52 protein-coding genes (2 of these 52 cut by a window edge) are annotated in these 55,809 nt (G+C 68.0%); 11 read left to right on the top strand and 41 right to left on the bottom strand.

Annotated features, from left to right (window positions below):
- The 10 genes from QZ294_RS00635 to QZ294_RS00680 all read right to left on the bottom strand — a co-directional run.
- Positions 1–117 carry the 5' portion of a hypothetical protein gene (locus tag QZ294_RS00635; RefSeq protein ID WP_297045191.1) on the bottom strand. Its footprint begins 120 nt before the window's first position, so 117 of the gene's 237 nt are visible here — the first part of the coding sequence; it begins with the start codon at positions 115–117; the stop codon falls past the left edge of the window.
- Positions 114–1,232: an endolytic transglycosylase MltG gene (mltG, locus tag QZ294_RS00640; RefSeq protein WP_297045194.1), complete on the bottom strand. Its 1,119-nt coding sequence runs from the start codon at positions 1,230–1,232 to the stop codon at positions 114–116. The genes QZ294_RS00635 and mltG overlap by 4 nt, the downstream gene beginning before the upstream one ends.
- Positions 1,229–1,666: a Holliday junction resolvase RuvX gene (ruvX, locus tag QZ294_RS00645; RefSeq protein ID WP_297045197.1), complete on the bottom strand. Its 438-nt coding sequence runs from the start codon at positions 1,664–1,666 to the stop codon at positions 1,229–1,231. The genes mltG and ruvX overlap by 4 nt, the downstream gene beginning before the upstream one ends.
- 3 nt (positions 1,667–1,669) lie before the next feature.
- Entirely contained in the window at positions 1,670–2,650 is a 981-nt protein-coding gene (gene trpS, locus QZ294_RS00650; protein ID WP_297045201.1) for a tryptophan--tRNA ligase, read from the bottom strand.
- 44 nt (positions 2,651–2,694) lie between these two features.
- Positions 2,695–3,366 (bottom strand): site-2 protease family protein, encoded by a 672-nt coding sequence (locus QZ294_RS00655; RefSeq protein ID WP_297045203.1) that lies wholly within the window; start codon positions 3,364–3,366, stop codon positions 2,695–2,697.
- 53 nt (positions 3,367–3,419) lie between these two features.
- Positions 3,420–5,603 carry a hypothetical protein gene (locus QZ294_RS00660; RefSeq protein ID WP_297045205.1) on the bottom strand — a complete coding sequence of 728 codons (2,184 nt, stop codon included), beginning with the start codon at positions 5,601–5,603 and terminating at the stop codon, positions 3,420–3,422.
- Positions 5,603–9,244, bottom strand: a complete 3,642-nt coding sequence (locus tag QZ294_RS00665) for an FAD-binding and (Fe-S)-binding domain-containing protein (RefSeq protein ID WP_297045208.1) — start codon at positions 9,242–9,244, stop codon at positions 5,603–5,605. Before QZ294_RS00665 ends, QZ294_RS00660 begins: the two co-directional genes overlap by 1 nt.
- Before the next feature lie 247 nt (positions 9,245–9,491).
- Positions 9,492–10,709 (bottom strand): hypothetical protein, encoded by a 1,218-nt coding sequence (locus QZ294_RS00670; protein WP_297045211.1) that lies wholly within the window; start codon positions 10,707–10,709, stop codon positions 9,492–9,494.
- 214 nt (positions 10,710–10,923) lie between these two features.
- Positions 10,924–11,427 (bottom strand): rubrerythrin family protein, encoded by a 504-nt coding sequence (locus QZ294_RS00675; protein WP_297045214.1) that lies wholly within the window; start codon positions 11,425–11,427, stop codon positions 10,924–10,926.
- A 65-nt stretch (positions 11,428–11,492) separates the two neighbouring features.
- Entirely contained in the window at positions 11,493–12,821 is a 1,329-nt protein-coding gene (locus tag QZ294_RS00680; protein ID WP_297045217.1) for a lipopolysaccharide biosynthesis protein, read from the bottom strand.
- Positions 12,822–13,116: 295 nt separating this feature from the next.
- Here QZ294_RS00680 and QZ294_RS00685 point away from each other — a divergent pair, with 295 nt between their 5' ends.
- Positions 13,117–14,298, top strand: a complete 1,182-nt coding sequence (locus QZ294_RS00685) for an aminotransferase class I/II-fold pyridoxal phosphate-dependent enzyme (protein ID WP_297045222.1) — start codon at positions 13,117–13,119, stop codon at positions 14,296–14,298.
- A gap of 38 nt (positions 14,299–14,336) precedes the next feature.
- Positions 14,337–15,668 (top strand): homoserine dehydrogenase, encoded by a 1,332-nt coding sequence (locus QZ294_RS00690; protein WP_297045225.1) that lies wholly within the window; start codon positions 14,337–14,339, stop codon positions 15,666–15,668.
- A gap of 96 nt (positions 15,669–15,764) precedes the next feature.
- Here the strand turns inward: QZ294_RS00690 and QZ294_RS00695 are convergent, their stop codons facing one another.
- The 10 genes from QZ294_RS00695 to QZ294_RS00740 form a co-directional block, all read right to left on the bottom strand.
- Complete coding sequence (locus QZ294_RS00695) at positions 15,765–16,061, bottom strand: hypothetical protein (protein WP_297045228.1); 297 nt, start codon at positions 16,059–16,061, stop codon at positions 15,765–15,767.
- Position 16,062: 1 nt separating this feature from the next.
- On the bottom strand, positions 16,063–17,142 hold the full coding sequence (gene leuB, locus QZ294_RS00700) for a 3-isopropylmalate dehydrogenase (RefSeq protein WP_297045231.1): 1,080 nt from the start codon (positions 17,140–17,142) through the stop codon (positions 16,063–16,065).
- A gap of 5 nt (positions 17,143–17,147) precedes the next feature.
- Positions 17,148–17,648, bottom strand: coding sequence for a 3-isopropylmalate dehydratase small subunit (locus QZ294_RS00705; protein WP_297045234.1), 501 nt, complete (start codon positions 17,646–17,648; stop codon positions 17,148–17,150).
- Between the two features lie 23 nt (positions 17,649–17,671).
- A complete protein-coding gene (locus QZ294_RS00710) occupies positions 17,672–18,946 on the bottom strand; it encodes a 3-isopropylmalate dehydratase large subunit (RefSeq protein ID WP_297045237.1) in 1,275 nt (424 codons plus the stop codon).
- Between the two features lie 39 nt (positions 18,947–18,985).
- Positions 18,986–20,536: a 2-isopropylmalate synthase gene (locus QZ294_RS00715; RefSeq protein WP_297045239.1), complete on the bottom strand. Its 1,551-nt coding sequence runs from the start codon at positions 20,534–20,536 to the stop codon at positions 18,986–18,988.
- A gap of 135 nt (positions 20,537–20,671) precedes the next feature.
- Complete coding sequence (gene pssA, locus QZ294_RS00720) at positions 20,672–21,436, bottom strand: CDP-diacylglycerol--serine O-phosphatidyltransferase (protein ID WP_297045242.1); 765 nt, start codon at positions 21,434–21,436, stop codon at positions 20,672–20,674.
- Positions 21,437–21,478: 42 nt separating this feature from the next.
- Positions 21,479–22,132, bottom strand: a complete 654-nt coding sequence (locus QZ294_RS00725; protein WP_297045246.1) for a phosphatidylserine decarboxylase family protein — start codon at positions 22,130–22,132, stop codon at positions 21,479–21,481.
- Positions 22,133–22,175: 43 nt separating this feature from the next.
- Positions 22,176–22,451 carry a hypothetical protein gene (locus tag QZ294_RS00730; RefSeq protein ID WP_297045249.1) on the bottom strand — a complete coding sequence of 92 codons (276 nt, stop codon included), beginning with the start codon at positions 22,449–22,451 and terminating at the stop codon, positions 22,176–22,178.
- 136 nt (positions 22,452–22,587) lie between these two features.
- The gene (gene hflX, locus QZ294_RS00735; protein ID WP_297045409.1) at positions 22,588–24,261 is read right to left on the bottom strand and encodes a GTPase HflX; all 1,674 of its coding nucleotides are present in this window, start codon (positions 24,259–24,261) and stop codon (positions 22,588–22,590) included.
- Positions 24,262–24,471: 210 nt separating this feature from the next.
- On the bottom strand, positions 24,472–25,062 hold the full coding sequence (locus tag QZ294_RS00740) for an IMP cyclohydrolase (RefSeq protein WP_297045252.1): 591 nt from the start codon (positions 25,060–25,062) through the stop codon (positions 24,472–24,474).
- A gap of 144 nt (positions 25,063–25,206) precedes the next feature.
- On the opposite strand from QZ294_RS00740, the gene QZ294_RS00745 reads away from it, so the two are divergent.
- The gene (locus QZ294_RS00745) at positions 25,207–26,028 is read left to right on the top strand and encodes an exodeoxyribonuclease III (RefSeq protein WP_297045255.1); all 822 of its coding nucleotides are present in this window, start codon (positions 25,207–25,209) and stop codon (positions 26,026–26,028) included.
- A 55-nt stretch (positions 26,029–26,083) separates the two neighbouring features.
- Here QZ294_RS00745 and purE read toward each other — a convergent pair whose 3' ends face one another.
- From purE to QZ294_RS00760, 3 genes are all read right to left on the bottom strand, one after another.
- Positions 26,084–26,581, bottom strand: coding sequence for a 5-(carboxyamino)imidazole ribonucleotide mutase (gene purE / locus QZ294_RS00750; RefSeq protein WP_297045258.1), 498 nt, complete (start codon positions 26,579–26,581; stop codon positions 26,084–26,086).
- Between the two features lie 18 nt (positions 26,582–26,599).
- The gene (gene purD, locus QZ294_RS00755; protein WP_297045260.1) at positions 26,600–27,883 is read right to left on the bottom strand and encodes a phosphoribosylamine--glycine ligase; all 1,284 of its coding nucleotides are present in this window, start codon (positions 27,881–27,883) and stop codon (positions 26,600–26,602) included.
- A 116-nt stretch (positions 27,884–27,999) separates the two neighbouring features.
- A complete protein-coding gene (locus QZ294_RS00760; protein WP_297045263.1) occupies positions 28,000–29,691 on the bottom strand; it encodes a VCBS repeat-containing protein in 1,692 nt (563 codons plus the stop codon).
- A gap of 289 nt (positions 29,692–29,980) precedes the next feature.
- Between QZ294_RS00760 and QZ294_RS00765 the strand changes: the two genes are divergently transcribed.
- The 6 genes from QZ294_RS00765 to QZ294_RS00790 all read left to right on the top strand — a co-directional run bounded on the left by QZ294_RS00765 (position 29,981) and on the right by QZ294_RS00790 (position 33,545).
- Positions 29,981–30,325 (top strand): AtpZ/AtpI family protein, encoded by a 345-nt coding sequence (locus QZ294_RS00765; RefSeq protein ID WP_297045266.1) that lies wholly within the window; start codon positions 29,981–29,983, stop codon positions 30,323–30,325.
- The gene (locus QZ294_RS00770) at positions 30,322–30,753 is read left to right on the top strand and encodes a hypothetical protein (RefSeq protein ID WP_297045268.1); all 432 of its coding nucleotides are present in this window, start codon (positions 30,322–30,324) and stop codon (positions 30,751–30,753) included. Before QZ294_RS00765 ends, QZ294_RS00770 begins: the two co-directional genes overlap by 4 nt.
- Positions 30,754–30,854: 101 nt before the next feature.
- Positions 30,855–31,559 (top strand): F0F1 ATP synthase subunit A, encoded by a 705-nt coding sequence (atpB, locus tag QZ294_RS00775; RefSeq protein WP_297045271.1) that lies wholly within the window; start codon positions 30,855–30,857, stop codon positions 31,557–31,559.
- 63 nt (positions 31,560–31,622) lie between these two features.
- A complete protein-coding gene (atpE, locus tag QZ294_RS00780) occupies positions 31,623–31,946 on the top strand; it encodes an ATP synthase F0 subunit C (protein ID WP_297045275.1) in 324 nt (107 codons plus the stop codon).
- A 152-nt stretch (positions 31,947–32,098) separates the two neighbouring features.
- Entirely contained in the window at positions 32,099–32,398 is a 300-nt protein-coding gene (locus QZ294_RS00785) for a hypothetical protein (RefSeq protein WP_297045278.1), read from the top strand.
- 148 nt (positions 32,399–32,546) lie between these two features.
- Positions 32,547–33,545 carry an antibiotic biosynthesis monooxygenase gene (locus tag QZ294_RS00790; protein WP_297045280.1) on the top strand — a complete coding sequence of 333 codons (999 nt, stop codon included), beginning with the start codon at positions 32,547–32,549 and terminating at the stop codon, positions 33,543–33,545.
- Between the two features lie 246 nt (positions 33,546–33,791).
- Here QZ294_RS00790 and sppA read toward each other — a convergent pair whose 3' ends face one another.
- From sppA to QZ294_RS00805, 3 genes are read right to left on the bottom strand one after another with little or no spacing between them, the layout of a single operon-like run.
- A complete protein-coding gene (sppA, locus tag QZ294_RS00795) occupies positions 33,792–34,874 on the bottom strand; it encodes a signal peptide peptidase SppA (protein WP_297045283.1) in 1,083 nt (360 codons plus the stop codon).
- Positions 34,822–36,600, bottom strand: coding sequence for an AMP-binding protein (locus tag QZ294_RS00800; protein ID WP_297045287.1), 1,779 nt, complete (start codon positions 36,598–36,600; stop codon positions 34,822–34,824). The genes sppA and QZ294_RS00800 overlap by 53 nt, the downstream gene beginning before the upstream one ends.
- Complete coding sequence (locus tag QZ294_RS00805) at positions 36,597–37,244, bottom strand: XRE family transcriptional regulator (RefSeq protein ID WP_297045291.1); 648 nt, start codon at positions 37,242–37,244, stop codon at positions 36,597–36,599. Before QZ294_RS00805 ends, QZ294_RS00800 begins: the two co-directional genes overlap by 4 nt.
- Before the next feature lie 186 nt (positions 37,245–37,430).
- Between QZ294_RS00805 and QZ294_RS00810 the strand changes: the two genes are divergently transcribed.
- Positions 37,431–38,000 carry an OmpH family outer membrane protein gene (locus QZ294_RS00810; RefSeq protein WP_297045293.1) on the top strand — a complete coding sequence of 190 codons (570 nt, stop codon included), beginning with the start codon at positions 37,431–37,433 and terminating at the stop codon, positions 37,998–38,000.
- 126 nt (positions 38,001–38,126) lie between these two features.
- Here the strand turns inward: QZ294_RS00810 and QZ294_RS00815 are convergent, their stop codons facing one another.
- The 4 genes from QZ294_RS00815 to QZ294_RS00830 all read right to left on the bottom strand — a co-directional run bounded on the left by QZ294_RS00815 (position 38,127) and on the right by QZ294_RS00830 (position 42,872).
- Positions 38,127–38,900, bottom strand: coding sequence for a TlyA family RNA methyltransferase (locus tag QZ294_RS00815; protein WP_297045296.1), 774 nt, complete (start codon positions 38,898–38,900; stop codon positions 38,127–38,129).
- Between the two features lie 5 nt (positions 38,901–38,905).
- A complete protein-coding gene (locus tag QZ294_RS00820; RefSeq protein ID WP_297045297.1) occupies positions 38,906–39,613 on the bottom strand; it encodes a flagellar motor protein MotB in 708 nt (235 codons plus the stop codon).
- A gap of 125 nt (positions 39,614–39,738) precedes the next feature.
- Complete coding sequence (gene motA, locus QZ294_RS00825; RefSeq protein WP_297045299.1) at positions 39,739–40,587, bottom strand: flagellar motor stator protein MotA; 849 nt, start codon at positions 40,585–40,587, stop codon at positions 39,739–39,741.
- 146 nt (positions 40,588–40,733) lie between these two features.
- A complete protein-coding gene (locus tag QZ294_RS00830) occupies positions 40,734–42,872 on the bottom strand; it encodes an AsmA family protein (RefSeq protein ID WP_297045303.1) in 2,139 nt (712 codons plus the stop codon).
- A gap of 184 nt (positions 42,873–43,056) precedes the next feature.
- On the opposite strand from QZ294_RS00830, the gene QZ294_RS00835 reads away from it, so the two are divergent.
- Complete coding sequence (locus tag QZ294_RS00835) at positions 43,057–44,034, top strand: AEC family transporter (protein ID WP_297045306.1); 978 nt, start codon at positions 43,057–43,059, stop codon at positions 44,032–44,034.
- 76 nt (positions 44,035–44,110) lie between these two features.
- Here QZ294_RS00835 and QZ294_RS00840 read toward each other — a convergent pair whose 3' ends face one another.
- From QZ294_RS00840 to QZ294_RS00890, 11 genes are all read right to left on the bottom strand, one after another.
- Entirely contained in the window at positions 44,111–45,295 is a 1,185-nt protein-coding gene (locus QZ294_RS00840; RefSeq protein ID WP_297045308.1) for an MFS transporter, read from the bottom strand.
- 47 nt (positions 45,296–45,342) lie between these two features.
- Positions 45,343–46,113, bottom strand: a complete 771-nt coding sequence (gene cobJ / locus QZ294_RS00845) for a precorrin-3B C(17)-methyltransferase (protein ID WP_297045311.1) — start codon at positions 46,111–46,113, stop codon at positions 45,343–45,345.
- Entirely contained in the window at positions 46,110–47,363 is a 1,254-nt protein-coding gene (locus QZ294_RS00850) for a cobalamin biosynthesis protein (protein WP_297045313.1), read from the bottom strand. Before QZ294_RS00850 ends, cobJ begins: the two co-directional genes overlap by 4 nt.
- A complete protein-coding gene (gene hemL / locus QZ294_RS00855; protein WP_297045316.1) occupies positions 47,360–48,637 on the bottom strand; it encodes a glutamate-1-semialdehyde 2,1-aminomutase in 1,278 nt (425 codons plus the stop codon). Before hemL ends, QZ294_RS00850 begins: the two co-directional genes overlap by 4 nt.
- Positions 48,638–48,692: 55 nt before the next feature.
- On the bottom strand, positions 48,693–49,172 hold the full coding sequence (locus tag QZ294_RS00860) for an Lrp/AsnC family transcriptional regulator (RefSeq protein ID WP_297045318.1): 480 nt from the start codon (positions 49,170–49,172) through the stop codon (positions 48,693–48,695).
- 127 nt (positions 49,173–49,299) lie between these two features.
- A complete protein-coding gene (locus QZ294_RS00865) occupies positions 49,300–49,854 on the bottom strand; it encodes a hypothetical protein (RefSeq protein ID WP_297045321.1) in 555 nt (184 codons plus the stop codon).
- A 136-nt stretch (positions 49,855–49,990) separates the two neighbouring features.
- On the bottom strand, positions 49,991–50,875 hold the full coding sequence (locus QZ294_RS00870; protein ID WP_297045324.1) for a hypothetical protein: 885 nt from the start codon (positions 50,873–50,875) through the stop codon (positions 49,991–49,993).
- 170 nt (positions 50,876–51,045) lie between these two features.
- Positions 51,046–51,765, bottom strand: coding sequence for a hypothetical protein (locus tag QZ294_RS00875; RefSeq protein WP_297045327.1), 720 nt, complete (start codon positions 51,763–51,765; stop codon positions 51,046–51,048).
- 61 nt (positions 51,766–51,826) lie between these two features.
- Positions 51,827–53,008 (bottom strand): quinone-interacting membrane-bound oxidoreductase complex subunit QmoC, encoded by a 1,182-nt coding sequence (gene qmoC / locus QZ294_RS00880; RefSeq protein WP_297045330.1) that lies wholly within the window; start codon positions 53,006–53,008, stop codon positions 51,827–51,829.
- 12 nt (positions 53,009–53,020) lie between these two features.
- Positions 53,021–55,345, bottom strand: coding sequence for a hydrogenase iron-sulfur subunit (locus tag QZ294_RS00885; protein ID WP_297045333.1), 2,325 nt, complete (start codon positions 55,343–55,345; stop codon positions 53,021–53,023).
- A gap of 5 nt (positions 55,346–55,350) precedes the next feature.
- Positions 55,351–55,809: the final stretch of a CoB--CoM heterodisulfide reductase iron-sulfur subunit A family protein gene (locus tag QZ294_RS00890; protein WP_297045336.1), read on the bottom strand. It continues 777 nt past the right edge of the window; 459 of the gene's 1,236 nt are visible here — the last part of the coding sequence; its start codon lies off the right edge, out of view; it ends in the stop codon at positions 55,351–55,353.

Below are 55,809 nucleotides of genomic sequence, written 5' to 3' on the forward strand. Positions count from 1 at the left end.
GCAGGAGAGCGCCTGCCCGTAGGGGAGCTGGTCGCGCATGTCCGCGTGGTCCACGCGGCGCGGGAAGATGAAGGGCACGGGCTGGCCGGAGAAATCCTCCATGATGAGATAGTTCATGGCGTGCCTCGCTTGCTGCCGGCGCGCCGCTGGCGCAGATAGTCGCGCACGGCGCGGTTGTGCTCCTGAAGGGTGGCGGAGAACTGGTGTTCGCCGCCGTCGGTCCTGGCAACGAAATAGAGAAAGCCGTGCTGTTCCGGACGGATGGCCGCGGCCAGCGCCGCCGCGCCGAAGGAGCAGATGGGTCCGGGCGGCAGTCCGGGGCGCTGGTAGGTGTTGTACGGGTTGGCCGCATCGTCCAGATGGACGCGGCGCAGATTGCCGTCAAACCCCGGGCCAAGCCCGTAGATGACCGTGGGGTCGGCCTGGAGGAGCATGCCCCGGCCAAGGCGGTTGGCATAGACGCCCGCCACGCGCGCCCGCTCCGCCGGGATGCCGGTCTCCTTTTCCACAATGGACGCCAGCGTGACCCAGTTTTTCAGTTTCGCGGCCGGGGGACGCGCCGCCACGCCCTGGCGGTCGCCCGCGTCGGGCCAGAGCGCCGCCGTCTTGCGCCAGAAATTGTCGATCATCCTGCCAGCCACGGCGCGCGCCCGGACCTTCCGGGCGGCGACCGCCTCCGCCGTTTCCGCCGCGTCGGGCGCCGCGGGCGCGTCCGGCGGTTTCAGCAGATAGGTATCCGGCATGAGGAAGCCTTCGGCCGTGGCGAAGGGGATGCCGTAATGGCGGAGGAACGCGGGATCGGTCACGGCCGCGCGGAAGTCCTCGAAGCGGAGCAGGCCCTCGGCTTCGAGCAGGCGCCCGGTCTGCCACCAGGTAAGGCCCTCGGGCACGGTGACGCGCTGGAGCACGGGTTTGCCGTTGACCAGCGCCTCCAGCACCTGCTCGGGGCGCCAGCCGCCCTCCAGGGCGAAACGTCCGGCCTGGAGGCGGTTCTCCTGCTTTTTCCAGCGGGCGAGCAGGACGAAGTTGCGCGCGCTGGTGACAAGGCCCCGGGCCTCCAGCTCTTCGGCGATTTTTCCCAGGCGCGCGCCCTGCGGCACGTCGAAAAGTTCCTGTTTCCCGGCCTGCCCGGCGGGCGTGTCGAGGAAGAGCCGCGCCTCGCGCCAGAGCCACGCGCCGCCCGCGAGGGCGACGAGCAGGAGGAAGATGGCGAGCCGCAGGAAGAGCTTCATGCGGGCCTCCGCCGTTCCCCTGGTTCGGCCAGAAAGGAGGCGAGGATGCGCGCCGCGGCCTGGCGGTCGAGCACGGCCCGGGCCTTGTGCCGCGAAAGGCCGGCCTCGCGCAGGTCCTGCGCGGCTTCCACCGAGGACAGCAGTTCCGGCATGTAGTAGACGGGCAGGTCGAGGCGGCGTTTGAGGCGCTGCGTCACGTTACGCACCTGGCGGGTGGTCAGGCTCTCGCTGCCGTCCTCGCGCAGGGGCAGGCCCATGACCACGGCCTGCGCCCCTTCCGCGAGGATGCGGGCGGCCAGGGCGTCCAGCAGGGCCGAGCGGCCGCCAAAGTCCTCCAGGCGGAAGGTGGCGAGGGGAAAGGCGAGCCGTCCCTCCGGGTCGGAAACGGCCAGCCCCGTGCGGGCGAGGCCGTAGTCGATGCCCGCGTAGCGCACCCTCTACAGCCCCATCTTTTCCCGCGCGGCGGCCATGGTCGTGCGGGCGAAGTCCCGCGCCTTCCGCCCGCCGGCGGCAAGGATGTCCGCCACGGCCGCGTCATCGAGCCGGCCGCGCCGTTCCTGGAGCGGCTCCAGGAACGTGGTGAGGTTTTTGAGGAAGAGCTTTTTGCAGTCCACGCAGCCCAGTCCGGCCGAGGTGCAGCCGCGCCGGATCTCGTCCTGTTCCTCCCGGCTCGACAGCAGCACATGGTAGGGGAAGAGATTGCAGACCTCGGGATCGCCGGGGTCGGACTTGCGAAGGCGCGCCTTGTCCGTGAACATGCCGCGCACCTTGTCGCGGATGCTGTCCACGGATTCGGAGAGAAAGATCCCGTTGCCGTAGCTCTTGGACATCTTGCGTCCGTCCAGCCCGGGGCACTTGGCGGCGGGCGTGAGCATGGCCTGGGGTTCGGGGAAGAGGTCGCCGTAGAGATAGTTGAAACGGCGCGCGATCTCGCGGGTCAGTTCCATGTGCGGCAGCTGGTCCTCGCCCACGGGCACGCCATGGGGACGGTACATCAGGATGTCCGCGGCCATGAGCACGGGATAGCAGAGGAATCCCGCGTTGCCGAGGTCCTTGTTGCTGATCTGCTGCTGCTGTTCCTTGTAGGTGGGGTTGCGCTCCAGCCAGGAAACGGGCGTGATCATGGAGAGCAGGAGCGAAAGCTCGGCGTGCTCCTTCACGTCCGACTGGCGGAAAATGACGCATTTTTGCGGGTCAAGCCCCGCGCCCACCCAGTCCCTGACCATCTCGCCGATATTGTGGCGGATGCCCGAGGGATCGGCATAGTCGCTGGTGAGGGCGTGCCAGTCGGCCACGAAAAAGAAGGCCTGTTCGCGCTCCTGCAATTCGACCCAGTTCCTGAGCACGCCGAAATAATGGCCCAGATGGAGGGGACCGGTGGGCCGCATGCCCGAGACGGTGCGCGGTTTTTCGCTCATGGTGCGTCCTTTCTGCGTTGTGCGTTGTGTGCGGGATCTCGGCGTCAGAAGCCGAGCAGCCCGAGAAGGCCGAGGCTGCTCCCGCTCACCAGCGGCCCGAGCAGCTTGCCGAGCAGGCCCGTCGCCAGGAGGACGAGCAGGATGACGAAGCCGTATCTGCCCAGGCTCATGTAGCGCCACGCCCACTGGCCGGGGAGAAAATAGGCCAGGATCTTGCTGCCGTCCAGCGGGGGGATGGGCAGGAGATTGAGCCAGCCCAGGCCGAAATTGATGACCACCCCGGCCTGGAGCGAGGAAAGGGCGAAAATGTAGGCCGTGTTGCCCCGCCACTGGGCAAAGGGCAGGAACGAGACCGCCGCCAGAAGGCCCAGCCCGAAGAGGACGGCGAGGAGAAAATTCGTCAGCGGTCCCGCCAGGGCCACCAGCATCATGTCCCTGGCCGGCTTGCGGAACTGGCGCGGGTCCACGGGCACGGGCTTCGCCCAGCCGAAGACAAAGGCGCCGCTCAGGCTGGTGAGTCCGAAGACCGCCAGGCCCATGGGGTCGATGTGCGGAAGGGGGTTGAGCGTCAGGCGCCCCATGAGCCGGGCCGTGGGGTCGCCGCAGCGTTCGGCCACCCAGCCGTGGGCCACTTCATGGAGGATGATGCCGAGCAGCGCCGGCACAAAGGCGATGGCGAGCAGGCGCAGGGCCTGGGAAATGTCGAAATCGAACATGGGTGCTTCTGTCCTGTGGCCTACGCGGGACGTCCGCGCCTGGCGGCGCGCGGTTAGCGGGTGGAAGGGCTGTCGTCGCCTTCAGGCTCCAGCGCCGACCAGGCGGCGTGTCCGTCGGGACGCACGAAGAGCGGCAGAGGCCACGACCTGTCCCGCGAGCCTAGGGGAAAGGCGTAAAAAAATCCAGTTTCCGCTGCCGTGGCCCAGGCATCGGTGGAGAACCGGAGCAGGGTGCCCGCGCAGCGGTCCGCAAAATCGGGGAAGGCGGCATCCGGCGGCGTCTGCCGTTCCAGCCGCCGCAGCAGCCACGCCTGCGCGGGCAGCGGCGCCAGCCTGCGCCAGTCGGGAGGGTTGGGCCTGAACAGGGCCATCCGGGCGGGAAGGGCCTGACGGCAGGCCAGCACCAGCCATGTGTCGGCAAAGGTCGGATCGGGTCCGCCCGGGGCCGTGACGCGCCAGGCGCCCTCCACCCCGTGGCGGCGCAGGGCCTCGGGCAGGGCGAGGGGGGTGGGTCCGCCGGCCCGGCGGGCATCCGGGGCGCGAAGTCCCGCGACGGCGGCCACGGCCCGGGCCGGGTCGGGCCTGGCGCCGGACACGCCGCCCACGCCGTACATCCAGGCGGCCCAGAGATTGGGCCAGTGTTCCGGATTTTCGGGAAGCGCCTCGCTGGTATAGACGGGAAAAACGGCCGCCTCCCGCTGCACCACGACCAGCGGCAGGGTCGGGTCCAGACGGCGGGAGCGCGCGCCGGGATGCAGGATCTCGCCGATGAGTCCGAAACGCGGCCCGGAACCGGCGCGCGCCGCCTCGCCCGCGTGCCGCAGCCATGCGTCCCGCGTCTCCTGGGCGTCGGCCAGGAGCACCATGCTGCCATTGGCGGCATTGGCCGCCGTACGCAGGAAATTGTCGCTCCGGCAGAACAGGGCCGCAAGGCCGAGGGCCAGGAGCAGGAACGCCGCGCGGGCGGCAGCGCGTGGGCGCGCGGGCGGCGGAGCGGCGCGGCAGGCGCCGGCAAGGGCGTAGAGCGCGAAACCCAGCGCATAGCCCGCGTACTGCCCCAGACCGGCGGACAGCTTGGGCGCGGCGCTCAGGGGCACGTCGCTGAGCGCGTGGAGAACGGTCAGGCCGAGGGACCAGACGAGAAAGCCGACTGGCGCCATGACCGCCAGAAGGAGATATTCACCCCGGGAAAGTCCGCTGCTCCCGGCGGTTGGCGTGGGACGCCGCGCCAGCAGCAGGAGCGCCACCAGTCCGGCCACGGCCACGGGCCAGAGGCTGTGGCCGAACGCGGCCACGGCGTCCGTCCAGTCGCTCCAGACGGCATCCAGCTGCCGCCCCTGCACCGCCGCATCAATGCCGCGCACGGAGCGCCGGTGCTGGTTGCCGGGCGCCAGAAAGGAGAACAGCGCGGCGCCCAGGCACCAGAGCGCTACCGGCAGCGCCGCGCGCAGGCGCCCCGGCCCGCGGAGCGCCCCTTTGAGGGAGAGTCCGTGGCGCGCGTCGCGCGCCAGGGCCAGGATGCAGCACATGCCCGCCCCCAGGAGGACGGCCAGGGCCGCATGCTCGAAGACCCCCACGGCAAGCACGCCGAGGAGGATGGCCGCGCGCCGCGCCCGGCGCGCGCCGGGGGACAACGGCGCGGCGGAACGGGGGCTGCCCGCGCCCGGCGTTCCATCCCGGTCAAGGGCGGTCCAGAAGCGGCAGAGGCTCCAGAAAAAGAGCAGCGCGGCCGCGGGCTGAAGGCCCATGGTCAGCGCGTCGGTGAGCAGGTAGAAGGCCGGGAGGTTCTGGTGGCAGGCGCAGAGGGCGAGAATGGCGAACCCGCCGAGGAGCGCGGCGTCCCCGGCGCGGGCGCCCGCCTGCCGCGCCAGGCCGGAGAACGCCACGCCGTAGAGGGCCATGACGCCGCCGCAGACCAGGCCGTACACCCAGCGCAGCTCGCCCGCCTTGCCGAGGAAAACCGCGAGGAAGTGGTAGGTGTAGCGGCCGCTCCAGGTGATCCACTCGCGGCCGACCTCATACAGGCCGCCGGGCAGGTCGAAGAGGAACATGGCCCGCGTCACTTCGTCGAAGTCATCGCCGCGCGGAAACAGGAAACCCAGGGCATAGACGAAGGGGAGCAGGGCGCAGCACAGGACCAGCCACAGGAGCGCGCGCCGGAAAAGGGCGGCGCTCGCGGCGGGCTTTTTCGCGGCCTGTGCGGCCACGGCGGGGGGGGCGCTCGCGGGGTTCGGCATCACAGGCGCACGGCGCGGATCTCGCCCTTGCTCTCGTTGGCCCGCTTGCGGAAGGTCTGGCGCCGGTCCTCGCCGTCGAGCAGCCCGGCGACCCATTCCACCACATGGAGCACGGGCCGCTTGTCGCGCATGGCGAGCAGCGTGCGGCCGATGCCGATCTTGCAGGAGGGGCAGCCCACGATGACCGGGCCGTCCCGTCCGTCCGCAAAGGCCCGGGCCAGGCGCGCGCGCTTGCGCTCCCGCAGGAGGTTGTAGATCTCCGGCGAGGTCATGGCGCCCATGCCCGACTCGCCGCAGCAGCCGGGACTCATGCCCAGTTGTCGGCCGGAAAAGCCCTCCAGCGCGGCCACGAGCTGGCGCTGGCCCTTGATTTTGTGCACATCGGCCCATTCGCAGTGGCAGGAGGCGTGATAGAGCGCGCCTTCGGCGGTCCCCCCCGCATGCTCCGCCGGGACCTGCCCGGGGGCCGCGTCCGGCCCGGGAGCGGGCGTCATGTCCCGGAGCCGCGGCAGGCGCGGCAGGACGAGCTGGGTCACGTCTCGGCGTTCGAGCGTGGGGAAGCTCTCCTCAAGGTGGAGGCGCTCCAGGCCGTCGCGGCACGAGCCGCAGGCCGTGACCAGCCAGCGGCAGTTGAAGCCCTGACGGCCGAGCGCGCGGAGCATGGCCGCGAGATACTGGCGGTTCTGGGCGAGATTGTCCTCAAAGGCCGTATCCATGCCGGCGGCCAGCAGCGGAAAGCCGCAGCAGAGGTGCCGGGGGGGCACGGCCACCGAAATGCCCGCCCTGAGCAGGAGCATGAGGGAGGAAAGCCCGATGCGGTCATAGAAGAGCGCGCCGCCGCAGCCGGGAAAGTAGAGCGCCAGTTCGCGGCCGCGCCCGGGGGCCGCGTCCGGCGCCGCTGTTTCCGCCGTCGCCGTTTCCGCCGTGTCTGCGGGGACGAAGATGGAACCGCGATGGAGCTTGAGCGCTTCGTAGAGGTTGGTGTAGCCCGTCTTGGGACCGCGCCCGGAGAAGAGCGGGCTTTGCATGCGCCGCTGCCAGACCTGGGGCACGAAGTCCAGGACGCGGTTCTGCATTTTCTGGCCCACGGAGGCGAGCTTGGCGGCCTTGGGCACGCGCGCCGGAATGTCGCGCACGAGCCAGGCCAGCGCGCGCTCCTTGATGGGGTGCCCGCTCGCGCCCTCGTGGTCGAGCAGGCCGCGCAGGGAGAGCGCCACCTCCCCGGAGGGGATCTTCATGGGGCAGTTGGCCGTGCAGCGGCCGCAGGCGGTGCAGTGTTCCACCAGATCGCGCAGCTCGCGCAGCAGGCGTTCGTCGATGCGGCCGGTATTGATCTGCGAGTAGTAGACGGCCTCCAGCAGCATGCCGAGCACCATGTTCTTGTTGCGCGGGTGGTACTGCATGGAGCGCTCGGGATAGGTCATGGCGCAGACGAGCTTGCACTTGCCGCAGCGCGTGCAGACCTGGATGGCCGAGAGCAGGCTGATGAGCGTCTCCTTGTCCGGGAGGCCGCTCTCGCGGATATCGCGGATGAGGCGGTTGAAGGAGAAGGTGAAGGGCCGCACGGGCAGCTCGCGGTGGACGAGCTTTGCCGGGTTCATGACGTCGCGCGGGTCCACGCGCTCCTTGAAGCGGCGCAGGGCCTCCATCTTGTCCGGCCCGAAAAAGGAGATCTTGGTGATGCCGATGCCGTGCTCGCCCGAGACCTCGCCGCCCATCTCCTGGCATTCGGCCATGACGCGGGCCGCGGCCTCCTCCGCTTCTTCCAGCATGCGGGCATCGTTGGAGTTCACCGGGATGTTCACATGGCAGTTGCCGTCGCCCGCATGCATGTGGCTTGCAACGATGATGCGGCTTGCCTCCATCTGGGCGCGGATGGCTTCGGTCTTTCTGGCAAGGTGCGGATAGGTCCCGGCAAAGGCCTTGAGATAGTCCTCTGCGCGGGCATACAGCTCGTTGTCCGACATCTCCGTGGCCGGAATGTCCCCGGAGGCGGCGCTGGTGGCCTGGGAGAACTCGCGGTTGAACTCCTTGTCCTCCATGGGAAAGCCGGGCAGCCGCGCCACTTCATGCAGGGCGTGGCGGTAGGCGCGGCCCGCGCATTCCAGATTGAGCTGCTCGAGGAAGAGCGCGAAATCCGGGATGCGCTCCATGGGGATGACCACATCCTCGTTGAGCTTGAAGCCCGAGGTGCGCCGCGCGATGACCGAGAGCCGGTGGCGGTCTTCCCAGAACAGGTCGGCCTCCCTGGCGTCGCGCGCCACGATGATGTCCACGTTTTCCTGAGCCTCGGCCACGCTGACGATGTCGTTCACGCACTTGTCGAGCAGGTAGGGGTCGTCGCCGTCGGCCTGGAGGATGATGACGGAAATGGGCAGACCCTCGAATTTCTGCGACTTGCGCTTGTATTCGATGGCCTGGACGTACTTGGCGTTGAACTCTTCCAGCGCCGACAGGTGGGCGTAGTCGCCCTCGGCGCGGATGCGGTTGCGCAGGGCCACGAGGTCGCGCACCACCAGGGCCGCCGGGTGCATGGAGCGGCCGAAGAATTCCAGCACCATGACGCGGGAGTGGAGCGGCCGCTTGTGGATGATGAAGCAGGCCTCGGTGATGATGCCGTCCACCCCTTCCTTCTGCATGCCGGGCAGGCCGCCGAGGGCCTTGTTGGTCACGTCCTTGCCCAGGCCCGGCAGGCGGATCTCGTCGCCGCGCAGGTGGACCACGTTGCGCACGCCGCCGCTGACGTCCTTGACCGCGAAAACCGCCGTCTCGTCGGGCAGGATCTTGTGCCGGGGATGGTCCTCGCGCTCCACGGTGATGATCTCACCGGTGGGCGTGACCATTTTCCACCAGAGCAGGTTGTCGAGGGTGGTGCCGTATTCAAAGGCGCTTGGGCCGCCCGCGTTTTCCGACACGTTGCCGCCGATGGACGACGCCTGCTTGGAGGCCGGGTCAACGCTGAAGAGCGCGCCCGCCGCCGCCACGGTGTCGATGACCTGCTGGGTGATGGCGCCCGCCTCGCAGGTGACGGTCATGGCGTCAAGGTCCACGGGACCAATGCGGGTGAGGCGCGTCATGCTCACCACCACGGCGCGCTTGCGCGCGGGCACCGCCCCGCCGGTCATGCCCGAACCGCCGCCGCGCGGGATGAGCGCGAACTTCATGTCATTGGCGAGCCGCACCAGGGCGGCCACCTGCTCGGCATTGTCCGGCTCCACCACGAGCAGGGGCAGTTCCATCCGCAGGTCCGTGGCGTCGGTGGCGTTTTCCACCAGGGCCGCCGGCTCGCGGCGGATGCATTCCTCGGGGAGGATGTCGGCCACGGCGTCGATCAGCCCCTCGCGGAAGGCGGCCTCCGCCTCGTAGGCGGACCAGAACATGGTGATGCCTTCGGCAATGGCCGTGGCGTAATAATGGGCCAGCGCCACGGACTCGCGCTCAAAACTGCCGCGCACGCTCTCGCGCACGAGTTCGGCGTCGATGAACGGATTATAGGCGACGAGGAAAAGCTCCTCGGCAATGCTGATGGCGAGGGTGCGGACGGATTCCGGCCATTCGGCGAAATCGTCGGCGTTGATCTTCAGGATGCGGTTGACCACATGGTCAGGCGCGATGGAAATGTGCGGGCCTTTGTGACGCATGGCCGTTCCACCCCTTGGCTGCGGACGCGCCCGTCCGGAAACGACTGCGGATATGGCGGGCGCAAACGGACAGTTTACGGGTTCGCCGCGCGGATGGCAAGTGATGGGTCTTGGCGGCCCATGCGTGTCACCTGACGGATTTTGCAGGGAGAACGATGTCGTTCTCTGGAGCGTTCGTGCCCGTCAGCGTCTTTTGATGAAACCGCCGGAGCGTTTCCGCGACTTCCTTGCGAAAAAGCTCTGCTTTTCAGCATGAGGCTGAAAGGGATGTGGCGAATTCGGGGCGCAGCCTCAAGGCTGCCACATCATTTCCAAAACTGCCCGTGCCGGTGATCCTTACAAGCAGTCTGGCCGCCCGTGCGGCAGCCCCTTCTATCTCGTACTCGCCAAAAATGGCTTTTTGGGCGGCCGGCAACGCTTGTTGGTACGCTCTCCACCAATCCGGGGAATTCATTCGTTCAAGAAGTTTGTCCGTTTCAAGCAGGTCTATAGGCGGGTTGATTGTTGTAAGGATATCAACGCACATATCTTTCCCTTCATACTTCTCAGGCATCAACAGCTTGTATGAGGTCCATTTGCTGCGGACGAACCAGTCCTGGCTGACCAATGAGGTATAGTAGGGAATAACAGGCAAACCCAACATTGTGGAAGAGGTCAATGTTCCCGATCTGTAGGAGGCCAGGATGAAATCAGAGGCAAAGCGCAGAAGGTTGGGAGCGAAACTGTCATCAGGCCACAAATACGCTCCCGGAATGTCCATGGGCGTAAGCTTCTTGATGATCAGATTGACATGCGGGGCGAGTTTTTCCAGTGCCGCCTTCATTTGCCCCGGATGATTGTACCAGCTTTCGAGAAAGGCCACCACCGGCTTTGAGGGATCGAGTTCCCTTTTCAGTTTTTCTTCCAGCTCGGCATACAAAACGCTTTTCTCCAGAAAACGTTTCTCCAGCCAATCGCCAAAATGATAGGGACCGGCCCATGCGTATTCATTCAGGACATGCCGGGGGAGTGAGGAAAATTTTTTGAAAAGGAGAGGGTTTTCTGACGACGAAACCTTCAGCAATTCCGGGTATTCGGCTTCGCGCCTGCTCGCGAGAAGATAAGAGTTTGCCGCGAGACCTGTGGTTTCCAGAGGCAAATATGTGCTGTGCACAAGGGCGACAAGTCTGGTGTGGCGCTTTTTTTGCCAATCGAACAAATTTGAGGCGGGACCATAGAATTCCGTGCTCATCGCAGCCGCCCGATACTCATCCAGAGCATTCGGGGAAAGCGGCAGGACCGTATATCCATCATCGGCAAGCTTGTCTATCTGCTCCCTGTATTCGGGCTTCAGAGTGGAAAAATCGGTAATTTCCCGATTGAGGTGTCCAATATGGATATCAATGAATTCTTTCGGCAGATTTCGGAAGATAGCGCCAAAATACGCCATTTCATAGGGCGACAAATAAAAGGCGAATTCTTTCATGGGCAGAAAGTACCCCGTATTTGACCGCATGACCAGTAGCAAAATTGGGCATCCCGGCACTATTCCGCAACCCCGGGCATATGCAATCGGCAGTGCTCACACGACACAGGCGCGTCATTGACCCAAAAGCGCAACACGACCAGGGAGAACAGTACAAAAAAGGCCGGCCGCCAGTGCATGGCGGCCGGCCCGGAAAGGGCGGTTGCCCGGGCCGTTACTGGCAGCACTCCCCGACCTTGAAGAAGGCCGCGGCGCCCGCGCCACAGACAGGGCAGGACTCCACCGGACCCTGATGGGTGTAGCCGCAGATCTTGCAGACGTAATAGTCCTCGTTGGAGATCTTGGAGGGATTCTCCATGGCCTTCTTGTACAGGCTGGCGTGGATCTCCTCCACCTTGTTGACGTAGCCGAAGTATTTTGCCACGGCGGTCTTGCCTTCGGCTTCGGCGTCCCTGATCATCTCGGGGTACATCTTGGTGTATTCGTGCGTCTCGCCGGCGAGGGCGTCCTTGAGGTTCTCGGCGGTGGTGCCGATCTTGCCCGCGTTCTTGAGGTGGTTCAGGGCGTGAACGGTCTCGGAGGCGGCGGCGGCGCGGAAGAGCTTGGCGATCTGGGGCATGCCCTCCTGATCGGCGGCCTTGGCGAAGGCGAGGTATTTGCGGTTGGCCTGGGATTCGCCGGCAAAGGCGTCCATCAGGTTCTGGTCGGTTTTGCTCATGGATTTCCTCCTCATGTTTCGATGGTGTCCTATAAACAGGAGCAATTCCTATTTAAGGCAGATTCTCACCTTTGTAAAGGGGTTTCTGGAGAAATATCTCGCCTGGCCGGCAGACGTGCGCCGGGGATGAGGGCGCCGGGGCAGAAACGCAGGATGCAGGCCGTCAGCCCCAGAAAGGTGAGCGCCTCCACGGCCACGGGCAGCAGCGCGCCCCCCGCGAGGCCGAAGCGGGCGCCCAGCAGGGCGGCCAGAGGCAGGCCGAGGAGCGCCGCGCCCCACTGCACCAGGGTCTGCGCGCGCTCCAGGCCCAGCGGCACCAGCACCTGCGCGCCCAGGACCATGTCGCAGCCGAGCAGGGGCGCGAGCAGGAGCATCAGCCGGAGCACGGGGACGGCTTCGTCATAGCCCGCCCCGAGGGCCAGACGGATGAGCCAGGGCGCGGTGAGCCACGCCAGGGCCGCCGCGAGCAGCATGCAGCCGGTGGATGCGCCCGTGAAAAGCAGGAGGAGGCGCGCCGTGCGGGGCGAGCGCCGCCCGCGCAGGGCGCAGAGTTCCGGGAAGAGCGTCTGGACCGCCGGCTTGAGCAGGCTGACCAGCGCGCGGACGATCTTGTTCACGGCCACGAGCAGGCCCATGTCGGCGGCAGTGAGAAAGTAGCCGAGCACGAGCTGGCCGCCGCTGGTGGAAAGGACCGGCGCCACGGACCCGGCAAAGAGCGTGCGCGTGCGGCCGAGGGCGCGCCAGCCGGCCGCAAGGCTCAGGCGCGCCCCCCAGGCGCGCATGAGTCCGAGGGAAAGGCCGGCATAGACAAGCCCCTTGCAGAGCGCGGCAAAGAGCAGGTAGAGCGGCCAGGCTTCCGGCCTGCGGATGCAGAGGAAGGTGAGCGCCAGGGCGCCGAGCGAGGAACCCACGTCCCAGGCGGCCATGCGGCGCATGCCCTGGCCCACGCCCTGGAAAAACCAGACCGGGCTGATGCCCCGGCCAATGCCCATGAGGACGGCGAGTCCGTAGGCCGCGGGATGCTCCCGCGCATGGGGCACCAGCGGCAGCAGGGCGAGGCTGGCCGCCACGCAGGCCAGCGCCAGGAACAGCCTGCCGGAAAAGACCGCGCCCATGAGCCGGGCCAGGCCCTCCCGATCCCCCCGCAGGCGCGCGGCCTCGCGGGCCGCGCCGAAGGGAAAGCCCCAGTCCATGACCAGAGCGACCAGCGGCGGGATGAGGCTCATGTACATGAGCAGGCCGAAGGCATGGGGTCCGAGCACGCGCGCGAGCCAGGGCAGCGCCAGGAGCGGCAGGAGGAGCTGGGCGGCCTGGATGGCGCTGAAGGAGAAGAACGTGGAAAGATGGGGCAGCGCCAGGCGGACGAGACGCGCCACGGGGCGGGGGGCTTTCATGCCAGCGCTCCGCAGGGGGGGCGGCCGCCATCCGCGCGGGGCCGGGGCGCGGAAACGGCGCGCGGTCGCGGCGGCCATGCCGCCGGGGTGGGGGACGTCGGGCGTTCCATGGGTCGCATATAGAGGCTTGTTCCGCCGCTGGCAAGTCCCCCGTTTCGCGCAAGGCGGCAAATGCCTTTACAGCAAGGCGACCCGTGGGCTATGTTGACCAACCGGTCTTTTCGACCGTGCCGCGCCGGCGCCCCGGCGCGCGCACCCCTCTCCCGCCTTTCCGGGCGGCGAACGGAGACATGCCATGGAAGAGTTTTCCCGCATCCAGCGCCTGCCACCCTATGTCTTTGCCGTCGTCGGCGAGCTGAAGATGAAGCTCCGGCGGCAGAATATCGACATTGTGGACTTCAGCATGGGCAATCCCGACATCCCCACGCCGGCCCATGTGGTGGACAAGCTCACGGAGGCGGCGCAAAAGCCGGTCAATCACCGCTATTCGCTCTCCCGCGGCATTCCCAATCTCCGCAAGGCCATCTGCGACCGCTACCGCCGCCTGTATGACGTGGAGCTGGACCCGGACTCGGAAGCCATCGTCACCATGGGTTCCAAGGAGGGGCTGGCCCATCTCTGCCTTGCCATGCTCCAGCCGGGGGATGTGGTGCTGGCGCCCGACCCCACCTATCCCATCCACAAATATGCGCCCATCATTGCCGGGGCGGATGTGCGCAGCGTGCCCATCGGCCACGGGCGCGACTTTTTCGAGGACCTCACCGCCGCCACGCGGCAGGCGTGGCCCAAGCCCAAGCTGCTCTTTCTCTGCTACCCGCACAATCCCACCACCGAGGTGACGGATCTCGAATTTTTCCGCAAGGTGGTGGATTTCGCCAGGGAGAACCAGCTGTGGGTCATCCATGACCTGGCCTATGCCGACCTGACCTTTGACGGCTACGAGGCCCCGAGCTTTCTCCAGGTGCCGGGCGCCAAGGACGTGGGCGTGGAATTTTCCACCCTTTCCAAGAGTTATTCCATGCCCGGCTGGCGCGTGGGCTTCTGCCTGGGCAATCCCCGGCTCATCCATGCGCTGGCGCGCATCAAGAGTTATCTCGATTACGGCATCTTCCAGCCCATCCAGATCGCCGCCACGGTGGCGCTCAACGGGCCGGAGGACTGCGTCGCCCAGGTGCGCGAGACCTACCGCGAGCGGCGCGACAAGCTGGTGGAGGGACTCAACCGCATCGGCTGGGAAACGACGCCGCCCAAGGCCACCATGTTCGTCTGGGCGCGCATCCCCGAACCGTTCCGCAAGATGGGTTCCGTGGAGTTTTCCAAGCTCCTGCTCACCGAGGCCCATGTGGCGGTCTCGCCGGGGCTGGGCTTCGGCTCCTACGGCGACGAATATGTGCGCTTCGCGCTCATCGAAAACGAACACCGCACCCGGCAGGCCATCAGCAATATCCGGCGTCTGCTGTCGGGCGCGGGAGAGTGAGCTTCGCAGACGGATCGTTTGCGGCGACGGGAAGACCAATGAGCAAGAGCAGCGAGACCCGCCCTCTGGGCGTGGCACTGGCCGGTTTCGGCACTGTGGGCAGCGGCCTTGGGCGCCTGCTGGTGGAAAACGCGGACATCATCCGCCGGCGCACGGGCAGGGATGTGGCGGTCAGGGCCGTCCTCGTGCGCGACGCGCACAAGGCGCGCGAGGTGCCGCTGCCGCCCGGGGCGGTGCTCACCACCGACCCGGCCCGGCTGGTCAATGATCCCGGGATCGATGTCCTCGTGGAGCTTATGGGCGGCATCGACGCGGCGCGCGGCATCATCAGCGCGGCGCTGGAGCACGGCAAGCATGTGGTCACGGCCAACAAGGCCCTGCTGGCCGAGGACGGACTCGCCCTGTTCCGTCTGGCGCGGCGCAAACGGCGCATCCTGCGCTACGAGGCGAGCGTGGCCGGCGCCATCCCGGTGGTCCAGGCGCTCAAGGAAAGCCTGGTGGGCAACCGCATCGAGTCGCTCATGGGCATCCTCAACGGCACGAGCAACTATATCCTTTCGGAAATGACCTCCAGCGGCGTGGAGTTCGGCGAAGCGCTGCGCCAGGCGCAGGAACTCGGCTTCGCCGAGGCCGACCCCACGCTCGACATCGACGGCCACGACGCGGCGCACAAGCTCGTCCTGCTCATCCGCCTGGCCTGGGGGGTGGATTATCCCTATGCCGCGCTCGCCGTGCGCGGCATCCGGGGCATGGCCGCGCTGGACATCCGCTTTGCGCGGGAGTTCGGCTACAGGATCAAGCTCATCGGGCAGGCGCGCCTTGCCGCCGGCGGAACGGGCGCCGCCGGCGACGCGCCCCTGCGGCTGGAGGCGGGGGTCTTTCCCGCTCTGGTGCACCATACCTTCCTTCTGGCGCGCGTGGGCGGGGCCTACAACGCCCTGCGCGTGGACGCCAATGCCGCCGGGCCGCTCTTTTTCCACGGGCGCGGCGCCGGCAGCCTGCCCACGGCCGGGGCCGTGCTGGCCGACCTCATGGCCGTGGCCCGCGAGGAACGGCCCAACAATACCGGCTTTGCGGAAAGCGAACTGGAGCGCGCGGCCATCGTGCCGCCCGAGGACTGGCGCTCGCCCTACTATGTGCGCGTCATGGTGGAGGACACGCCGGGCGTGCTCCGGGACATTTCCGGCTGCATGGCCGCCGAGGGCATCAGCGTGGCCCAGATGATCCAGAAGGCCGGCGACGGCACCAGCGGCGTGCCGCTCGTCTTCATGACCCACGAGACCACGGCCCGCGCCATGAGCGGCGCCCTGGGCCGCGCCGCCGACGCGGGCCTGCTGCGCGAACCCGCGGTCTATTACCGGGTCCTGTAGGGGCAGGTCCTCCCAGGCCGCGGAGGCCCGCAGCAAAACGTTCTATCTGAAAGATCCACACTTCAGAGGAACGCTTGCCCGACGCGCGTTGCGTCGTCAGCCCGCGTATTCCGGCGGCAGGGCGCAACGCGGCGGAAACTCGCCGGGCAGGTCCAGCGGTTTTATGCTGTGCGCGAGGTTGTCATGCGGACCGGGCAGCGGCAGCTCGCGCAATCCCGCCGCATCCAGGCGCTGCACGGCATTGTCCGAGGCCGTCCACAATGCGCCCTGATGCACGCAGATGCCGCAGACCCGCAGCACATTGCCCGGGCAGTACCAGAACGGCGCGCGGGCCTCCAGGTCATAGCCCACGAGGGAAACGCTGCTGTTGACGCAGCCAAGGAGGACGCGCATCTCAGCCTTCGATGCGTTCCGCCACCTTGCGCCCCATTTCCGCGCAGCCCACCAGCGTCTTGCCCGGCTCCATGATGTCGGCGGTGCGGAAGCCGTCGGCCAGCGTGCGGCGCACGGCGGCCTCCACGCAGTCGGCTTCGGCGGGGAGGCGCAGGCCCAGGCGCAGGAGCATGGCGCCCGAAAGGATGGTGGCGAGCGGGTTGGCCTTGTCCTGTCCGGCGATGTCCGGCGCGGAGCCGTGGATAGGCTCGAACAGGCCGGGACCGCCCGCGCCGAGCGAGGCCGAGGGCAGCATGCCCAGCGAACCGGTGATGACCGAGGCCTCGTCCGAAAGGATGTCGCCGAAGATATTGCCGGTGAGGATGACGTCGAATTGCGAGGGATCGCGCACGAGCTGCATGGCCGCGTTGTCCACATAGAGGTGGGAGAGTTCCACGTCCCGATAGTCCGCGTGCGTCTCCAGCACCACTTCCCGCCACAGGCGGGAGGTCTCCAGCACGTTGCTCTTCTCCACGGAGCAGACCTTCCCGCGGCGTCCGCGGGCCGTCTCAAAGGCGACCCTGGCGATGCGGCGGATCTCCTCCTCGTTGTAGAGCATGGTATTGAAGCCCGTCCGCAGGCCGTTGCGGACCTCCTGCCCGCGCGGTTCGCCGAAATAGATGTCGCCCGTAAGCTCGCGCACCACGATGAGGTCCAGGCCGCGCGCCGCGATATCCTCGCGGAGCAGGCAGGCCCCGGCCAGTTCGGGGAAGAGCAGGGCCGGGCGCAGGTTGGCGAAAAGGCCCAGCGCCTTGCGGATGCCGAGCAGGCCGCGCTCCGGCCGTTGCTGCGGCGCAAGCCCGTCCCACTTCGGCCCGCCCACCGAGGCGAGATAAACGGCGTCGGACTCCAGGCAGCGCGTCACGGTCTCTCGCGGCAGCGGTTCGCCGCAGGCATCCACGGCGGCGCCGCCGATGAGCGCGTCCGCAAAGGTGAACCCATGGCCGAACTTCCGGGCCACGGCTTTGAGCGCGGCCACGCCCTGGGCCAGGATCTCCGGGCCGATGCCGTCGCCCGGCAAAAGACAGATGCTTGCGTTCATGGCGTTCACTCCCCGTGCTGGAGCCGTTCTTTCACATAGCCCACCAGGCCGCCGCTGGCGAGGATCCTGCTCATGGATTCCGGCAGGGGCGGACAGACGATCTCCGCGCCGTTGGTCAGGTCGCGGATGCGGCCCGAAGCGGTGTCGATTTCCAGCTCGTCGCCATCGTTGATGGCGTCCATGGCGTCGCCCACTTCCAGCAGGGGCAGGCCCATGTTGAAGGCATTGCGGTAGAAGATGCGCGCGAAGCTGTGCCCCACCACCACGGGCATGCCCGCGCCCAGAATGGCGAGCGGGGCGTGCTCGCGCGAGGAGCCGCAGCCGAAGTTGCGCCCGGCCACGAGGATGTCGCCCTTGCGGACGCGGCGCACCCAGTCAGGCTCGATGCCGGCCATGCAGTTTTCGCCGAGTTTCTGCGGATCGGCGGTGACAAGAAAGCGCGCCGGGATGATGGCGTCCGTATCCACATGTTCGCCCACCTTGTGGGCCTTGCCCTTGTACAGCATGTGTGGCTCTCTCCTGTGCCCGTTTACAGGCCAAGCTGCGCGGGTCCGGCGACCTTGCCCGCGATGGCGCTGGCCGCGGCCACCACCGGGCTTGCCAGATAGACGCGGGAGTCCAGGCTGCCCATGCGGCCCTTGAAATTGCGGTTGGTGGTGCTCACGGCGGTCTCGCCATCGCCGAGGATGCCCGTGTGGCCGCCCAGGCAGGGACCGCAGGTGCAGGGTCCGACGATGCAGCCCGCATCCATGAAGACCTCCATGAGTCCTTCCTTCAGGCAGGCTTTCCACACTTCCGGCGTGGAGGGGAGGACGATGCAGCGGACCTTTTTGTCCACCTTGCGCCCGCGCAGGACCTCGGCGGCGTCGCGCATGTCGCTCAGGCGGCCGTTGGTGCAGGAGCCGATGACCACCTGCTGGACGGCCACATCCTTCACTTCCGAAACAGGCACCACATTGGAGGGCAGGTGCGGGCGGGCCACCACAGGCTCAAGGCCCGTCACGTCCAGACGCACGACGGACTCATAGGCCGCGCCCGCGTCGGCGGCGAACCCGGCGGCAAGGTCCGGCGCGACGGCATGGCCGCGCTCCGCGCACCAGGCCAGGGTGATGGCATCCACCGGGAAGAGTCCCACCTTGGCCCCCGCCTCAATAGCCATGTTCGCCATGGTCAGGCGCCCTTCCACGCCCAGGCCGTCGATGACCGGGCCGCCGAATTCCAGCGCCTTGTACAGCGCGCCGTCAACGCCGATGCGGCCGATGAGCAGGAGCATGAGGTCCTTGGCGCGCAGCCAGCGGGGCAGGGTGCCGCTGTATTCCACGCGGATGGTGGGGGGCACCTTGAGCCAGGTCTCGCCCAGGGCCATGCCCGCGGCGATGTCGGTGGAACCCATGCCCGTGGCGAAGGCGCCCAGGCCGCCGTAGGTGCAGGTGTGGCTGTCGGCGCCGATGACAAGATCGCCGGGGCCCACCAGGCCCAGCTCCGGCAGCAGGGTGTGCTCCACGCCGCAAGTGCCGCCCTCGTAGTAGTGGGTGATGCCCTGCTCTTCGGCAAAGCGGCGGCTCACCATGACCTGATTGGCGGAGTCGATGTCCTTCTGCGGCGTGAAATGGTCCATGACCAGGGCGATCCTGTCCCGGTCAAAGACGCGCGCGGCGCCCATGCCCCGGAAGGACTTGATGGCGAGCGGGCCGGTGATGTCATTGGCAAGCACCAGCGAGACACGGCAGCGGACGATGGCGCCGTCCTCCACCGGCTCGTCCGTGTGGCGCTGGAGGATCTTCTGGGCAAGGGTTCCGGGCATGGTCTGTTCCTTTTGCTGCAGGGTCATGACAACGGCCGCTCAGGAATGCTGCGAATGGAGGCGTTCGCCCTCCGCTTCGCGCTTGGCGAGATTGTTGAGCGCATCCACGAAGGCCCTGGCGCTGGCAACGAGGATGTCGGGGTGATTGCCCCGGCCCACCACGGAAAGGCCGTTCTCGCGCAGGCGCACCGTGACTTCGCCGAGCGCGTCCGTGCCGCCGGTGATGGCGTTGATGGAATACTGTTCCAGCTCCGGCTGGCGGCCCGCCAGGTCGGCGATGACGTTGTAGAGCGCGTCGATGGGTCCGGCGCCGAAGCCCGCGCCGCTCTTCTCCTCGCCGGCCACGTCCATGAGCACGGCGGCCGTGGGCGGCACGCCGCCGGAATCGGAGCTTTGCACGCTGACATGCCTGAGCCGCAGGCGGTCGGGGATGCGGTAGACCTCCTGCTGCACCAGGGCCATGAGGTCTTCGTCGTGAAGCTGCTTCTTGCGGTCCGCAAGCTGCTTGACGGCTTCAAAGACATGGTTGAGCTGGTCGTCGTCCAGCGCGTAGCCCAGGCTCTCGAATTTGCTGCGGACCGCGTTGCGGCCGGAATGCTTGCCGATGACGAGATGGGTGGCGCTGCGGCCCACCGCCTGGGGCGTCATGATCTCGTAGGTCTCGCGGTGCTTGAGCATGCCGTCCTGATGGATGCCGGACTCGTGGGCGAAGGCGTTGGCCCCGGTGATGGCCTTGTTGTTGGGGATGGGCTGGCCGATGATGATGGAGAGCAGCCGGCAGGTGGGATAGATCTGCTCGGTCCTGATGCCGTCCCTGAGTCCGTAGTAGTCATGGCGCACATGCAGGGCCATGGCTACTTCCTCCAGGGCGGCGTTGCCCGCGCGTTCGCCGATGCCGTTGAGCGCCACCTCCGCCTGGCGCGCGCCCGCGCGCAGGGCGGCCAGGGTATTGGCAACGCCCAGGCCCAGGTCATCATGACAGTGGACGCTGAAAACGGCCTTGCCGCTGTTGGGCGTATGCTCCATCACATGGCGCACCATGGCGGCAAATTCGTCGGGCTGGGCATAGCCCACGGTGTCCGGCAGGTTGATGGTGGTGGCCCCGGCGTTGATGGCCGCTTCCACCACGCGGCAGACGAAGTCCGGGTCGGAGCGGGAAAAGTCCTCGCAGGAAAATTCCACATTGGGCGTGTAGGAGGCGCAGCGCGCCACGGATTCCTTCGCCAGGGCCAGCACTTCCTCCGGGGTCTTGCGAAGCTTGTATTCCATATGCAGCGCGGAAGTGGCGATGAAGGTATGGATGCGGGGCTGCTTCGCCACCCTGACGGCCTCCCAGCAGCGGTCGATATCCTTTTGCGCGCACCGGGCAAGCCCGGCGATCTGGACGTTTTCCCCCGCCTGGGCGGCGATGGCGCGCACCGCCTCGAAGTCTCCGGGGCTGGACGCGGGAAAGCCCGCCTCGATGATGTCCACGCCCAGCACCTCGAGCTGATGGGCGAGGCGCAGTTTTTCCTGAAAGTTCATGGTCGCGCCCGGCGACTGTTCGCCGTCGCGCAGGGTGGTGTCGAAAAAGAAGACGCGATCAGCCATGGGATGCCTCCGAAACGATAGGGATGGAAGCGCGGCTCCACGTCTGGCGCCGGCGCGCCCCTCGCGCGGCGTCTTCGGGCCGGCGGGCGTGGCGGCGGGTCCTGGTGGGCCGCGGAATGGTTCCGTCCGCCCCCGTCAGTGGTCCTGCGGTGACAGGGAGCGCAGGAGCTTGCGGTCGCGGCGCGGCAGGATGACGAAGGTGTAGGCCAGGCCCCCGGCGATGTAGAGGGCGCAGTAGGCGAAGCCGAAGACGCGCGGCACGGAGACCACAAGCGCCAGGAGAAAGAGGAAGGCCAGCATGCTCCGCACCGGGTGCGCGGTGAGGATGTCGTATTCCTTGAAGGAAAAATAGCGCACGCGGCTGATCATGAGCACGCCCACCGCCACCGCCAGCAGCAGGGCCGCGCAGGGGGTGAAGGTGTTCAGCCATTCGGGGAAGAGCGCGGCGAAGAAGATGAACGTCACCACCGTGCAGCCGCCCGCGGGGATGGGCAGCCCCACGAAGAAGCGCTTGCCGGTCACGGCCGTGCTCACGTTGAAGCGCGCCAGCCGGAGCGCGCCGCAGGCCGCATAGATGAAGGCCGCGGCCACGCCCACGCGCCCGAAATTGCAGAGCTGCCAGTGCCAGAGAAGGATGGCCGGGGCCAGCCCGAAGGCCACGAGATCGGCCAGGGAATCGTACTGGACGCCGAATTCGCTCGCCGTATTGGTGAGCCGCGCCACCTTGCCGTCAAGGCCGTCCATGAGGGCCGAGACCAGGATCGCCATGCCCGCCTGCTCGAACCTGCCCTGCCCCGCCCAGACCATGGCGAGAAAACCCAGGAACATGCTCAGGGTGGTGAGCATGTTGGGCAGCAGGTAGGCGCCTTTGGCGGGTTTTTTTCGTTCAGTGTCGTCCATGGGGATAACCACTGCTGGAAAGGGACGCAACGCCGGAAAGACTCAGGACCCGTCCCCGCTGCGGCGGGCGACGGGGCTTTCTCCGGCAAAGATCTTGTCGCCAAGCTGTACCGCCGGAACATAGCCTTCGGGCAGGTAAAGGTCAACTCTGGAGCCGAAGCGGATCATGCCCACGCGCTGGCCGCGGGCAAGGGCGTCGCCCGCTTCGGCGCGGCAGACGATGCGCCGGGCCACAAGGCCCGCGATCTGCACCATGGTCCACATGCGGCCGTCCTCATCGGCAAGGCTCCAGCCGCAGCGCTCGTTGTCGGTGGAGGCCTTGTCCAGCGAGGCGTTGAAGAACTTGCCCGGCCAGTAGCGCACCTCGCTGACGCGCGCGGCAACGGGCGCGCGGTTCACATGGACGCTGAAAAGGTTCATGAAGATGCTGATGCAGACCCGCTCCTTGCCGCTGAAGGGGTCGGGGCGCGGCTCGATGCGGATGACGCGGCCGTCGGCGGGGCTGACGGCCAGGCCCGGCGCCTGCGGGATCACGCGTTCGGGATCGCGGAAAAAGTGCAGGCAGAACAGGGTGATGACCCATCCGAGAGCGGCGGCGAGCCAGCACCCCAGCAGGGACAGGACAAGGGTCGTGAACACGGCGAGGCCGATGCAGGGCCAGCCTTCCGGCGCAATGCCGCAGGATGCGGGACGCATGGCGACTCCTTCGCGGCCGCGGGACGCGGCGTAAAATAGGGCTTTACCATTTTTGCGTTTGGTGGTGCGCCTCTGCTGTGTGGGGACTGCCGAAATTCTCCGTCAAAAACAGCTGCGCGTTGCGGTCCATTTGCGTAAGCCGCGCGTTGCGCGGCAACGCAAACGCGCCTGCGGCGCGCCCTTCGGATGGCTCCGGCGCTGGCTGCGTCAGAGAAAAATTTTCCTGGTCGAGTACGTGAGTACACTCCCCGCGAAAAGTTTTCTCTTCCTTGCCAGCCCCGAAATATCGTATTTTTTCGGATCCTTCCGGCACCAGCATCCGTCTGTCGCTCCGCTCCAGACGGACTTGAGGAATACCCATTAACCGCAGTGTATACTGGAATCTGAAAAATGGAAAATACTTCTATGCCGGAGCGGCGCGAAAGGCAAGCCCGGGTCGCCGCCGTGCGGCGCCGTCACTGGAGGGGAAAGGGGACCTGGCCGGGCGGCGGGCCGGCATCTTCCGCGCCGGCATCGTCCGGCGCCGGGGCATCCGGCCGCCACGGGCCGCGCGCCGCCACGGGAAGCGCCCTTCTGAGCGCCAGCTCCCGTTCCAGCCAGTGCAGGAGCGCCTCCAGCCCCTGACCTGTGCGCGCGGAAAGGGGAATGGCCCGGGGAAAGGCCGCGGCCAGCTCCGCGCGCGCCGGGTCCGGCAGTCGGTCCCACTTGTTGAGCACAAGCACGCGCGGCACCGCGGGCAGCTCCAGATCTTCCAGGATGCGTTCCACGGAGGCGATCTGCTGGAGCAGGTCGGGATGCGAGGCATCGGCCACATGGATGAGAAAGTCGGCCGCGGCCAGCTCTTCCAGCGTGGCGCGGAAGGCGTCCACAAGTTCGCGCGGCAGGTTGCGGATAAAGCCCACGGTGTCGGAGATCACCACTTCCCGCTCGCCGGGGACGCGCAAGCGCCGCGTGGCCGGGTCAAGGGTGGCGAACAGCCGGTTTTCCGCCAGGACGCTGGAGCGCGTGAGGGTATTGAGCAGCGTGGACTTGCCCGCATTGGTATAGCCCACCAGCGCCGCCAGGGGGATGTCGCGCCGCGCGCGCCGGGCCAGGCCGCGCTGGCGGCGGAGCTTTTCCAGCTCGTGGTTCAGGCGCGTCATGCGCTCGCGCACCTTGCGCCGGTCCGTCTCCAGGCGGCTTTCGCCGGGGCCGCGTCCGCCCACGCCGCCCATGAGCCTGTCCAGCGCGCGGTTGCGGCCCGCCAGGCGCGGCAGCACATAGCGCAACTGGGCCAGCTCCACCTGAAGGCGTCCGGCGCGCGAGGCCGCGTGCTGGGCGAAGATATCGAGGATGAGTTGGGTGCGGTCGATGACCTTGCGCTCGGTGATGTCCGCGAGATTGTGGATCTGGGCGGGCGAAAGCTCGCCGTCGAAGACGAGGATGTCCGCATTCTCGCGCAGGGCCGTCACCTCCAGTTCGGCGAGCTTGCCCTTGCCGAGAATGGAGCGCGGGTCCGGGCGCGTCACGCGCTGGATGATGCGTCCGCACACGGCCAGCCCGGCCGTGCGCGCCAGCTCCGCCAGCTCGGTGAGGTGCTGCTCCTGCACGGGCCGTGGCTCCGCGGCCACGGAGACGAGCAGGGCGCGCCCCGCGCGGGGGGCGGCATCCCCGTGCGCGGCAGCCGGAGCGGCGGGCAGGGCGGTGAGCGCGGACTCGATCTCTGCGGCGCGGGCCGCGAAATCCGCCGTTGTCCTGTCCCAGGGGCGCGGCTCCTCCAGGCGGCAGGGGGGCGCGCCCGCCTCGGCGGCGCCGCCCGGCGCCAGCGTGGCGGCCTGCCAGCGGACGGGTCCGCCTTCCGGGTCGACGCAGAGAGCGATGATGGCATCCAGCCGCAGGAAGAGGAGATCCATGAGGTCCTCTTCCGTCAGCCCTTCGGGCGAAAGATGGGTGTGGAGCAGGCGCAGGCCGCGCAGGCGCGAGGCCGGCGCCGTGCGGACCGCCGCCCGGGCCGCCGCCGTGTTCCCGGCGCGGTGCGGACGCGTGCCGGAGGCGGGCGCCGCAGGCTCCGCCGGCGAGGCTCCGGGGGCGCCACGCCCGCGCGGCAGCTCGGGGATGAGGATACCGCCCGGGCCGCCCACGATGACCATCCGCACGCGGCCCTTGCGGTCGATGAGCAGGCCGATCTGGCGCCCCAGGGAGCGCGAGAGCAGAGCCAGCTCCCGCGCCTGGTCAACGGTATAGACGTCCCCGGCGGGAAAGCGGCGGTTGAAGAGCCGGTTCAGGGCCGCAAGCTGGCTTGGCTTGAGCCCCTGGAGATTACCTTCCGGTCTGGGAATGACGGACCCCCGGCGCCGGTCTCACGGCCTGAGATAGGAGGCGATGAGCGCGTCGTAGCGCGACGTGGCCTCAAACGCCCGGGAGGCCATGACCTGCCGGAACTCCAGACCCACGGCCATGTCGTGGGCGGTCAGTTCCTCCATGGCCGGGCCGTACCACAGGGGCGACGGCAGCACGAGCACGCTGTGGAAGTTCTTGGCCGCCGCGCGCAGCATGCAAGGCCCGCCGATGTCGATCTCCTCCACGGCCTGCTCGAGCGAGAGGCGGCGTTCCACCGCGCCCGCGAAGTCATACAGGTTGACGCAGACGAGATCGAAGGGCCGGATGCCCTTTTCCGCCAGGGTCTCCATGTGGGACGGTTCATCCTTGTTGGCGAGGATGCCCGCGTGGATCTTGGGATGGAGCGTCTTGACGCGTCCGCCGAGGATTTCCGGAAAGCCCGTCACCGTGCTCACCGCCGTGACCGGAAGCCCTTCGGCCTCCAGCATGCGTTGCGTGCCGCCGGTGGAGACAAGCTCCACGCCGCGCGCGGCGAGAAAGGCGGCGAACCCGGCGAGGCCGCTCTTGTCCGTGACGCTGAGAATGGCGCGCCGAACAGGCAGAAGATCCATAGGTGCTCCCTCCATGCGTGGTGGCCGCCCGGGCGGCCCTCGTTTTGCTTAACGCAAAAGCGCGGGCGCCGCAATGCCCGCGCGGCCGGGCGCCGGGGCTTGCCCTTGTCCGGCGCCTGCGGCTATGCTGGCGCGGGAGGCGTCATGCTCGTCAAGCTTGTTTCCTGGAATGTCAATGGCGTGCGCGCGGTGTCGGCCAAGCCGGACTGGCGCTGGTTCCGCGAGACGGAGGCGCAGGTGGTGGGCCTGCAGGAGACCAAGGCCGCTCCCGAGCAGCTCCCCGATGCCGTGCGCGAGCCGGAGGGCTGGCAGGCATGGTGGGATGCCTCCACCGTCCGCAAGGGCTATTCCGGCGTGGCGGTCTTCAGCCGCATCCCGCCGCTGGCCGTCGCGGCGGAGCTGCCCGATCCCCGCTGGCGGGGCGAGGGGCGGCTGCTCCATCTCGAATTTCCGTGGTTCCACTATTTCAACGGCTATTTCCCCAACGGCGGCGCGGAGGAAGTGGACGCGGACGGACGCCCCACCGGGGGCTTCAAGCGGCTGGACTACAAGATGGGCTTTTTCGAGGCCTTTGCGGCCTATGCCCAGAAATGCCGTGAAACCAAGCCCGTCGTGGTCTGCGGGGATTTCAACATCGCCTGCGAACCCATCGACCTCGCCCGTCCGAAGGACAACGAGAAAAACACGGGCTTTCTGCCCGTGGAGCGCGACTTCATGCGGCGTTTCAAGGCGCTGGGCTATGTGGACAGCTTCCGCCATGTCCACGGCGATGCGCCGGGGCAGTATACCTGGTGGTCGTACAAGACGCGGGCGCGGGCGCGCAACGTGGGCTGGCGGCTCGACTATTTCTTTGTTTCCGAAGAGCTGGCCCCGGCCATTGCCGACGCCTGGATCGAAAGCGGGGTCCACGGCTCGGACCACTGCCCGGTGGGCGTGGCCCTGCGCGTTCCCGACGCGGGATGCTGAGCGCGGCGCCGGACCCCCTGGTGCCGCGTCCGGCCCGTCAGGCCCCTCCGGCCCGTCAGGCATAGTTGCGGCGCATCTCTTCCCCGGCGCTGATGACGGCCTCGCGCATCTTCCGGCGGGCCGCCGCCAGCCTGTCCGCAAGGGCGGCGTCCTCCAGGGCGAGGATCTGCGCCGCGAGCCAGGCCGCATTGCGCGCCCCGGCCTTGTCCAGGGCCATCGTTGCCACGGGGAAGCCCGGAGGCATCTGCACGGTGGAGAGCAGGGCGTCCATGCCGCCCAGGGCCGAGCCGGTCACGGGGATGCCGATGACCGGCCGCAAGGTGCGCGCGGCAACGGACCCTGCCAGATGGGCGGCCATGCCCGCCGCGCAGATGAAGACCCGCGCGCCGGCGGCCTCTTCCTGCGCCACAAGGGCCTCGGTGCGTTCCGGCGTGCGGTGCGCCGAACTCACGGTCATGACAAAGGGCACGCCGAGTTCGCGCAGGATTTCCGCGCAGGGCGCGATGGTGGGTTCATCCGACTGCGAACCCATGATGATGACCACATGCGCCATGGGCGCCTCCTTTGAGTCTCAGGCCTTGCGGGCCAGGTGCCGCAGCCCCTTGGCGCCGATGTCCCGCCGGTAGAAGGCGTCGGGCATGCGGAGTTTTTCCAGTGCGGCATAGGCCCGGGCCTGCGCGTCGGCAAGGCCGTCGCCCAGGGCCGTGACGCAGAGCACGCGGCCCCCGGCGGACACGATGGACCCGCCCTCCGCGCGCGTGCCGCTGTGGAAGACCTTGACCCCCGGGAGCGCGTCCGCCGCGGCGAGGCCTTCGATGGGCATGCCCTTGGGGTAGCTGCCGGGGTAGCCCTTGGCCGCCAGCACCACGCCCAGAGCGGTCCTGTCGCTCCAGGAAAGGCGCGCCGGGTCGAGGCGGCCGTGGACGCAGTCCAGCATGAGGGCCGCCAGATCGCCGTCAAGGCGCATGAGCAGGGGCTGGCATTCCGGGTCGCCGAAGCGGACATTGTACTCCAGCACCCTGGGACCGTCCGGCGTCATCATGAGTCCGGCATAGAGCACGCCCCTGAAGGGATGGCCCCGCCGCGCCAGTTCGCGCAGCACCGGGCGCACCGCCACATCGGCCAGGGCGTCCAGGCCGGCGTCCGGCAGGACGGGGGCCGGGCTGTAGGCGCCCATGCCGCCGGTGTTGGGTCCTTCGTCGTTGTCCCAGGCGGCCTTGTGGTCCTGCGCCGAGGGCAGGGGCGCCGCGCGTTCGCCGTCGCAGAGGCAGAGGAGGGAGACTTCCTCCCCGGTGAGGCGTTCCTCCAGCAGGATGCGCTCCCCCGCCGCGCCGAAGGCCCGGCTTTCCAGCATGGCGTCCACGGCGTCCAGCGCTTCCCGGGTGGTGCGCGCCACCACCACGCCCTTGCCGGCGGCAAGGCCATCGGCCTTGATGACCGGCGGCACGGCGCAGTTGCGGATATGTTCCCGCGCGGCGTCGGCGTCCGTGAAGACCGCGCTCACGGCCGTGGGCACGCCGGCCGCGGCCATGACCTCCTTGGCGAAGCTCTTGCTGCCTTCAAGCTGCGCGCAGTACGCGTCCGGCCCGAAGCAGGGGATGCCCGCGGCCATGAGCCGGTCGGTGATGCCGAGGGTCAGGGGCAGCTCCGGGCCGGGCACGGCGAGGTCGATATGCTCGCGCCGGCAGAAGTCCGCAAGGCCGTCGAGGTCGTCCACGGCCAGGGGCACGTTACGCACGCCGTCGGACTCCGTGCCGCCGTTGCCGGGCGCCACGAAGAGCGCTTCGGCGTTTTGCCCGAGTTTCCAGGCGAGCGCGTGCTCGCGACCTCCGGAACCGATGACGAGAATACGCACGCTGCCTCCTTGCGCGTGGCGCGGGGCCAGGCCCGCGCGGTCTCCGGCGCGTCCGCCGGGAGCATTGCTGATTGAAACTGTCTCTGTTCGATCAGTTCGCTGCCATCATGAGCGCCCTAGCGGTTGGGATTGACCTCGAAATCGCTCATGTCCGCCGGGACATTGGGGTCCATCTGGGAAACGTCGAGCGGATACGCGAGGATCATGGACTGCCTGCTGCCGACGCCCAGCTCCGGCGAGGTGTTGACGCCCACGACCAGGTCGAGGATGCCGTCGTTGGTCACGTCGGCGAGGTCGATCTCGGCCACGGAACCGCGGATGCGCCGCGTCTTCCATTTGAGTCCCAGGCCCACGCCGTCCCAGTAGAGGGCATGGATCTCGCCCTGCGGGAAGAAGCGGTAGCGGTCAAAGAACTGCGAGGCCGTGGAGATGGGCTTGTTGAGGATGAGCACCTGCTCGCCGGTGCGGCCGAGGTCCGCGGCGATCATACGCATGGGCGCGTAAATCTTGCCGGGGAGCTGGCCGTTGCGGTCGATGCCGAGTCCGGGCATGGTCTTGTAAAAGTCCATGCCCGTGGCCGAGCCGGAGAAGCGTTCCATGGTGGTGTGGATGGGGCTTGTGCCGTTGCCCTGGAAGAGCTTGACGCGCTCGTCGTCGGTGAGCATGGCGATGAGGTCGGAGCCTTCCTTGCCCGCGGGGATCCAGGCCACATTGAAGACCGTGGCTCCGGCGGGCAGGCTGAAGCGCGCGCCGAGGGTGTATTTGTTGCCCGACCTGACGAGCTGGTGGACGCCGGGGGCGAAGAGCTTGATGCTGTCATAGCCCTGGCCCACCAGGACCGGCGAGAAGTTGGGCGGCACGCGCATGACGCTGGCGAAATAGGGGATGCGCTCGGCGCACTGGGCCAGCTTGTTGCCCTTGAAGGAATAGAAATAGGAATAGGGGCGGTTGCCGTCTTCCTCAAACGTGGCGACCACAAGGTCCGCCGCGCCGTCGCGGTTGATGTCCATGGCGCGCATGGAGAAGTTGAGGTTGGAGGCGGAAACGACGGTGCGGCCCAGCTGCTTGAGCCGGCCCCCCGTCTCCCAGAGGTAGATGGTGAGGTCGTGGTCGCCCAGGACCGCGATCTCGTTCTTGCCGTCGCCGTTGAAGTCGGCCACGGCCATATCCACCATGTTCTCCTTGATGCGCTGGCTGCGCAGGCGCGAGCCGTCGCTGGCGCCCGCGCCCTGATACCGGAACTGCGGGTTGAGATAGGTCTGCTGCTGGCCCGTCTCGTTGACGATGATTTCGCCGCCGCCCGCGCGCGCCCCGGCGGGGGCGGTCTGGCCGGGCTGGCGCATCATGAAGGCGGGCTTGGCGGCCACGGTCACGCCCATGACCTCGGAACCCAGGGCGGAACTCAGGTTCTGCACCGCGCCGGTAAGTCCGCTCACCGGGGCTTCGGCGGTGCGGTTCCAGGTCTTGCCGGCCTTGTCCACGCAGTTGACTTCAATGGAGCAGTCATTGCCCATGACGTTGACCGTTCCCCAGACGGCATAGTCCGCGCCGGCGGCGGTCATGGCCTTGCGCGCCTCGGCGGCGGAAGCGGCCTTGCCCTGAAGGGTGCGGCCCTCCAGAACGCCGGGCCTGTTGAGCTTGCCCTGAATGGTGCCGGGCACGGCCTTGGAAAGATAGGTGTAGCTTTGCGGCGCATGCACCGCAAACGGCGCGATGACAAAGGTCTTTTGCGCCGGCTGGGCGGCGTCGGCGCCGGCGCACCAGACAAGGGCCGCCAGGGCGAGGCAGAGCGCGAGCGGAAAACGCATGGCAGGTTTCATCCTGAAAACTCCTTGGGTTTTGGCGCGGCGGGCGCCGGGGCGCACTATACCCGCTCTCGCCTCGTGGCGCAACAGGGGGCGCGCGTGACGCGCGGGGCGGCGGCGAGCAGCGCCGGGCGCGCCTGTCGCCGGTCCGGCCGGCGGGATGCACGGATTTTTCCGGAGCCTGTTGACGCGGTCCCCTGTTCGTGCTAGGGTCACCGCGAAAGAAGAGACAAGACGGATGCGCGGTGCCGGGCACCGCCCGGGAGGCGCATCCGGCATGCCGGGAGCGCGGGTGTCCCTCAAGGATTTTTTCGGCCAGCAGCGGGACGGCATGCGGGCCATGGCTACCACGGGCGTCATCGGCCTGCATCTGGTGAGCGGGCCGCTTGTGGGCTTTGCCATCGGATACGGGCTGGACGTGTGGCTCGGCACCAGCCCGTGGTGCAAGATCGGGTTTTTGCTGGTGGGCATTGGCGCGGGCTTTCTCAATGTCTATCGGGATACGCAGGCGCTCCTGCGAAAGCTGGAGCGCGGGCGGCCGGGGGGCGGGCATGCGCCCGGCGGCGCCGGGGCGGAAGCCTCCCCGAAGCCCCCATCCGCGGGGGCGCCGCCCGGAGACGGGAACGGAGGGAAATGACGCGCGGATTTTCTTCGCCCCTTGCGCCGCTGGATGCGTGGCTCTGGCGCCGGGGCGTCCGTCCTCCCGCCATCCGCGCCCTGCTGTGCCACGAGGCCGCCGCCGCCGTCCTGGCGCTTCTGGCCGGGGGCGCGCTCGTGGCGGTCACGCCGTGGTTCCTGTGGTTCGGGGCGGGCGTGGCCTGCATGGCCTGGATCTTCTGGAGCTGGGCGCGGTTTTTTCTGCGGGGTCCGGGCGCGGCCTTCCCGCCGGGGGCGCTTGCTGGCGCGCTCCTGCGCTGGGCGTTGCGGATGCTGGTATTCGCGCTGGCGCTCTACGGGTCCATGCGCGTGGGCGCGTCCGCAACGGCGCTGGCGGCGGGGCTTGCCGCGGGGCTTGTCGTGGGGCTTGTCAGCTATGCCGCAAGCTCGCGCGCCGCGGAGAGGTGACGCCCTTTCCGGGCGGGATTTCGGGGATGGATCACGGGCGCGGAGGACCCGCGCCGTTTCAGGAACGGTCGTGACGGCGCAGGCCGACGAGGAGGCTCATCATGGCAGGCAGTTTGCCGGAACCGGTATTGCTCTCCACCTTTCTCGGGATGGATGAAATCACCATCGGCGGCCAGCTCGTGCCCTTCAAGCACGTGTTCTATTCCTGGCTGTGCATGGCCGTGCTCTTCGGCGTGGCCCTCATCCTGCGCCGCCGCCTGACCCTTGTGCCCGGCGGGCTGCAAAATTTCTTCGAGTCCGTCATCGACACCGTGGAGCGCTTCATCTGCGCCTCCATGGGCGAGGTGGGGCACAAGTATGTGCCCCTGCTCGCGGGCATGCTTATCTATATTTTCGGCATGAACATCCTTGGACTCATTCCCGGGTGCGACGCGCCCACGGCCAACCTGAACACCACGGTGTGCATGGCGCTCTTCGTTTTCCTCTACTACAACTGGGTGGGGCTTGCGCGCTGGAAGGCGCACTATATCAACCAGTTCCTCGGGCCTTCCAAGTTCCTCATCCCGCTCATGTTCCCGCTGGAGATCGTTTCGCACCTGTCGCGGCCGGTCTCGCTTTCCCTGCGACTTTTCGGCAATATCCGGGGCGAGGAGATCGTCATCATCCTCTTCTTCGTCATGGCGCCCCTGCTCGGGACGCTGCCCATCTACGGACTCTTCCTGCTCGGCAAGAGCATGCAGGCCTTCGTGTTCTTCATGCTGACCATGTTCTACATCTCCGGCGCCCTGGAAGGGCCGGAGCATTAGGTCGGCCAATGACGGGGGAATGGTCGCACGCGACCCAACAATACAACGTGGAAGGAGTGTTCCATGCGTAAATTTCTGATGGTTGCCCTCAACACCGTCGCCCTGGTCGGCATGGCCGGGCTGGCCTTCGCCGGCGAACCGCTCAATTCCGAATCCCTCGGCTTCACCTGCCTTGCGGCGGCCCTGGGCATCAGCATCGCGGCCTTCGGCTGCGGCATCGGCATGGGCCTGGGCCTCAAGGGCGCCACCGAGGGCGTGGCCCGCAACCCCGAAGTGAGCGGCAAGATCACGGGTACCATGATCCTCGGCTTCGCCTTCATCGAATCCCTGGCTATCTACGCTCTGGTCATCAGCTTCATCCTGCTGTACGCCAACCCCTACGCGTAGCCGTTCGGGCCATTTGCGGGGCCGGGAGAGACCCGGCCCCGCGCGGCCCTGCACCGGCGGCCGGGCGCTGCCCGCAGCATCCGTCGTTCCTTTCCCGCTCTCCGCGTGCCGGTTCCGGCGCCGGTGACCCTCGCCCCCGCTTCGGAGGCTCCATGCCGGAATTTCCCCTGCTCATCGCCCTGTGCGCGCTCTGGCTGGCCGCTGCCTGCGCGGCGGCGGGAGCCATCAATTTCTTCTGGGAAACGGGCTTTCGCCGCGCGTTCGGCTACGGCGCCTTTCTTGCGGGCGTCTTTTTGCTCTTCTGGGCCAGCGGCCTCTGGGTCGGCGCCTCGCGCCATTCCTGGGGCGTGCTCGGGCCGGCCTTTCTGCTCATGCTCGCGGCGGCCTGGCTGGTCGTGCGGCTGACCCTGCGGTTCTGGCGCCGGCGCGAGCGGCGCGGCCCGCGTCCGTGACGTTCCTTTTCCCTTCCCCGAAGTTTTTTTTGAGACAAACAGGCAAGTTTTCGCCGCTCGCCGTCCTTGTCCGCCGGACGCGGGGCTGCTACCGTCCTGCACGGGAAATGCCGGGACTCCCTGGAGTCCCGCAGTGCCGGAGGTTGTCATGAAAAGGTTGTCCGCCTGTGGCGTGGCCGTTCTGGTTTTTCTTGCCGCGTCCGTCGCAGGGGCGGCGGCGCGGGACGCAGCCCGGGAGACCGCCGTGGAAAGGATCTCGCTCGGACGGACGCTTGCCCTGTACCCCAGTCTGGTCACAGTGGTGGGCGCGGAAGTGGACGGGAGGGTCAACTGGCTGCTGGTGGCCCATGTGGGCGTGCTCGGCCACGACCGCATCGTGGTGAGCATGAACGACCAGCACTATACCAACCGGGGGATCATTGCCGGCAGGAAACTGTCGGTCAATCTTGTGGACCGCCCCCTGCTGCCCGGGGCCGACTATGTGGGCAGCGTGAGCGGCGCCGAGGTGGACAAGTCGGGGGCCTTCGCCTTTCACCGGGGAAAGAACGGCACGCCGGTCATCGATGCCGCGCCCGTGTCCATGGAACTGGATGTGGTCGATATCTACAAGACGCCGGGGTTCGACAATTTCGTCTGCACGGTGGCGGAGACCACCGCGCGGCCGGATGTGCTGGACAGCCGCGGCAGGCTGGACTACACGCGCCTCAAGCCGGTCCTGTTCGAATTTCCCACCTACGCCTATCTGGCAACCGGCGAGATCATCGGCAAGTGCCGCCGCCTGGACAGGGCGCCCGGCATGTGCGCCAAGCTGCCCATGCGGCCGGACGGCATCACGCGTTTGTCCAGCATCGAGGTCTATCCCGAATATCTTGAGGAATACCGGAAGTATGCCAGTGAGGTGGGGGAGACCTCATTGCGCGAGGAGCCTGGCGTGCTCGCCATGTATGCCGTGGCGGAAAAGGACGATCCGTGCAGGATGACCATTCTGGAGATCTACGCCAGCCAGGATGCCTACAAGGCCCATATCGCGTCCCCGCATTTCCGGAAGTACAAGCAGGGAACGCTGAAGATGGTCAAGTCCCTGCGCCTTTCGGACCAGGAGCCGCTGAATCCGGCAAACCGGCTGAACAATTTCATGGTGGACTGACGGCAGCGAAGCGATTGGAAATGGCGCGGTTCAATCATGCCGCTGCCGCCAGAGCGGTTTGGATATCTTCACTATCAACTCGCTCTCAGGGAAGCTAGTGTCTACTTGCAAAAGTAGACACTACAAAACCCGTAAGGGTTTTGCGGCGGCATAGCCGCCGTGAGTGAGCGAAAAACCACGTTTTTTCGCGAACGATCCTGCAAAAATTCTGCACAGAATTCTGTGCAGAATTTTTGCAATTAGACACTAGAGCTGGTAGAGGAAGGCGGGCGCCAGCCCCAGTCCGCCGCCGGGGGCGGGGGGCGCGCCCGGCGGCGCGGAAGGAAGCGTTCCGCCGAGGCTTCCCGCTCCGGAACGTTCCAGAGCGTCCGCAAGGCCCAGGAGCGTGGTCAGCCTGTCGAGCAGGCGCTCCAGCAGGGCGGCGCGCGTGGCGTCCCTTTTTTGCAGCAGCGGGCGCGCGGCCGGCACGCCCGTCGTTTCCGCCAGCCAGTCCAGGGCGGCATCCTCCCCGCCCAGAACGTCCACAAGGCCAAGGCGCTGCGCCTCCTGCCCGGTGAAGATCTTGCCGTCGGCCAGGCCGGCGGCCCTCTGGCGTTCCATCTTGCGGCCGCTTGCCACGATGCTCACGAACTGCTCGTGCATGTCCATGAGCACATGCTCGAAATAGGCGCGATCCCGGGGGGTGAGGGGGCGCAGGTAGGAACCCGCGTCCTTGAAGGGCGCGGTGACGAGCGTTTCCTGCCCTATGCCCACCTTGTCCATGAGTCCCTGGAGCTGCGGGATGTCCATGCGGACACCGATGGAGCCGGTGACAGTGGAAGGGTTGGCGAAAATGCGCGTTCCGGCCATGCTGACCATAAGCCCGCCCGAAGCCGCCGTGGCGCCCATGCTCACGGCAATGGGCATCTTGCGGGCCAGGCGTTCCAGGGCGCTGTAAAGCTCCTGCGAGGCGGCGGCGCCTCCGCCGGGGGAATCCACGCGCAGCAGGACGCCCCTGACCCGGGCGTCGTTCTCCAGCCGGCGGATCCAGGCGAGCGTGGGCGCGGGGTCGAGGATGGGACCGCGCACCGTCACCAGGGCCAGGCGTTGGCCGTGGCCGTCGGGCAGCGCGGCCATGCGCCCGAGCGCGGCGGCAAGGCCGAGCGCCAGCAGGCAAAGCCCCCAGAAAAGGACGGGATGGCGCTTGCGGAACGGCGGCCGGAGCAGCCCGCGCCAGACATGCGCGGGGATGCGCGACAGCGGGCAGGCGGCGGCGCAGGCGGCGTCCGCCGTCGCGTCACGGTCTGCCGGCGGAATGTCCGGGGCGGGGGTGTCCGGCATGGTGTTCATGGGCGGCTCCGGCGCTTGTTGCGGGTCCATGGGCGGGGTCCTGGGCGGCCTCCGGCCAGAGGCGGGCCGCCTCCGCGCGCAGGAGGTATTTCTGGATCTTGCCGCTGGCCGTGAGCGGGAACTGCTCCACCACGGCCACATAGCGCGGGATCTTGTGCCAGGCGATCTTTCCCCGGCACCATTCGCGCACGGTCCGCGCGTCCGGCCGGGCGCCGGGCCGGGGGATGATGAAGGCGCCCACCTCCTCGCCGTATTTGCGGCTGGGGACGCCGACGACCTGCACATCCAGGACGCCCGGCATGCCGAGGAGAAATTCCTCGATCTCGCGCGGATAGACATTTTCGCCGCCGCGGATGATCATGTCCTTGATGCGGCCGGTGATACGCAGGTAGCCGTGTTCATCCATGACGCCGAGGTCGCCGGAGCGCAGCCAGCCCTCGGGACTCACGGCGCGCGCCGTGTCCTCGGGCATCTTGTAGTAGCCCTTCATGACATTGTAGCCCCGGCAGAGGATCTCTCCGGCCTGGCCGCGCGGCAGCTCGTCGATGCCTTCCGGGTCGGCCACGCGCACCTCGATGCCGGGCAGGGCGCAGCCCACGGTCTCGCAGCGCAGGGGGAGCGGGTCGTGGATGTCGGACTGGGTCATGACCGGCGAGGCTTCGGTGAGTCCGTAGCAGATGGTGATCTCGCGCATGTTCATGTCCTCCACCACGCGGCGCATGAGCGGTTCGGGACAGACCGAACCGGCCATGATGCCCGTGCGGAGCGAGGAAAGGTCGAACCGGGAGAAGTGCTTGTGCTCCAGTTCGGCGATGAACATGGTGGGCACGCCGTAGAGGGCGGTGCAGCGTTCGCGCTCCACTGCCTGGAGCACATGCAGGGGATTGAAGCTTTCCAGCACGACCATGGCCGCGCCGTGATTGACGCAGGCAAGCACGCCGAGCACGCAGCCGAAGCAGTGGAAGAGCGGCACGGGCAGGCAGAGCCGGTCCCGCTCCGTGAAGCGCTGGCGGCGCCCGATCCAGTAGCCGTTAAGCCCCACGCCCACATGGGTGAGCATGACCCCGCGCGGAAAGCCCGTGGTGCCGGAGGTATATTGCATGTTGATGGGATCATGCGGGTCCAGCGAATCCTGGCGCGCCCGGTAGTCGGCTTCGTCGGTCATGACGGAGAGCGCCAGGATCTCGGGCATGGAGAACATGCCCCGGTGTTTTTCCGCGCCGAGAAAGCAGACGCGGCGCAGATGCGGAAGGCTGCGGCTGCGAAGCCCCCCGGCGCGCGGCTGGACGCGCAGCTCCGGCGCGATGGCGTAGAGCGTCCCGATGAAGTCGTGGTCGCGCAGGCTGCCGATGAGGAAAAGGTTCTCGCACTCCGACTGGCCGAGCACATAGCGCAGTTCGTGCTCGCGGTAATTGGTGTTCACCGTGAGCAGGATGGCGCCGATGCGGGCCGTGGCGAACTGGAGCGCTATCCACCAGGGCACGTTGGTGGCCCAGACGGCCACTTTTTCGCCCTTCTGGATGCCCAGGGCCATGAGTCCCCTGGCAAGGCGATCCACCAGGTCGCCGAACTGGCGCCAGGTCAGGCGGTAGCCGCGATCCGCATACACCAGGGCGTCCCTGTCGGGAAAGCGGGCCACCGTATGGTCAAGGACCCTGCCGAGCGTCCATTCCCGCAGGACAAAGTCCCCGTCGTCATCCGGAGGAGGGAGCAGCGGCGCGCTCATGGATTGTAGGCCACCCCGAGGATACGCACAGGCTCCCCGTCCAGCGCCGTCAGCGCGTGCGGCACGATGGAATTGTAATAGATGCTCTCGCCGGGCGAGAGGTCATAGGCCTTGCGGCCGTAGCGCACGCGCAGCCTGCCCGCCAGGACGAGGATGAATTCCTCCCCCTGGTGCGAGGTGAGCCTCGGCTCTTCCGCGCCCGGCGCCGGCGGAAAAAATTCCACGCAAAACGGCTCCATGTTGCGGTCGCTCTTGCCCATGCCGAGCACCTGATAGATATAGCCGGGCCGCTGGATGTCGGCGGCAGGTTCCGCCCCGCCCGCGCGGGGGAGGTCGGCGTCTTCCGCCATGGGGGGCGCCGCGTGGCGGCCGTCGGGAAAGCCCTCGATGCGCGCGATGACCGGGTCCGTGCATTCCTGGTCGTCAAGAAAGGTGCCGAGGCGCACGTCAAGGGCGCGCGCCACCTTTTGCAGCGTCCCGATGGGCGGATAGATATCCCCATTTTCCAGGCGTTCCAGAAAGGCCGGGGAAAGATTGGTCGTCTCGGCGAGCGCCGCGAGATCCATCCCCCGCTCTTCCCGAAAGGCGCGGACCCGCGCGCCCACGGCGTTGCCCTGCGATGGCGGGGTGGCTGTGCCGGGCATGGTTGCTCCTTGGAAAGACCTGAGAGAGGCGGCTTCGCGCCGAAACCGCAGCATGCCGCACTATAGCGGCATCGGCCGTTGCAGGCAAGCGCGGCGCATGCGGCCGGGACTGGGGGAATCTCCTTGAAAATTTGCGAAAAAAGGTCTAGAGTCACCTTCACTTTCTTTAAGAGGAGTCGTACCATCATGCGTATTTCCCGAATCATTCTGCCGGTCCTCGCGGGCATGCTCGCGCTCACGGGCTGCCAGCAGCAGGAAAGCCAGGTCGCGCAGCCCAAGATCGCCATTGTGGACATGGGCCGCGTCATGCGCGACAGCGAACCCGGCAAGGAAGGCGTGAAATTCCTGGAAAGCCGTCAGGCCGTCATGCAGGAACAGCTCGATGCCATCCAGGACCGCCTGGAAAAGAATCCCAAGGACGAAGCGGCCATGCAGGAGCTGCAGCGCGTCTATGCCGCCTCGCAGCAGCGCATGCAGGCCGAGCAGCAGAATGTGGTCAACCTGCTTTTTGACAGCGTGCAGCGCGTGGTCAACAGCTACCGCGAGGCCCAGGGCTACGACATCATCCTCGGCGCCGAGGCCGCCGCGTCCTATACGCAGTCGGCGGATGTCACCGCGGCCATCATCGCGGAAGTGAACAAGCAGAAGATCGAGTTCAAGCCCGTGCCCGAACCCGCGCTGCCCGGCGGCGCCGCACCCGAAGCCGCCGCTCCGGAAAAGGCTCCCACGGCCCGGGACGCCGCGCCCGCAAAGTAACTGGGCCATGGCCGCGCCTCGCGCGGCAAACGGCAACTGTCAGGCGCCTGCCCGCAAGGGCGGGCGCTTTTTCGTGGGGGCGCCGCTGCGGCTGGAGCGTTTCCGCGATTTCAGTGCGAAAACGCCCTACTCCGGCCGCCGGAAGAGGGCCATGTATTCCTGATTGCCCTTGGGACCCTTGATGGCCGCTGGCAGGACGCCGTGCGCCTCCAGGCCCAGCGTTTCGGTGCAGAAGCGCACGATCTTGTCCACCGCGCGCTGCCGCGCCGCTTCGTCGCGCACCACGCCGCGCACGGTTTCGCCGGGTCCCAGTTCGAACTGCGGCTTGATGAGCAGGGCGGCACGGCCTCCGGGGCGCAGCCACGCCATGCACGGCGGCAGGATCAGCGTCAGCGAGATGAACGAGACATCGCCCGTGAGCAGGTCTACCGGCTCGGGGATGAGGTCCGGCCGGGCGTGGCGCAGATTGACGCCTTCCAGGTTGATGACGCGCGGATCGGCGCGCAGGCGTTCGTGGAGCTGGGCGCGGCCCACGTCCACGGCATAGACGCGCGCGGCCCCGCGCTGGAGCAGGCAGTCGGTGAAGCCGCCCGTGGAGGCCCCGGCGTCCACGCAGACAAGCCCGTTCACCTCCAGATGGAAATTGTCGAGCAGGGTGAGCAGTTTCCAGGCGCCCCGGCTGACAAAGCGCTCGCCGGGCAGGAGGGCGAGGCGCGTGCCTTCGGGATAGCCGTGCCCCGGCTTGGGCACCCGCACGGGCGGCGCGCCGGGGGGGGCCGCGTCCGGCGGCGCAAGCACGATGCGCCCGGCCATGATGAGGCTGCGCGCCTGCTCCCGGCTTTCGGCCAGGCCCTGCTCAAAGGCGAGCTGGTCGGCGCGCGCGCGGGGGGGCCTGCCCATGCGGCTCAGTAGACCACGCTGTAGGACATGACCTCCGGGCGGTGGAAGAAAAATTCCACACGCCGGTTCACGGCCCTGCTTTCTTCGGAAATGCCCGGCTTGAGCGGCCGCGTCTCGCCGTAGGCGACGCCGCGCAGCCGCGTGGGCTTGACCCCGTGCTCGGCCAGATAGCGGAGCACGGCGGCAGCGCGCGCGCCCGAAAGCTCCCAGGGCGAATCAAAGGGCGGCCGCGCCTCGGTGCCGTCGGCATGCCCGCGCACCACCAGGTAGAGATTGTATTCTTTCATGATGTCGAGCACATCGCCGAGCACCTTGATGCCTTCGGGCTGGAGCGCCACTTCGCCGGGCTTGAACATGATATCGGAATTGACGCGCAACTGGACGCCCACATCATCGGCGCTGATGCCCGAGGCGCTCTGCGGCACCGCGTCGGCCATGAGCATCTGCTTGATTTTCTGGGCGATGGCGTAGTGGGATTTTTCCACTTCGCTGATCTTGAGATCGCGGGTGTCGATCTTGTCCGTATTCTGGATGAACGGATTGTTGGAGACGGGCGAGGTGGCGCTGGAGTCGAAATTGCGTTCGCCGCTGAAATAGGCGGCAAGACCGGCCTTGGTCTCCGGCGGCACCATGTTCAGGATCCAGAGCAGAAGAAAGAAGGCCATCATGGCCGTGACAAAGTCGGCATATGCGACTTTCCATGCGCCGCCCATAGGTCCTCCTTGTCAGGATGCGGCCGTCGCCGCCAGGCGGAAAAACCGCATCCCCGCGCCGACGCGCGGGAATGCGGAGATCGGGAAACGTTGCGGAGCTTCCGCGGCCCGGAAGCGCCTGCGGCCTAGCCGCTCTTGAGCCGGTCTTCCATCTCCGGGAAGGACGGCCGGAACGGATACGGAATGGCGCGCCTGCCGTACTCCACGGCGATGAGCGGCGTGGAACCGCGAATGGCCGCGGCCACGGCCTCCTTCACCGCGTTGTAGTAGAAATGCTCTTCGGAAACATAGTTCTCCAGCTTGGAACCCATGGGACCGAACAGACCGTAGCAGCAGAGGATGCCGAAGAACGTGCCCACCAGGGCCGCGCCGATGTGGTGGCCGAGCACGTCCGGCGGCTCGTTGATTTTGCCCATGGTCAGCACCACGCCGAGCACGCAGGCCACGATGCCCATGCCCGGCAGCGATTCGGCCATGTGCGACACCGAATGCGCGGGGAGCATGCCCTCCTCGCGCATGGTCTCCATGTCCATGTCCATGAGGCTGTCGATGTCCGCGGGGTCGCCGGTGGTCAGATAGACGCGCAGGGTGTCGCCGATGAAGCTGACCAGCGTGGTATCCTTGGAGATATTCGGGTATTTGCTGAAGATGGGGCTGGACTCCGGCTTTTCGACGTCACCTTCGATGCTGATGACGCCCTCGCGGTGCATTTTGGAAAACAGGGCGTAGAGCAGGGCCAGGGTCTCGAGGTAGCGGGCCTTGCTGGAGCCGGGATCGGCGAAAAGGTGCTTGAGGCTCTTGACGATGAGGCTGAACGTGTACTTGGTCTGGCCGCCGAAGAACGCGCCCAGGCCGCAGCCGAGGATGATGATGAATTCCGCGGGCTGGAAGAGCACGGCCCAGTCGCCGTGCGACATGGTGTAGCCGATGCCCACAGAGGCTGCGACAACGATGAGGCCAATGAGCAGATACATGCCGTACCGCCTGTGCGGCCGCGCCGTGGCGTCCGCGAGGTTCCGTGTCCGGGCGGGAATGTCCGCGCCATGTGGCCGGAGTATATACTACTCCGCTGCCCATCTCAACGGCGTAACGCGCTGAATCTTTAGAGCGCCGCGCGGCCTCAGCGGCCGAAGAGGCCGCGGACCAGGCCGCCCGCGTTGCCGAGGCCCTCCCGCACGGCCCCGCCGGCCTTGCCCGCCCCGGCGGCGCCCGCCGTGCCGAGATCGCGCGCGCCCCTGCCGAGCGCGCCGGGCGCGGTGCCCAGCCTGCGGCCCAGCTCCAGGGCGAATTTCGGATCGACGCCGACGCTCACATCGCTGAACGGTCCCTTGAACGTCAGGGGAATGTTGAGCCCCATGGTCGTCACCGTGGCCGTCCCTTCCAGGAACTCGCGCGGCAGGTTCGCGCGCAGGTCGCCCCGCGCGGAAAGGCCGTCGGCCGTGACGGTGACGGGCCGCGCGGCGATCTCGCCCTTGCGGGCCGTGAAGGGCGCGCGCGCCGTGGCGATGCGCTCGGGCACGGCGAGGTTGCCGACGGGGAGTTTTCGCAGCGTCTGCGCCGCCTCGCGCAACGCCGGGGTGGTCAGGTCGCGCGCCTCGAGCACGCCTTCGCCCTCCAGCGCGGCGAGCATGGCCCGGCTGTCCGCCCCGGCGGTCCTGAGCCGGACAGTGAAGGCGGCGCTGCCCCCGGCGACGCCGGCCTTGCCGGCAGCCGCGCAGAGCGCCCCGATGTCCACACCGGCGCCATCGGCGGCGAGGGTATAGGCGCGGGCGGCCATGTCGGCGGTGAAGGTGCCCCTGAGCTGGCCGCCGCCGGCAAGCCGGGCGGAGAAATCCTTGAGGGCGTAACGTCCGGCCTTGCCCGTGACGAGCGTTGCGATGTCCTTCAGGCCGAACGCCCCGTGACGCAGCCCGGCGATGGCGAGGCGCAGGTCAACGGCGGGCAGCCCCGCGGCGTTTTGCGCGGGCGCGGCTGCCGGCGCGCCGCCCCGTGGCGCCTGCCGTTGCGCGGCGGGCGCGCTGGCGCTTTGTCGCGCGGAGGGCGCCGTCCCCTTCCCCGGGAGCAGCGCGTCCAGCGCGATCGTGCCCAGGTTCAGGGCGCCGCGCACCGACGGGACCGCGTTTTCCCCATCAGGCAGGCCCAGGGCCAGATCGCCGCCAAGGCGCACGCCGGCCGCCTGGCCGGAAAGGTCCGCGAGGCGCAGGGTGGTGCCGGAATACTCCGCGCGGCAGCGGATATCGAGGGTGTCCGCGTCGCCTTCGGGCAGGGCGGCGCCCGCCAGGGCCGCCAGCCTGCGCGGCGAGCCGCCCAGTTGCGCCTCGCCCGCAAAGGCCACGGGCGCGAGCGTGCCCTGTCCGTTGAGCGTCAGCCTGGCCTGCGGCGTGGAGAGCCGCGCCTGGGCCAGGCGCAGGGTCAGGCTCCCGAGGTCGAGCGCGCCCTCGCAGGCAAGCTGGAGCGGCGCCAGTTCGCGCGGGAGCGCGCCCTTGAGCGGGGTAAAGGCCAGGGAGGTCTGGCGGAAGGTCAGGTTCGGCGCGTAGTAGCGCAGCGCGGCCTTGAAGGCGAGGTTGCCCGCCAGCAGCGGCGTGGCGTCCGCGGACTCCCGGCCGCCCGCCGTGGCCGGGGCGGCCTTCCCGGCCGGGGGCGTGCCGCGAAGTTTGAGGATCTCCAGCACAAGATCCCCCTGGATCTCCACCTCCTCACGGCGGCGCAGATTGCCCAGGGAAAGATTGAAGCCGGAAACGCGGGTCTCCTGCCGGCCGTCATTCAGGCGCAGGGCGCCCTGCGTGACGGTCAGGCGCCGGAGTTCCAGCGGCAGGGCGTCATCGGGGGCCTTGCGGGTCTCGGCGCGTTGTTCCGCCTGCGGCTCCCGGCGCTTTCCGGCGGTGTCGGTCCCGGCGGCGGGCGAGGGCGCATGCAGGCGGATCACCGCCTCGGGGCGGTCGAGCTGGAGTTCGCTGAGCACGAGGTTGCCGGAAAACAGGGGGGCCAGCTCCAGCTGGGCCATGCCGCCCTGAAGCGAGACGGAGACATCCGTGCCGTCGAGGCTGCCGCTCCAGCGGGCGCCGCCAAAGCGGATGCCGGGCGGCAGGAGGGAGATGCGCGGCGGCGCGTCCAGCTGGAGCGGCGCGCCCGTGGCGCCCTGCGTGGCGTCGGCGATGCGCCTGACGATAAAGTCCGCGTCAATGCGCGTGACAAGGAACGCCGCCCCCGCGCCCGCAAGGACGACAAGGGCCAGTATCCAGAGCAGAACTCGTTTCATGCGGCCTCCGCGCTCCGGTGCGGCAGTTTTTTTGTTCTATACGGGAACTCGCGCCGCCCCGCAAGCCGGCGCCCCGGCCGGAGCGCGGCGAAAACAGACCACGCGGACGCGCACGCCCGTTCCGCGCCCCTCCCCGCCCGGAAGCGCGTGTTTACCGGCGGCGCAAAAGCCGGTACAAGAAGGGATGGTCTTGCTGCAGGCGTTCGGAGGGGTCTTCAGCCTCCTGCTCGTTGTGGGCGTGGGCTATGTCCTCGCGGCTCTCGGCTGGTTCTCGCCGGAGAGTCGCAGGCTCCTTCCCCGGCTCGTGACCAACGTGGCCCTGCCGCCGTTTCTCCTGTGCACCATCCTGCGCTCCTTCGGGCGCGAGGACCTGGCGCACATGCTCCAGGGCGCGCTCCTGCCGCTGGTCGCCATGGTGCTCATGTATGCGCTGGCCTGGGTGACGGGCCGCGCGGCCCGGGTGGACCGCCGGCATTTCGGCCTGTTCTGCGCCTGCGTCTCCAACCCGAACACCATCTTCATCGGCATCCCGGTCAATATGGCGCTCTTCGGGGAAGCGGCGGTGCCCTATGTGCTCCTCTACTATTTCGCGAGCGCCGCGTTTTTCTGGACCGTGGGCAACTATGCCATCAGCAGGGACGAGCGCGCCGGCGGGTCCGCCGCGCGGCGGGAGGAAGCGGGAGCGGTCCCTGCGGAGAGCCGCCTGGCGGGACGGCTGAAAAACATCGTGTCCGCGCCCATGCTCGGTTTTCTGGCAGGCTTCCTCCTGGCGCTCCTGGAGGTGGAGCCGCCCCGCGTCATCCTGGACGCGGCGCGCCTGGTGGGCGGACTCACCACGCCGCTGGCCCTGATCTTCATCGGCGTGACCCTGCAGGGCATGGAGCTGCGCCGGCTCCACCTCACGCGGGACATGCTCCTGGCGCTGGCGGGCCGCATGGTGGCAAGCCCGCTCCTCATGTGGGCGCTCCTGCCGTTTTTCGGGCTGCCGGAACTTGCGGGCAGGGTCTTCGTCATGCAGGCGTCCCTGCCGGTGCTCATGCAGGTGGCTATCCTGAGCGGCTATTATGGGACGGACCCGGAGTTCGGCTCGCTCATGGTCTCGCTTTCCACGCTCGCCTGCGCAGTGACCATTCCCGTCTGGATGGTCCTGCTCTCGCTGTAGCTCCGCCGCTATCCCACGATCTTCCTTCCCCGGGGGGAGGCGCCCTTTCGCCGGATGGCCGGGGGCGTCCGGCGGCCTACTCGCCGCGGGATTCCGGGCCGCGCGAAAGCAGATACGAGAAGAGCGCCCCCAGCGCGGCCACGCCCGCCAGCACCTGGATGGCCGCGGGCAGGCCCGCCATGTCGGCCACGCGCCCCAGAAACGGCTGCGCCACCCCGCCGAGGCTGGTGGACAGCCCCAGCGTCACGCCGGAGGCAAAGCCGATGTTCCGGGCAAGGAGCCGCTGGCCCAGGACCACCTGGGAACTGAAGGGCGCGTAGAGCACAAAGCCGAGCAGGGGCAGGACGGCATAGCCCCAGCCGGCATCGGGCGCGAGGCTGAAGGCGAGCACGGCCACGGGCATGAGGCTGAAGGCCAGGCGGATGACCGGCACGCAGCCGATGCGGTCCGAGAGCAGGCCGCCCATGATGTTGCAGGCCACGCCGCTGGCGCAGAAGATGATCAGCGCCAGGGCGCCGGCGGCTTTGGACTGCCCGAAGACGTTGACCCAATAGAGCGGGATGAAGGCGTTGAAGCCCACAAAGACCGTGGAACGGGCCACGATGACCACGATGAGCCGGGAAAATTCATGCCAGTTGTTGGCCGGCGGATGCGCCGCGTTCGCTGCTCCGGCGGCGGAGCGTTGCGAAGCGCGTTGCGGAGAGGGCGGCGTTGTCCTGCCCAGGCGCGTGATGCCCCAGAGCAGGACGAGCGCCATGGCGATGCCGAGCGCGGCAAAGACGGCCATGCCGCGAATGCCGAAGCCGCCCACAAAGACGGTCACGAGGAGCGGCCCGAGGATGAAGCCGCTGTTGCCGCCGATGGAGAAGATGCTCAGGCCGATGCCCTTGCTCTTGCCGGAGACCTTGTTGGCGTGGCGCGCGCCTTCGGGATGGAAGAGCGCCGAACCGACGCCGCTCACGGCAATGGCGGTGAACATGGCCCAGTAGCCGCCGAGAAAGCCCATGCAGGCGATGCCGCAGCCCGCCAGCGCCACGCCCAGGGGCAGGAACCACGGCTTGGAGAGCCTGTCGGCCAGCAGGCCGAAAATGGGCTGGATGATGGAGGACAGGCAGGAATAGGCGAGCATGAGTCCGCCCGTGGCCTGATAGTCCAGCCCGTAGGCCGAACGCAGGTACGGCAGCGAGGCGGGCAGGGCGCCCGCGTTGACATCGCAGGAGAGATGCCCCAAAGCGAGCAGCAGGATCTTTTTCTTTTCCATGGCCCCATGAGGCTACGCTTCGGGGCGGAAAAATCCAAGGCTGTTTTTCAGGCACGATCCAGGCTGTAGCCGCGCGGGGTGAGCATGTAGCCGCCGGCCCTGCGGCTCTCGCTGTTGCCGATGATGACGAGGGAGAGCATGTCCGCGCGCGAGGGGTCGGCATCCGCCAGCGTGGTGAGGATGACCTCCTGCCCGGGGCGGAAGGCCTTGCGGACCATGCCCACCGGGCAGTCGGGCGCGCGCAGGCGGCGCGCGGTCTCCAGCGCCATGGCGAGGTGGTCCGGGCGCCCGTGCGAGCGCGGATTGTAGAGCACGCAGACGAAATCCGCCTCCAGTGCGGCTTCGAGCCTGTGCCGGATGCGCGCAAGCGGGGTGAGCAGGTCGCTCAGGCTCACGCAGGCGAAGTCATGGGTCAGGGGCGCGCCCAGCAGGGCCGCGGCGGCGCAGAGCGCGGGCACCCCGGGCACCACGGTGAAGGGCACGGTTTCCAGCAGGTCCCGCTGCTCAAGCATCTCCAGCGCAAGCCCCGCCATGGCATAGATGCCCGCGTCACCGGAGCTGACCAGGGCCGTGGGCGTGCCGCCAAGGGCGGACTCCACGGCGGCGGCGCAGCGTTCGTGTTCCCGGCGCATGCCCGAGCCGATGCGGCGCTTGCCCGCGAGCAGCTCCGGGGGCACCAGGTCGAGATACAGGTCATAGCCCGCAATGCAGCGCGCCGTCTCCAGCGCGGCGCGGGCCTGCGGCGTGAGCAGGGCGGCATCGCCGGGGCCGAGTCCCACGACGAGGAGCGGCGCGGCGCCGGGGGGAGTGTGCGTCATGATCCTTCTCCTTCGCCGGGGGCGACGCTCAGGGCAACGGCCACGGTGACGCGGCCCGCGAAAACGGTCTTGGGCGCCAGCAGGACGGCTCCGGCGGCGAGGTCTGCCTGTCGCGCCGCGAGCAGGGCGGCGGCTTCGCACACGCTGAACGGGGGCAGGCCGAAGCGTTGCCCCGCGGCCGGGGAGGGGTGCGGCGCGGGCACGGCCGCCAGTTGCGGGGCCGCGAACGCCAGAAGCGGCACGCCGAGCGCGCGCGCCGCCTTTTCCAGGCCAGGCTCGTCCGTTTTTTCCGTCACGGTGGCGAGATCCGCAAGGGCCGCCGGTTCCAGACCGTGTTCTTCCAGTGTGCGGGCAAGAGCCGCGAGAATGGCCGGGGCGTCCGTTCCCCCGCGACAGCCGATGCCCGCATGGAGGCGGCGCGCGGCCAGACGCAGCAGCCCCGACGCCGGGGCGCGGCGCTCCCAGTGGACGGCCACGAGCGGGACGTCCCCTCCGGCGGGAAGGTCCGCCGCCTCCAGCCGCAGGAACTGCGGGGCGCGCGCCTGAGGCAGGCAGGCGCGGGGATCAAGCAGAGGAACAGGCTCGCCCTCGAGCAACGCCGCGGCCACGCGGGGCAGGCGTTCCCAGTCGAGGATCCGCAGGCCCGCGTCACGGGCGAGGATGTCCAGAGCGGGGGGCGCCCCCGGCGCCGTGTCCGAGGCGGTGGTGATGACGGGGAGCGCCCGGAGCAGGCGGCCCACATGCCGGGCGAGGTCGTTGCCGCCGCCCCAGTGCCCGGAAAGGAGGCTCACCGCGAAGCGTCCCGCCGGATCAAGCACCACCACGGGGGGGTCCACGCTCTTGTGGCGCAGCAGCGGCGCCAGCGCCCGCACGGCGATGCCCGCCGCGCCAATGACGATGTGCCCCTGGTGGCGGCGATAGTTGCGCGCCAGGGCGGCGGAAAAGCGGGCAAAGGGGTGGAATCCCGCGCCGGGGGGCGCGGCGTCTTCGGCGACGGTCCCGGGCGCGCAGATCCGGGCGGGCGCGAACAGGCGGCAGGCGCGCACGTCCGCATCGCCTCCGGGCGATGACCAGGGCGCTTCCGCCAGGCGGGCGGCAAGGGCGCGGGCGGTGGCAAGCCCCTGACGGCTGAGCGTCCAGCAGGCAAGGGCGGGAAAGGCCGCGCCGGTTTCGCGGGGCGCCGTTTCCGGCCGCTTTCGGGAATGCCGGCGCAGGGGGCGCCGGGCCGGGGAACGCCGCACCGGGATCACGCCCGGAAGTCCACCGCCTCCGCCGCCTCCAGGGCGCGGGCGAAGTCTTCGTCCGTATGCGCGAACGAGACCATGCCCGTCTCGAAGCCCGAGGGCGCGAGATAGATGCCGTGCGCCCGCATCTGCTTGTAGAAGGCGGTGAAGAGCTTCTGGTCGCAGGCTTTGGACTGCGCGAAGTTCGTCACTGGCGTGGCGCTGAAGAAGGGGCAGAACATGGAGGCGATGGCCGGCACCTGAACGGGAACGCCCTTGGCCCGCAGGATGTCGCCCAGCGTGCGGGCAAAGGCGGCGGTGCGGGCCTCCAGGGCGGCATAGTCCATGGTCCTGAGAAGGCGCAGGGTGGCGAGGCCCGCCGCCATAGCCAGCGGATTGCCCGAAAGCGTGCCCGCCTGATAGACGTCTCCCGCCGGGGCCACGCGTTCCATATAGCGGCGCTTGCCGCCGAATGCGCCCACCGGCAGGCCCCCGCCGATGATCTTGCCGAAGCAGGTGAGGTCAGGGTCGATGCCGAAGCGCGCCTGCGCGCCGCCGTAGGCCAGGCGGAAGCCCGTGATGACCTCGTCGAAGATGAGCAGGCTCCGGGCGTCTTCCGTCAGGCGGCGCAGGCCCTCCAGAAAGCCCGGCAGCGGCGGCACGAGTCCCATATTGGCGGCCACCGGCTCCACAATGACCGCCGCGATGCGCTCCCCGTGCTGCCGGAAGCACGCCTCGGCCGCGGCAAGGTCGTTGTAGGGCACGAGCAGGGTCTCTTCCACCACGGCCCGGGGCACGCCGGGCGTGCCGGGAATGGAAAGCGTGGCTACCCCGGAACCGGCGGCGGCGAGGAAGGGGTCCGCATGGCCGTGGTAGCAGCCGATGAACTTGACCACCTTGTCCCGCCCGGTGACGGCGCGGGCCAGGCGCAGGGCGCTCATGGTGGCCTCGGTGCCGGAATTGACCATGCGTACCATTTCCAGGCCGGGCATGGCCGCCACCACTTCCTCGGCCAGGGCCACCTCGTCCGGGCAGGGGGCGCCGAAGCTGGTGCCCCGGCCCACGGCCGCGCGCAGGGCCGCGCTCACGGAAGGCTCGTCATGGCCGAGGATCATGGGACCCCAGGACAGGACGAAATCCACATAGTCCCTGCCGTCCACATCCCTGAGATGGGCGCCGTGGGCCTCGGCGATGAAGAGGGGCAGGCTCTCCACATTGCGGCAGGCCCGCACCGGGCTGTTGACGCCGCCGGGGATGAGGGCGCAGGCCGCTTCGTAGAGCTGGCGCGAACGTTCGTCCATGGCAGAGGCTCCTTGTCTCGTTCTCGTGCCGCCGGGCGTTTCCCGGGGAACGCGGTCAGGCGAAATAGATCATGGAAGTTTTTTTCAGTTCCCTGAGGCTGCGGAGGACGGCATAGTCGCGCAGGGGCCAGGCGGCCAGCAGGTCCTCCACCACGCCCAGGCATTCGGCCTCGCTGCGGCCGTGCACCATGGTGTAGAGGGTATAGGGCCAGTCGGGCGCGGCGCTGGGCCGGTAATAGGCGTGGGAGACACGCGCGTGCGCGGCGGCGATGGGACCGCAGACGTTCGCCGTTTCTTCGTCGGCGATCCAGGCCACCATGGCGTTGTGCGTCCAGCCGGTGCGCTGGTGGCGGATGCTGGCGCCGAAACGGCGGATGGACCCGCTCGCCCTGAGACGGGAAAGCAGGCCGAGCACCTCGGCTTCCGTCAGGCCCGTCTGCGCGGCGATGTCCGCATAGGGCGTGAGCGAATCGGGAAGATCCCCCTGCACGATGGCAAGCGCCGCGCGTTCGGCGGCGCTGAACTGCGGCGGCATGCCTGCTCCTGGTGTCTCAGCGCGAAAATTCCGCGCGGGTCCGCGGTGTCCGCCTTTGCAGGCAGACACCGGTTTCCGGGCATCGGGGGCGCTGGCGCGGCGGTCGCCCTCGTCGGATGACCGTTTGCTAGCGCTTGAACGAGCGCGCGAAAAGGTCCTGGATGGCGATGCGGCCGTTGTCTTCCAGGAAACGGGTGCCCGTGGCCGCAAAGTGGGCGTGCGCGATGACCGGCGCCTCCACTTCCGTCCAGACGTCCTTGTCCCAGACGAACCAGGCGCCGCGCGGCTGGTCGAAAACATGGAGGGGCTTGTTGCAGATCTTGGCGAATTCCGCGCCCCAGCCCGTGCCGCCCTTGACGGTATTGTCCGGCTGGATGGCGCCCACCACAAAGACCTCGTCGCCGCTGCTCACCTGCCAGCAGATGGACTGGAGCACCTTGCGGAAGAGCGGGGCGCGCGTGTACTCCCGGTTCATGAGGCGGGAAACGTAGGTCAGGCTCACGTCCTTGAGGGCAAGCTCCTCGGAGGTGAGGACGCGCACGCCGCGGCTGCGGTCGATCTGGTGGCCTTCAAAGCTGTAGTTCACTTCCTCGATGCCCCAGCTTTCCGCGAGCGCGCCGAAAAACTGTTCCGTTCCGGCGGCGCCGCCGCTGTAGAGCACGCATTGCGCGGGATTGAGCATGGTCGACTCCTGAAAGAGGGTGATGGCCCGGCGGCCGGGCCGACATCATGGCAGAATTCCGCCTCCGGGGCAAGGCGCGGGCGTCCGCTCCAGACGGGACTTGGAATATCATATACTCCAGCCTTGCGAAAGCGCTCTAGTGTCGTGCGCCCGTGTCCTCTTCCTCGAACGCGGGGCTGAAGCTGTTGATGCCCCAGGTGAGCGCCAGCACATAGAGCGCGGCAAAGACCGCCAGGGCCGAGCAGAGAAACGGCGGCGCGGACAGCGCCAGGCGCATGAGCAGGGTGCCGATGACAAAGCCGGAATTGCGGAACACGGCGAAATAGCAGGGCATGTAGCGCTGGGCGATGAGCACCATGCCGATATCCGCAAAGATGAGCACCGTGTAGATGGTTTCAAAAAATCCCGAGCCTCCGGGAACCGGATGCCCGTGCAGGGCCGCCCAGATGTGCTCCGCGCCGATGCCCACGAAAATGCCGAAGAGGATGAGGGCCAGGAGCTTTTTGCTGAGGATGTACCGCTGCCGCTGCGCGTCGCTGCGGATGAAATGCTGGTGACGCTGGATATGCCGGTAAACGCCGAGGCAGAGGAAGACGCAGAGCGCGGCCGTGGCCGAGGCCGCGATCTCCCCGATCTGGAGGAGATTGCCCAGGCCGATCTCCACGGGTTCGCCGAATTTGGGAAGCTCCTTGAAGGCGTTGCGCAGCAGGATGAGCGTCAGGATCTCCAGCTGCTTGCCCATGGAGCGCGAAAGCGAGGCCGGCAGCACAAAGATGAGGCTCAGCACCTCCATGCCCAGGATGAGGGTGAAGGCAAGCTCGATGGCCCAGAAATGGCTGTGCGGCGGTCGCGGCAGCCACGCCGGGAAGACCCCCTGACGCTGGAGTTCCACGGCCGCCAGGATGAACAGATAGATCCAGAGCAGATACAGGGCCAGGCGGCGCTGGGTGAGCGCGCCCTCCCAGAACTGGTGCAGCCGGTCATAGAGGCGGCAAAGCGCGGGGGCAAGGGTGCCGGGCATGGAGTCTCCCTGAAACGTGGCCGGCGGCGGCCTGCGCGCCGGTCGCATGCGTGCCGCAAGGATAGCGTCACGGGCGCAAAAGTCAAAGCGGAACGCCGGGGGGAGAGAAAAGGCCGCCGGAGCCTCCCGTGCGGGAAACTCCGGCGGCCGGAACTGTCCGTGGAATCGTTCTAGAAGCCGAAGCCGTCCGAATCGGCGCCGGAGGCACCGAAGCCGAAGTCATCCGGCACGCTGCTTTCGGCGGCGGGCTGGGCCTCTTCGGCCGCAACGGCGCCGGCGGCGCCGGCAGCGGCGCCACCCACGACCATGCCCTTGAGTCCGTCCTTGATGGCGTCCTTGATGGTCTGCATGAGTTCGTCGTGGCTCACGGCGACCTTGCCCTGGAATTCGGCGATCTGGCGGTTGAGACCGCCCATGTCGGTCTTCATGGCCTTGATCTTGCCTTCCAGCTCGTCGCATTTTTTCTGCGCGGCCTCGGCGCGGGACTCAAAGGGTTCCAGTTCGCGCACGCGGGCTTCAAGCTTGACCACGGCCTCGCTCTGGCGGGTGGCGGCGGCATTGGCCTCGGCCAGGGCGTCCAGCGCCTGGGCGGCCAGGGCCTTGGTGCGGCCGTCCATGGGCGTGAGAGAGACATTGTCGCCCAGGGCCTTGCGCGATTTGGCAACAAAGGCCGCCCAGTCCTGGCCTTCGGCCCATTCAAAGTCCATGAATTTCGGGTACCAGCGCGCGAGCCACGCGGCCGCGAACGGCGCCACGGCGGCGGCGCAGGCGGCGCAGGTCACGGAACGGCCCGCGATGAAGCCGGCCAGTTCCTTCACGTCCGCGTCCTTTTTGCCCGTGACGAGGGCGAGAACGGATTCCAGGGGAAAGACTTTACGATCGTCAGCCATGGCGGCTTCCTCCTCAAAAAACGATACGACGTTCGTGCGTTGCCCGTGCCGTGGCTGCGGGTCAGCTTCTTCCATACATCCGCACATAGACCATGGCCGCCACCCGGTACACGAAGTGCCCGAGCTTGGACCACGGCGCATAGGCGAAGAGCATCCAGACAAAGACCAGATGCAGGTAGTAGACGATGAAGGCCGCGTGGACGGAGTCCATGAGCCGGAAGATCTGGGAGAGCATGCCGGTCACGGCCACCAGCCAGATGATGCCGAGCAGGTACCAGTCATACCAGCTGGAGGACTGGTATTTGGGATTGAGCCGCGCGCGCCGCCAGGTGAGCAGGGCCAGGGCCACGAGGAGCAGGAGGGCGCCCACATTGGCGAGGATCTTCACCGGGAAGGTCAGGGGCATGGGCGTTTCGATGAGGATGCACGGCAGCACCTTGCCGCCCCAGTGCCCCAGGGCCACGATGGCCGTGACGCAGGCGAGGATGGCGAAGCTCCAGACCAGCATGGTGTGCGAGAGACGGCGCCCCTCCTGGGGCACGCCGGTGGCCGGGCCGTCCTGGCAGTCGTCGAACTTGCGGCCCGTGATGATCTCGTCGAAGAGCACATCCCAGAGGTGCAGGAGCCAGCACTTTTGCCTGCCCAGCACGAGGAGGCTGCCGCCGGGCTTGAACATGCGCCAGAGGCGCACGCAGCCCACGGCGAGGATGGCCGCCGCGCCAAAGAAGGTGAGCATGAAGATGGGGTCGATGGTGTAGTCGCCGTAGAAGATCTGGCCGAAGACGATCCGGCCGTCCGCAGCGCGGGGGAACCACTCGCCGTTGTTGTAGCCCGCGCGGATCCACCAGACCACCAGCCAGAGGAGGGCCGGGATGGCGAAGAGCCAGGCAAGCCCCCGGGAGGAACTCATCCACTTGCCCACGATGGCCGGGGCCGTGAGGTCGCGGTAGATCATGTTCCTGGCGGCGGCCATCATTTCCGCGGGCTTGGCGCCGCGCGGGCAGAGGTCCGAGCAGTTGCCGCAGTTGTGGCAGAGCCAGAGGTCCACATCGGCCGCGAGCTTGTCCTTGAGGCCCCAGGAAGCCCAGACCATTTCCTTGCGCGGATAGGGCGCCACCTCCGGCGAGAGCGGGCAGGCCACCGAGCAGGTGGCGCACTGGAAGCACTTTTTGAGGTCTTCGCCCCCGGCTTCCATAAGCTCCCGCGTGAAGGCGGGATCGGTGTGCAGCGTCATTTGCGCCATGAGACCTTCCTCCTACATGCCCTTGAACGGGTTGGGGCCAAGGGCCGTGATCCGGGCGACAAAGCCGTCGATGAGGTCCGGCACCCTGTCATATTCGTCAATAGCCACCTCGAGCTGATCCACGCGCTCCGGCTCCACGCCGAGGCGGCTCAGGGTCTCGGCGATGTTGTCGCGCCTGCGGCTGCAGATCTCCGAACCCTTGATGAAGTGGCACTGGTAGTCATCGCCGTACTTGCAGCCCAGCAGGAGCACGCCGTCAAAGCCCTTGCTCATGGCGTCGGAGACCCAGATGGCGTTGACCGAACCCAGGCAGCGGACCGGGATGACGCGGCAGTACGGACTCCATGCCCTGCCGCGCATGCCCGCCATGTCCAGCGCCGGGTAGGCGTCGTTTTCGCAGGCGAGGATGAGGATGCGCGGGCCTTCCTTCTTGAAGTCCTTGGGCACGCGCACTTCGCGGATCATGGAGCCGATCTGGTCGATGCTGTAGTTGGCGAAGGAGATGACGCGTTCCGGACAGGCCCCGAAACAGGTGCCGCAGCGGCGGCAGCGCGCCGGATTGGGCTTGGGCGTGCCCTTTTCGTCATCGTCCAGCGCGCCGAAGGGGCATTCCTCGGTGCAGCGCTTGCACTGGGTGCAGCGCACGAAGTTGAAGAGCGGGTACGAGGTGTCGCCCGAGCGCGGCAGAACGGCCACGCCGTGTTCCGCCGCCTCGATGCACTGGATGGCCTTGAGCACGGCGCCGCGGGCGTCCTCCTCGCAGGCGTCCAGCGTCATGGGCTGGCGCACGCAGCCGGCGGCATAGACGCCGGTGCGCCGCGTCTCGTAGGGGAAGCAGATGTAGTTGGAGTCCGCGTAGCCGTCGAAGAGGTCAAGGTCGGGGAAGTCCGGGCCTTGCCGATAGGCGAAGTTGACGGTCAGGTCCTTGGCCGTGGTGGGCACCAGGCCGCAGGGCAGCACGACGAGGTCCACATCCAGATCAAAGTCCATGCCCAGCAGGGTGTTGGCGCAGGAGACCACTACCCGGTCGCCATGGTCCGTGATGGCGGTGACGTCGGCCTTGGTCAGCATCAGGCCCAGACGGTCCTGCATCTTCTTGTAGAAGCGTTCCAGGATGCCGGGGATAGCCATGTTCTTGTAGATGACGAAGGCCTGGACCGCGTCGTTGGTTTTGTCGCAGATGATATTGGCCTGGCGCAGCATGCCCACGCTGTTCACGGCGTTGGAGTACTGGAGATGGCGGATGCTCTCCAGGTCTTCCTTGACGTAGGGCGCGTCCATGTTTTCGCCGTCGCTCTCCACGTTCTGGCCTTCGTCCGCCTTCTGGGCATCGGCGGCTTCGTCGGCGCCGCCGTCACCGGCCTTGTCCGCCAGGGCAGGCGCGCCAAAGGCCTTTTCGGCCAGGGTGGTGTCGAGCACAAAGGCGATGCGCCGCGCCGTGACCGTGCCTTCCACGAGCATTTTCGCGAACTGGCCCGCATGGATGATGGACGGGCTGCCGTAGCCCATTGGCTCAAGATATTTGCCGTCCAGCGGCGTCCAGCCCGTGGCGAGCACCACCGCGCCCACCTGGACCGTCACCGTACCGGAAGGCGTGGCAAGCTCGGCCGTGAATTCGCCGGGCTGGCCCTCCAGTTTCGTCACCGTGGACTGAAGATGCAGGGTGATGGCCGGTTCGGCCTCCAGCCGGGCGATATGATCCGCCAGGTTGAGCGGCTCCTTGTCCGTCCAGGGGGAGGACAGGGGCGAGGTCATGGGGATGTTGCTGGCCGCGCCGCCGAGCTTGTCGGTCTTTTCCACCAGAACGACCTCGTAGCCCGTGGCCGCGGACTCCATGGCCGCGCGCATGCCCGTCCAGCCGCCGCCGATGACGAGGATGCGGCGCACCCCGGCCACCACGGCGGGTTCGGGGGTCTCGGTTTTCTGGAGGCGCACCATGCCCATGTTCACATAGTCGGTAGCCATGAGCCGCAACAGCTCGGGCGCTTCGCCGGGGGCAAGCCCCTCCACGGAGGCGCCGTCCGGGTCGCGGTAGGCGAGCACGCACTGCTCGCGCAGGTTGACGTGCTCCACCTGGACAGGGGTGTCGCCATTGGGCGCGAAGCGGTAAAGGTCCGCGTCCACGCGCGGCGAGGCGCCGCAGAGGAGGACGCCGTCCAGCCCCTGGGCCGCGATGTCGGCCCGGATTTCGTCCACGGCCTCGGCGAGCACGGGCACCACCTTGACCGTGGCCGCAAGCTCGCCCCATTTGTCGCGCAGGTCCTGGGCCAGGGCCTCCGCGTCCAGGCCGCCGCCGATGTTTGACTGATCAAAATAGACGCCAATCTTGCCGGCCATGCCGCCTACCTCCCTTTCACCGTTTGTACCGCCTTCAGGGCGGCGGCTGTGCCGGACTGGGCCGAGCGCGTCACGTCGAGCGGCATGCGCGCGCAGCCGCAGGCAAAGATGCCCGCCTCCTCGCCGCCCGCCACAAAGCCGTCCTCGTCCAGCGGGAGCGGCAGGGGCAGGTCCTGTCCGGCCAGGGCGGGTTGCATGCCCGTTGCCAGGACGGCGAGATCGAAGTCGAGAGAAAGCTTTTCGCCGCGCACCGCGTCCTCGGCCGTGAGGCGCACCCGGTCGTTTTCGATCTGGACGGCTTCGGCCACCTTGCCCTTGATGAAGGTCACGTTGGGGAGCGCCTGCACCTTTTCCAGCACCTTGACGTAGCGGCCGGGCGCGCGCAGGTCGATATAGAAGACCGTGACCTTTGTCTGCGGGTGCTGCTCGGCGAGGTAGAGGCACTGCTTGAAGGTAGCCATGCA

The sequence above is a fragment of the uncultured Desulfovibrio sp. genome (assembly GCF_910584445.1).
Lineage (GTDB): Bacteria > Desulfobacterota > Desulfovibrionia > Desulfovibrionales > Desulfovibrionaceae > Desulfovibrio.

Bases quoted from the DNA above. Each gene is read 5' to 3' on its own strand.
- mltG (WP_297045194.1), bottom strand. From the start codon at position 1,232: ATGAAGCTCTTCCTGCGGCTCGCCATCTTCCTCCTGCTCGTCGCCCTC.
- trpS (WP_297045201.1), bottom strand. From the start codon at position 2,650: ATGAGCGAAAAACCGCGCACCGTCTCGGGCATGCGGCCCACCGGTCCC.
- QZ294_RS00655 (WP_297045203.1), bottom strand. From the start codon at position 3,366: ATGTTCGATTTCGACATTTCCCAGGCCCTGCGCCTGCTCGCCATCGCC.
- QZ294_RS00660 (WP_297045205.1), bottom strand. From the start codon at position 5,603: ATGCCGAACCCCGCGAGCGCCCCCCCCGCCGTGGCCGCACAGGCCGCG.
- QZ294_RS00665 (WP_297045208.1), bottom strand. From the start codon at position 9,244: ATGCGTCACAAAGGCCCGCACATTTCCATCGCGCCTGACCATGTGGTC.
- QZ294_RS00670 (WP_297045211.1), bottom strand. From the start codon at position 10,709: ATGAAAGAATTCGCCTTTTATTTGTCGCCCTATGAAATGGCGTATTTT.
- QZ294_RS00675 (WP_297045214.1), bottom strand. From the start codon at position 11,427: ATGAGCAAAACCGACCAGAACCTGATGGACGCCTTTGCCGGCGAATCC.
- QZ294_RS00680 (WP_297045217.1), bottom strand. From the start codon at position 12,821: ATGAAAGCCCCCCGCCCCGTGGCGCGTCTCGTCCGCCTGGCGCTGCCC.
- QZ294_RS00685 (WP_297045222.1), top strand. From the start codon at position 13,117: ATGGAAGAGTTTTCCCGCATCCAGCGCCTGCCACCCTATGTCTTTGCC.
- QZ294_RS00690 (WP_297045225.1), top strand. From the start codon at position 14,337: ATGAGCAAGAGCAGCGAGACCCGCCCTCTGGGCGTGGCACTGGCCGGT.
- QZ294_RS00695 (WP_297045228.1), bottom strand. From the start codon at position 16,061: ATGCGCGTCCTCCTTGGCTGCGTCAACAGCAGCGTTTCCCTCGTGGGC.
- leuB (WP_297045231.1), bottom strand. From the start codon at position 17,142: ATGAACGCAAGCATCTGTCTTTTGCCGGGCGACGGCATCGGCCCGGAG.
- QZ294_RS00705 (WP_297045234.1), bottom strand. From the start codon at position 17,648: ATGCTGTACAAGGGCAAGGCCCACAAGGTGGGCGAACATGTGGATACG.
- QZ294_RS00710 (WP_297045237.1), bottom strand. From the start codon at position 18,946: ATGCCCGGAACCCTTGCCCAGAAGATCCTCCAGCGCCACACGGACGAG.
- QZ294_RS00715 (WP_297045239.1), bottom strand. From the start codon at position 20,536: ATGGCTGATCGCGTCTTCTTTTTCGACACCACCCTGCGCGACGGCGAA.
- pssA (WP_297045242.1), bottom strand. From the start codon at position 21,436: ATGGACGACACTGAACGAAAAAAACCCGCCAAAGGCGCCTACCTGCTG.
- QZ294_RS00725 (WP_297045246.1), bottom strand. From the start codon at position 22,132: ATGCGTCCCGCATCCTGCGGCATTGCGCCGGAAGGCTGGCCCTGCATC.
- QZ294_RS00730 (WP_297045249.1), bottom strand. From the start codon at position 22,451: ATGCTGGTGCCGGAAGGATCCGAAAAAATACGATATTTCGGGGCTGGC.
- hflX (WP_297045409.1), bottom strand. From the start codon at position 24,261: ATGGTCATCGTGGGCGGCCCGGGCGGTATCCTCATCCCCGAGCTGCCG.
- QZ294_RS00740 (WP_297045252.1), bottom strand. From the start codon at position 25,062: ATGGATCTTCTGCCTGTTCGGCGCGCCATTCTCAGCGTCACGGACAAG.
- QZ294_RS00745 (WP_297045255.1), top strand. From the start codon at position 25,207: ATGCTCGTCAAGCTTGTTTCCTGGAATGTCAATGGCGTGCGCGCGGTG.
- purE (WP_297045258.1), bottom strand. From the start codon at position 26,581: ATGGCGCATGTGGTCATCATCATGGGTTCGCAGTCGGATGAACCCACC.
- QZ294_RS00760 (WP_297045263.1), bottom strand. From the start codon at position 29,691: ATGCGTTTTCCGCTCGCGCTCTGCCTCGCCCTGGCGGCCCTTGTCTGG.
- QZ294_RS00770 (WP_297045268.1), top strand. From the start codon at position 30,322: ATGACGCGCGGATTTTCTTCGCCCCTTGCGCCGCTGGATGCGTGGCTC.
- atpB (WP_297045271.1), top strand. From the start codon at position 30,855: ATGGCAGGCAGTTTGCCGGAACCGGTATTGCTCTCCACCTTTCTCGGG.
- atpE (WP_297045275.1), top strand. From the start codon at position 31,623: ATGCGTAAATTTCTGATGGTTGCCCTCAACACCGTCGCCCTGGTCGGC.
- QZ294_RS00785 (WP_297045278.1), top strand. From the start codon at position 32,099: ATGCCGGAATTTCCCCTGCTCATCGCCCTGTGCGCGCTCTGGCTGGCC.
- QZ294_RS00790 (WP_297045280.1), top strand. From the start codon at position 32,547: ATGAAAAGGTTGTCCGCCTGTGGCGTGGCCGTTCTGGTTTTTCTTGCC.
- sppA (WP_297045283.1), bottom strand. From the start codon at position 34,874: ATGAACACCATGCCGGACACCCCCGCCCCGGACATTCCGCCGGCAGAC.
- QZ294_RS00800 (WP_297045287.1), bottom strand. From the start codon at position 36,600: ATGAGCGCGCCGCTGCTCCCTCCTCCGGATGACGACGGGGACTTTGTC.
- QZ294_RS00805 (WP_297045291.1), bottom strand. From the start codon at position 37,244: ATGCCCGGCACAGCCACCCCGCCATCGCAGGGCAACGCCGTGGGCGCG.
- QZ294_RS00810 (WP_297045293.1), top strand. From the start codon at position 37,431: ATGCGTATTTCCCGAATCATTCTGCCGGTCCTCGCGGGCATGCTCGCG.
- QZ294_RS00815 (WP_297045296.1), bottom strand. From the start codon at position 38,900: ATGGGCAGGCCCCCCCGCGCGCGCGCCGACCAGCTCGCCTTTGAGCAG.
- QZ294_RS00820 (WP_297045297.1), bottom strand. From the start codon at position 39,613: ATGGGCGGCGCATGGAAAGTCGCATATGCCGACTTTGTCACGGCCATG.
- motA (WP_297045299.1), bottom strand. From the start codon at position 40,587: ATGTATCTGCTCATTGGCCTCATCGTTGTCGCAGCCTCTGTGGGCATC.
- QZ294_RS00830 (WP_297045303.1), bottom strand. From the start codon at position 42,872: ATGAAACGAGTTCTGCTCTGGATACTGGCCCTTGTCGTCCTTGCGGGC.
- QZ294_RS00835 (WP_297045306.1), top strand. From the start codon at position 43,057: ATGGTCTTGCTGCAGGCGTTCGGAGGGGTCTTCAGCCTCCTGCTCGTT.
- QZ294_RS00840 (WP_297045308.1), bottom strand. From the start codon at position 45,295: ATGGAAAAGAAAAAGATCCTGCTGCTCGCTTTGGGGCATCTCTCCTGC.
- cobJ (WP_297045311.1), bottom strand. From the start codon at position 46,113: ATGACGCACACTCCCCCCGGCGCCGCGCCGCTCCTCGTCGTGGGACTC.
- hemL (WP_297045316.1), bottom strand. From the start codon at position 48,637: ATGGACGAACGTTCGCGCCAGCTCTACGAAGCGGCCTGCGCCCTCATC.
- QZ294_RS00860 (WP_297045318.1), bottom strand. From the start codon at position 49,172: ATGCCGCCGCAGTTCAGCGCCGCCGAACGCGCGGCGCTTGCCATCGTG.
- QZ294_RS00865 (WP_297045321.1), bottom strand. From the start codon at position 49,854: ATGCTCAATCCCGCGCAATGCGTGCTCTACAGCGGCGGCGCCGCCGGA.
- QZ294_RS00870 (WP_297045324.1), bottom strand. From the start codon at position 50,875: ATGCCCGGCACCCTTGCCCCCGCGCTTTGCCGCCTCTATGACCGGCTG.
- QZ294_RS00875 (WP_297045327.1), bottom strand. From the start codon at position 51,765: ATGGCTGACGATCGTAAAGTCTTTCCCCTGGAATCCGTTCTCGCCCTC.
- qmoC (WP_297045330.1), bottom strand. From the start codon at position 53,008: ATGGCGCAAATGACGCTGCACACCGATCCCGCCTTCACGCGGGAGCTT.
- QZ294_RS00885 (WP_297045333.1), bottom strand. From the start codon at position 55,345: ATGGCCGGCAAGATTGGCGTCTATTTTGATCAGTCAAACATCGGCGGC.